This window comes from Candidatus Sericytochromatia bacterium (genome assembly GCA_035285325.1).
Taxonomy (GTDB): Bacteria; Cyanobacteriota; Sericytochromatia; order S15B-MN24; family JAQBPE01; genus JAYKJB01.
The window spans coordinates 1-47,321 of record JAYKJB010000004.1; the positions used below are offsets into that span (position 1 = coordinate 1).

Annotated in this window: 36 protein-coding genes; 14 read left to right on the forward strand and 22 right to left on the reverse strand. The window is 67.1% G+C overall.

All coding sequences use genetic code 11. The features are described from left to right. Positions 1-93 precede the first annotated feature (93 nt). Positions 94-612: a hypothetical protein gene (locus VKP62_00670; GenBank protein ID MEB3195692.1), complete on the forward strand. Its 519-nt coding sequence runs from the start codon at positions 94-96 to the stop codon at positions 610-612. Between the two features lie 87 nt (positions 613-699). Here the strand turns inward: VKP62_00670 and VKP62_00675 are convergent, their stop codons facing one another. Next, entirely contained in the window at positions 700-2,271 is a 1,572-nt protein-coding gene (locus tag VKP62_00675; protein MEB3195693.1) for a hypothetical protein, read from the reverse strand. 903 nt (positions 2,272-3,174) lie between these two features. On the opposite strand from VKP62_00675, the gene VKP62_00680 reads away from it, so the two are divergent. Beyond that, positions 3,175-3,864, forward strand: coding sequence for a hypothetical protein (locus VKP62_00680; protein ID MEB3195694.1), 690 nt, complete (start codon positions 3,175-3,177; stop codon positions 3,862-3,864). A gap of 97 nt (positions 3,865-3,961) precedes the next feature. Here the strand turns inward: VKP62_00680 and miaB are convergent, their stop codons facing one another. Continuing rightward, positions 3,962-5,320, reverse strand: coding sequence for a tRNA (N6-isopentenyl adenosine(37)-C2)-methylthiotransferase MiaB (gene miaB, locus VKP62_00685; GenBank protein ID MEB3195695.1), 1,359 nt, complete (start codon positions 5,318-5,320; stop codon positions 3,962-3,964). Positions 5,321-5,447: 127 nt separating this feature from the next. Between miaB and VKP62_00690 the strand changes: the two genes are divergently transcribed. Next, entirely contained in the window at positions 5,448-6,554 is a 1,107-nt protein-coding gene (locus VKP62_00690; GenBank protein MEB3195696.1) for a Nif3-like dinuclear metal center hexameric protein, read from the forward strand. Between the two features lie 59 nt (positions 6,555-6,613). Here VKP62_00690 and VKP62_00695 read toward each other — a convergent pair whose 3' ends face one another. Next, positions 6,614-7,900, reverse strand: a complete 1,287-nt coding sequence (locus tag VKP62_00695) for a DUF2252 family protein (protein ID MEB3195697.1) — start codon at positions 7,898-7,900, stop codon at positions 6,614-6,616. A 93-nt stretch (positions 7,901-7,993) separates the two neighbouring features. Between VKP62_00695 and VKP62_00700 the strand changes: the two genes are divergently transcribed. After that, entirely contained in the window at positions 7,994-9,355 is a 1,362-nt protein-coding gene (locus VKP62_00700) for a replication-associated recombination protein A (protein MEB3195698.1), read from the forward strand. Beyond that, positions 9,352-10,479 carry an A/G-specific adenine glycosylase gene (mutY, locus tag VKP62_00705; GenBank protein ID MEB3195699.1) on the forward strand — a complete coding sequence of 376 codons (1,128 nt, stop codon included), beginning with the start codon at positions 9,352-9,354 and terminating at the stop codon, positions 10,477-10,479. The genes VKP62_00700 and mutY overlap by 4 nt, the downstream gene beginning before the upstream one ends. Positions 10,480-10,489: 10 nt before the next feature. On the opposite strand, the gene VKP62_00710 is transcribed toward mutY, so the two are convergent. Further along, positions 10,490-10,915: a hypothetical protein gene (locus tag VKP62_00710; GenBank protein ID MEB3195700.1), complete on the reverse strand. Its 426-nt coding sequence runs from the start codon at positions 10,913-10,915 to the stop codon at positions 10,490-10,492. Next, positions 10,903-12,573, reverse strand: coding sequence for a hypothetical protein (locus tag VKP62_00715; protein ID MEB3195701.1), 1,671 nt, complete (start codon positions 12,571-12,573; stop codon positions 10,903-10,905). Before VKP62_00715 ends, VKP62_00710 begins: the two co-directional genes overlap by 13 nt. 257 nt (positions 12,574-12,830) lie before the next feature. On the opposite strand from VKP62_00715, the gene VKP62_00720 reads away from it, so the two are divergent. After that, the gene (locus VKP62_00720) at positions 12,831-13,544 is read left to right on the forward strand and encodes a hypothetical protein (protein ID MEB3195702.1); all 714 of its coding nucleotides are present in this window, start codon (positions 12,831-12,833) and stop codon (positions 13,542-13,544) included. Positions 13,545-13,565: 21 nt separating this feature from the next. Here VKP62_00720 and VKP62_00725 read toward each other — a convergent pair whose 3' ends face one another. After that, complete coding sequence (locus VKP62_00725; protein ID MEB3195703.1) at positions 13,566-14,501, reverse strand: nitronate monooxygenase; 936 nt, start codon at positions 14,499-14,501, stop codon at positions 13,566-13,568. A 61-nt stretch (positions 14,502-14,562) separates the two neighbouring features. Between VKP62_00725 and VKP62_00730 the strand changes: the two genes are divergently transcribed. Continuing rightward, on the forward strand, positions 14,563-15,393 hold the full coding sequence (locus VKP62_00730) for a YkgJ family cysteine cluster protein (GenBank protein ID MEB3195704.1): 831 nt from the start codon (positions 14,563-14,565) through the stop codon (positions 15,391-15,393). A gap of 6 nt (positions 15,394-15,399) precedes the next feature. Here VKP62_00730 and VKP62_00735 read toward each other — a convergent pair whose 3' ends face one another. Both VKP62_00735 and VKP62_00740 read right to left on the reverse strand, forming a co-directional pair. Then, complete coding sequence (locus VKP62_00735) at positions 15,400-16,590, reverse strand: glycosyltransferase family 4 protein (protein ID MEB3195705.1); 1,191 nt, start codon at positions 16,588-16,590, stop codon at positions 15,400-15,402. After that, a complete protein-coding gene (locus tag VKP62_00740; protein ID MEB3195706.1) occupies positions 16,577-17,722 on the reverse strand; it encodes a glycosyltransferase family 4 protein in 1,146 nt (381 codons plus the stop codon). Before VKP62_00740 ends, VKP62_00735 begins: the two co-directional genes overlap by 14 nt. A gap of 102 nt (positions 17,723-17,824) precedes the next feature. Here VKP62_00740 and VKP62_00745 point away from each other — a divergent pair, with 102 nt between their 5' ends. From VKP62_00745 to VKP62_00755, 3 genes are read left to right on the forward strand one after another with little or no spacing between them, the layout of a single operon-like run. Continuing rightward, positions 17,825-18,538 carry an ABC transporter ATP-binding protein gene (locus VKP62_00745; protein ID MEB3195707.1) on the forward strand — a complete coding sequence of 238 codons (714 nt, stop codon included), beginning with the start codon at positions 17,825-17,827 and terminating at the stop codon, positions 18,536-18,538. Further along, a complete protein-coding gene (locus VKP62_00750; GenBank protein MEB3195708.1) occupies positions 18,532-19,866 on the forward strand; it encodes a TolC family protein in 1,335 nt (444 codons plus the stop codon). The genes VKP62_00745 and VKP62_00750 overlap by 7 nt, the downstream gene beginning before the upstream one ends. Next, the gene (locus VKP62_00755; protein MEB3195709.1) at positions 19,863-21,137 is read left to right on the forward strand and encodes an HlyD family efflux transporter periplasmic adaptor subunit; all 1,275 of its coding nucleotides are present in this window, start codon (positions 19,863-19,865) and stop codon (positions 21,135-21,137) included. The genes VKP62_00750 and VKP62_00755 overlap by 4 nt, the downstream gene beginning before the upstream one ends. 75 nt (positions 21,138-21,212) lie before the next feature. Here VKP62_00755 and VKP62_00760 read toward each other — a convergent pair whose 3' ends face one another. From VKP62_00760 to VKP62_00790, 7 genes are read right to left on the reverse strand one after another with little or no spacing between them, the layout of a single operon-like run. Beyond that, on the reverse strand, positions 21,213-22,427 hold the full coding sequence (locus VKP62_00760) for an ABC transporter permease (GenBank protein ID MEB3195710.1): 1,215 nt from the start codon (positions 22,425-22,427) through the stop codon (positions 21,213-21,215). 10 nt (positions 22,428-22,437) lie between these two features. Continuing rightward, the gene (locus VKP62_00765; GenBank protein ID MEB3195711.1) at positions 22,438-23,655 is read right to left on the reverse strand and encodes an ABC transporter permease; all 1,218 of its coding nucleotides are present in this window, start codon (positions 23,653-23,655) and stop codon (positions 22,438-22,440) included. Between the two features lie 6 nt (positions 23,656-23,661). After that, on the reverse strand, positions 23,662-28,974 hold the full coding sequence (locus VKP62_00770) for a diguanylate cyclase (protein MEB3195712.1): 5,313 nt from the start codon (positions 28,972-28,974) through the stop codon (positions 23,662-23,664). Positions 28,975-29,032: 58 nt separating this feature from the next. Then, the gene (locus VKP62_00775; protein MEB3195713.1) at positions 29,033-29,311 is read right to left on the reverse strand and encodes a hypothetical protein; all 279 of its coding nucleotides are present in this window, start codon (positions 29,309-29,311) and stop codon (positions 29,033-29,035) included. A gap of 26 nt (positions 29,312-29,337) precedes the next feature. After that, the gene (locus tag VKP62_00780; GenBank protein ID MEB3195714.1) at positions 29,338-29,976 is read right to left on the reverse strand and encodes a hypothetical protein; all 639 of its coding nucleotides are present in this window, start codon (positions 29,974-29,976) and stop codon (positions 29,338-29,340) included. After that, complete coding sequence (bamA, locus tag VKP62_00785; GenBank protein ID MEB3195715.1) at positions 29,966-32,782, reverse strand: outer membrane protein assembly factor BamA; 2,817 nt, start codon at positions 32,780-32,782, stop codon at positions 29,966-29,968. The genes VKP62_00780 and bamA overlap by 11 nt, the downstream gene beginning before the upstream one ends. An 8-nt stretch (positions 32,783-32,790) precedes the next feature. Continuing rightward, a complete protein-coding gene (locus tag VKP62_00790) occupies positions 32,791-37,359 on the reverse strand; it encodes a translocation/assembly module TamB domain-containing protein (GenBank protein MEB3195716.1) in 4,569 nt (1,522 codons plus the stop codon). Between the two features lie 218 nt (positions 37,360-37,577). On the opposite strand from VKP62_00790, the gene infA reads away from it, so the two are divergent. After that, positions 37,578-37,835: a translation initiation factor IF-1 gene (gene infA / locus VKP62_00795; GenBank protein MEB3195717.1), complete on the forward strand. Its 258-nt coding sequence runs from the start codon at positions 37,578-37,580 to the stop codon at positions 37,833-37,835. A gap of 36 nt (positions 37,836-37,871) precedes the next feature. On the opposite strand, the gene lepB is transcribed toward infA, so the two are convergent. Beyond that, on the reverse strand, positions 37,872-38,510 hold the full coding sequence (lepB, locus tag VKP62_00800) for a signal peptidase I (GenBank protein MEB3195718.1): 639 nt from the start codon (positions 38,508-38,510) through the stop codon (positions 37,872-37,874). Positions 38,511-38,643: 133 nt separating this feature from the next. Here lepB and VKP62_00805 point away from each other — a divergent pair, with 133 nt between their 5' ends. Next, the gene (locus VKP62_00805) at positions 38,644-39,150 is read left to right on the forward strand and encodes a hypothetical protein (GenBank protein ID MEB3195719.1); all 507 of its coding nucleotides are present in this window, start codon (positions 38,644-38,646) and stop codon (positions 39,148-39,150) included. Positions 39,151-39,254: 104 nt separating this feature from the next. On the opposite strand, the gene VKP62_00810 is transcribed toward VKP62_00805, so the two are convergent. The 6 genes from VKP62_00810 to VKP62_00835 form a co-directional block, all read right to left on the reverse strand. Beyond that, positions 39,255-41,213: an APC family permease gene (locus VKP62_00810; GenBank protein MEB3195720.1), complete on the reverse strand. Its 1,959-nt coding sequence runs from the start codon at positions 41,211-41,213 to the stop codon at positions 39,255-39,257. Positions 41,214-41,217: 4 nt separating this feature from the next. After that, on the reverse strand, positions 41,218-41,880 hold the full coding sequence (locus VKP62_00815) for an NAD-binding protein (protein MEB3195721.1): 663 nt from the start codon (positions 41,878-41,880) through the stop codon (positions 41,218-41,220). Next, the gene (locus VKP62_00820; protein MEB3195722.1) at positions 41,877-42,290 is read right to left on the reverse strand and encodes an NAD-binding protein; all 414 of its coding nucleotides are present in this window, start codon (positions 42,288-42,290) and stop codon (positions 41,877-41,879) included. The genes VKP62_00815 and VKP62_00820 overlap by 4 nt, the downstream gene beginning before the upstream one ends. A gap of 175 nt (positions 42,291-42,465) precedes the next feature. Next, positions 42,466-43,011, reverse strand: a complete 546-nt coding sequence (gene pgsA, locus VKP62_00825) for a CDP-diacylglycerol--glycerol-3-phosphate 3-phosphatidyltransferase (protein ID MEB3195723.1) — start codon at positions 43,009-43,011, stop codon at positions 42,466-42,468. Further along, entirely contained in the window at positions 43,008-44,345 is a 1,338-nt protein-coding gene (gene rimO / locus VKP62_00830) for a 30S ribosomal protein S12 methylthiotransferase RimO (GenBank protein ID MEB3195724.1), read from the reverse strand. The genes pgsA and rimO overlap by 4 nt, the downstream gene beginning before the upstream one ends. Before the next feature lie 24 nt (positions 44,346-44,369). Continuing rightward, positions 44,370-45,572: a YncE family protein gene (locus VKP62_00835; protein ID MEB3195725.1), complete on the reverse strand. Its 1,203-nt coding sequence runs from the start codon at positions 45,570-45,572 to the stop codon at positions 44,370-44,372. Positions 45,573-45,750: 178 nt separating this feature from the next. On the opposite strand from VKP62_00835, the gene VKP62_00840 reads away from it, so the two are divergent. After that, positions 45,751-46,977 carry an NADP-dependent isocitrate dehydrogenase gene (locus tag VKP62_00840; protein MEB3195726.1) on the forward strand — a complete coding sequence of 409 codons (1,227 nt, stop codon included), beginning with the start codon at positions 45,751-45,753 and terminating at the stop codon, positions 46,975-46,977. Between the two features lie 157 nt (positions 46,978-47,134). After that, positions 47,135-47,321 (forward strand): hypothetical protein (locus VKP62_00845; GenBank protein ID MEB3195727.1); only part of this gene is annotated, 187 nt, incomplete at its 3' end.

Below are 47,321 nucleotides of genomic sequence, written 5' to 3' on the forward strand. Positions count from 1 at the left end.
AAGTTAACCTGAGCTCATCCCTTTGGAACGTGAGGGAAACCTACAGGCCGCACAACCCCTCATCACCCTCCCGTCTTTGGAGTTCCTTTGCTCATGCGCACCAATGAACGCCCTGCTCCTGGCCTGATTCCCAGCTTTCCGCCGGTCGCACCGACGCCTGGCGGGGCCCAGGAGCGCTGGAGCTTCCCGTCCGCGCGCGGGACCCTGGTGGCGGACCGCTTGATGTTGAGCGGGGCGGTGCGAGAGCCCCGAGGGGGAGGCTCAGGTTGCACCAGCGTGCCACAGGTGCAGTTTCACGTCGACGAGGCGATCGCCGCCCTGCGCGGCGCGGCCACCGGACAGCCCGCGTCTCCCTGGCTCCCCACGTCGCTGCGTCGGGCGATGGACCACCTCGAAGCCGCCAGCAGTTTGCTGCGAACCAAAGGCGACCAGGCGGCCCTCCACGACACCCTGGTCCTCTTTCTGGTGCGAGGGGAGCTGACCCTGGCGACCCAGGAGGGCGTGCTGCGTGGCAGCACCCGCGGTTTGCGCGTCTTCGGCAGTCGCGAGGAAGCGCTCCGCTCTTTGGAGCTTCTCAAGGAGCTGGCCGACTCGCTGCCAGCGTGTCGTTGAGCCAGGCAAACAGGGGCCACATCTGATCACGTCCCCGATCGGTGGCGTTGCGCGGGTGTTCTCCTCACCGAGGTCGGCAGCCGATTTCTAAATGTTGCCGAACTCGACCCGAAGAATCTTGTTGTTGCTCGAACCAATGTAGAGCGCGACCGGCGCCCCGGCCTGATTAACTTGCAGGGACAGGGCGCGGAGATCGGTCGCGGCAGACGAGATGATCGTGGCGCTTCCTGCCGCTGCGAGAAGCACCTCCGAGCTGATCGGGTTTCGAGTGACATTCATCGCCACAATACGGTTGCCACTCAGCGAGACGTAGAGCGTGGGGGTCGCGAAAGCCAAGCCCCTCACCTCGGAGGCGAAATTGGCCAAGGTGTAGGGCGCTGACGCCCCCCCATCCTGGACCATCAAGACATCATTCTGCGAGGAATAGAACACCACAGGGGATGCCACGCCATCATCGTAAACCGCCATCGCATAGGCTTTGCTCGCTTGCACGGCGGTTCCATTGGCGCGCACATCTCTTGCAATACCGGGACTGGACTGATCATAGGCTCGCAGCCTGCAAGCAACGCTGCTGGTTCGCCATAGGGGCAGAACATAGACACGCGAACGTGCCGCTGCGATGGCATAGGTGCGATCACCTTGGTTATTCGTCGCCAACACACCAGTGGCCGGCGGATTTTGAAGAGGCTCATACCAGTAAATCGTCGTTCCGTTCACCCCACCACTCATGTAGACCGTATCGCTCGCGGCGTTTTGCGTTTGGGTGACGCCATTGGTGAAAGAGTTCCTGAACCCCAAGCTCATGCGGTTGTAAGCGCCCGAATCCAGGTTAAGTTGGTCCAGAGGACCGCGTGTGCCCAGAAACTCCTGTCGAGCCGCCAACACCAGTCGCGTATTTCGCAGAAATGCCAAACCATCGACGTCCCTGGCGTTGCTCACCACAGGAAAAACGGTAAGCGTGGGAGGCGGTGTGGGGGTGGGTTCAAGCGTCGGCAGCAAGCTGGAGCGCCTGCCGCCCCGCGCCGGCGTGGGCACGAAGTGGGTGGTGTGCGCCCCACCCAAGGCAACCGGGACATTCCCGCCCGAGAATTCCAGTCCTCCCGACTGACTGATGGCCACCCGGTCCAATGGGAAGTCCTCCGCGGTGATCGGTGCCAGCGTCCCTTCAGCCGTCAGCTTGTGCGCCGCAACCGCCACCAGGCGATGCTGCACCGCCTCGAACACCCGGTCGAACACGCCCAGCTTGGCCACCGTGGCCCGGAACGCATCGGCCTCGCGCACCTCGCCATCCGCCCCCACGCTGGTCAGCAACGGCCGCGCCAGGGCGGGCCGCCGAAGGAGGGCTTCTGCCAGTTCCTTGGCCGCCGCTTCAGCCGCCGCGATCGCCGCCGCCCGCTCGCTTTCTCGCTGCTCCGGAGGCAACTGGAAGGTCAGTTTCAACGCGCCTTCGAAAGCCTTGGAGGCCGCCGTGGTGGCGGCCGTGAGGGTCAACCGGACCGTGATGACCACCGCCTCCCCGGCCTGGGAGAGCTTGTAGGCCGCGCCCTGCGCCCCCGTCGCGCCCAGCGCCCGGCCCTTGGCATCGAACAGCGCCGTAAAGGTCTGCGGTCCGGAGACCGCCACGAGCTTGACGATCTGGTCAGGCTCCAAACGAGTCAATTCAAGGTCGAAGGCACCTTGCGCGTCGGTGCGAGGTGCGCCACCGGCTTCCTTGCCACGCTCGGACCAGGCCTGGATTGTCAGGGGCTTGCCGGTGGCCAGATCAAACGCCGTGAGCGAGGCATCCGCCAGCGAACCGTCCTGGGAACGGACGCTTCCAGAGACCCGCAGGCGCGCGTCCCCGGCGATGGGGGCGCGGGGGCAAGGCTTGGAATGACCAGCGGGGGCGCTTGACTGGCTGTGGCAACGACGGATGGCGTCAGCGAAGCGTCAGGGCGCGCGGGCGGCGAGGAGACAACGGGGCCGGTGCCCGCAGAAGGGACGGTGCAGCTGGCCACGGCCCAGGCCAGGGTGACCCCGTGCAAGGAGAAGCGTACGAATTTCACCGGAAACCTTTCCAGACGGTCATTCAGCCAGTGCAGCTCCGCGAAGCCAACAAAAGCGCCTCCAGCGGTCAAGCTTTACACTGCAAATTAAACAATCAGGGAGCGTAGCAGGGGCCCTGAAGGGCGCGCAAGCATCAGACTTCGCCGGCCGCCCCCCCTTTATCGAAGACGCTCCTCTCACCCTCAACACGTGTGTTCCGCTGCCTCCATCTCGCCCTGTTCCGCAGCGCTGCAGACTGCTGACCTGCCGCAGCGATGCGTCCAGCCCCAGACCACGCTCGGTTGCCCGAAGCAGCGAGAGAGCGCCCGCAGGCGGGACATGGAACAGAGGCTGATCTGTGGGCGAAGCCGGCCGGAGATCGACCAAGAACGTCTCAGCGAGACGCTTTACAGGCGACCCCCAACAGAATCTCGGATCTTTAACTGATAATTAACGTCAGCTTGGCCTGAAGATTCCCTACAAGCATCTCGGTTAAAGGTTGTGTATGGATGTGTGTCTGGTTCAGGAGGACGCCCCGTGTTCAAGCATTCGATGCTCAGAGCTATCTGGACGGCGGTCGCAGCCATCGCGTTGACGGGCTGTGGCGCTTCGCCAACCCAACCCGGCGGAGATTTCGGTTCGGACCCCGGCTTCAGCGACCCCGGCTTCAGTGACCCTGGCTTCGGAACGACGCCTGGCGGGACGAATCCCGGTTTCGGTACGACGCCTGGCTTCGGCAACACCCCCGGGTTCGGAAACACGCCTGGATTCGGCAATACCCCTGGGTTCGGCAATACCCCCGGATTCGGAAACACGCCTGGCTTCGGCGGAGGCGGTGATATGGGGGAACTGATGGCCTCGGTCATCAGCAAGAAAAATGGCCGGTTCCTCGGCATGGGCACCTTCAAGTGCACGGTGGAAGTGAGCAATCCCAGCGCCGCCCCCAAGTCCGGAACGCTGACGGTCAGTTTCACCAACGGCGGCAAGCCCTCCAAGACCGCTCCGATCGTGCAGCAGGTCATGCTGAACGCCAACGAGACTCGCACATTCGACTTCGAAGATAAGCGCTGGACCACCGACAACGTGTCCGTGAGCATCCAGACCGTGCCCGCGGCCCCCGGCATGGGGACGGGTACGGGAATGGGATTCGGCGCTGGCTCCAACACCGGGTTCGGGAATTCCCCGATGGGTGGCTTCCCCTCAACCGGAATGGGCTCCGGTTTCTGACAACTTTTCCGCCCTCCCTCCTCCTCCACACACACACACAACGATGAGGCCTGTCTGCCAAGACAGGCCTTGTCGTTTGGAGAGGGGGGCGTCCGATTCAGCGAGGGGTGGTCGCGAGGGTGCGAGGCGCCTCCTCAGGCTGCTGCACCAGCTCGCCTCGGATGGTCCAGGTGCGCGCCTCGGTGATGCGAACCTGCACCAACTCACCCACCACCTGCGGCGAGGCCTCGAAGAAGACCACGCGATTGTTGCGGGCCCGCCCGGTGTAGATATTCGGGTCCTTGCTGCTGGGGCCTTCGACGAACACTTCCTGGAGGCTTCCGACCATGGCGCGGCTGACCGTGGTCGCCACCTCATTCACCACGGCATTGAGTTCGCGCAGGCGACGGTCCTTCACTTCCTCCGGCACCTGGTCCTGCCGGGTGGCCGCATAGGTGCCTGGACGAGGGGAGTAAGCGGCCGTGTTGACCGCGGCGAAGCGCATCTCGCGAACGATCGAGACGGTCTGCTGGAACTGCTCCTCGGTCTCCCCCGGAAAGCCCACGATCAGGTCGGTGCTGATGCCGGCCTCGGGCAGAATGGAGCGGATCATCTCGACCTTGGCCACATACTTGGACCGGGTGTAGCCGCGCGCCATCTGCCTGAGCACGTCATCATCCCCGTGCTGGATCGGGATGTGAAAGTAATCGCAAACGTTGGGCAGGGCCGCGATGCGTCGCACCAGATCCTCGTCCAGGTCACGCGGGTGACCGGTCAGCCAGCGCACCCGCTTGACGCCGGGAACGGCAGCGGTGGCCTCGATCAGGTCGGCCAGCGACCGCTTGGGCGTCAGGTCCTTGCCATAGCCATTGATGTTTTGGCCAAGCAGGACGACCTCACCGAAGCCCTCGGCCACCACCCGTTCGACCTCACGGACCAGATCGGCTATCTCTCGGCTCTTCTGGTCGCCACGCACCTTCGGCACGATGCAATAGGTGCAGCGATCGTCACATCCATAAATCGCCGTGACCCAGGCCGAGTGCTTGCCCTGACGCAAAACGGGCATTTCGGGCGGCAACTCATCCGAGAAGGGTCGCAGGGCCACCATGGGCGTCCGCGTCGCCAGCACCTCGTCCAGCAAGCGGGGCAATTCGTGGATATTCTCCGTCCCGAACACCAGATCGACATGAGGGGCCCGGAGACGCATCCGCTCGCCCATGTACTGCGCCACGCAGCCACTGACGGCCAGCACCGCGTCTGGCTTGAGATGCTTGATCTCCCGCAACTCACCGAGCAAGCTGAACAGTTTGTCCTCGGCCTTTTCGCGCACGGCACAGGTATTGACGATCACCAGATCCGCCATCAAGGCCGTGTCCGAGGCCTCATAGCCGCGCTCGGACAACATCCCGAGCATGCGCTCGGTGTCGTTCTGATTCATCTGACAGCCGTATGTCTTGATGTATACTTTCTTGGCCATTCGTGGGCGCCTCCGGGCTGCCAAGACGCGCCCCCGCTGGGGCGCCATCTGTTTGAACCCTTGAAATCGTCTCTATGACGGTTTAAACGCAGCTTTACTATCGTACCATGACGCGGGAGGCGCCGAAATGACCGCAGCGTTCACGATTCAGACCGTCATCGACGTCATGGCGCGGATGGCCCCGCCCCGCCTCGCCGAAAACTGGGACAACGTGGGCCTCATGGTGGGGCATCCGGGCCGTCCCTTGGGCGGCGTCACGGTGGCCCTGGACCCCACCTTCGAGGCGGTGCAAGCCGCCATTGCCCAAGGGTCCAACCTGGTCGTGACGCATCATCCGCTGCTGTTCAAGCCGCCGCGCAGTCTCGACTTGCGCCAGGAACCGGGACGCACCCTGGAGGCCCTGATCAAAGCAGACTGCGCGTTGTATTCCGCGCATACCAATCTGGATGCGACCACCGTGAACCACGCCCTGGCCTCACGCCTGGGCTTGCAAGGGCGGACCCTGCTCCACCGCAACGGCGAAATGCCGCGCTACAAGCTGGGGATTCATGTGCCCATCGCTCAGGTGAGCGCCGTGTGTGAAGCCGCCTGGGAGGCGGGTGCCGGGCAGGAAGGCGATTATCATCGCGCCGTGTATGCCTGGGATTCCGAGGGCCAATTTCAAGCCGGCCCGGAGGCTCAGCCTGCCGTCGGCTCGGCCGGCCAGGACACGCGGGTTCACGAGCGCCGCCTGGAGTTCGTGGTGCCCGGCGATCGCCTGGACGCCGTGCGCCAGGCCGTGTTGTCCGCCCATCCCTTCGAGGCGCCCGCCCTGGACGTGCTGCAACTGGTGGGAGGGGGCCAAGCGGAGGGGTTCGGCCTGGTCGGCGACCTGGAAATCGCAACTCCGCTGGCGGCCTTTGCCGAGCGGGTGAAGGCGGACCTGGGGGTCTCAGCCGTGCGCTATGTGGGTGAGGGCCATCGAGCCGTCCGCCGGGTGGCCTGGCTGGGTGGCAGCGGCGGCGATTACTGGAAGGAAGCCCTGGCGGCCGGAGCGGACGTTTACATCACGGGTGAAGTTCGCCACCACGCCGCGCTGGACGCGCTTGCCGCAGGCCTGAGCTTCATCGAGGTCGGCCACGTCGGTTCGGAGCAACCGGTCGTTCCCGTGCTCGCGGACCTGTTGAGAGACGCCCTCGGCGGACACGTGCCCGTGCACGCCCTGCATCAGGTCGATCCATTCGTGGTGGTCTGAGCGGCCGCCAGTCGCCGCTTGGCGTGAGCGGCGCGGTGACAGGTGACCGCGTCGCGCCCTCAGGGGTCCATGTACGTCTTCCAGATCTCGCGATCCGCCTCCACCTGTATGGCGTAAGCGGCGGTGAAATCCGAAAGCCGCTTCACCAGTTCATCCAGGCCGCCCGAATCTTGCAAGATCGCCGTACCCTGGCCCGAACGCGCGTGCGCTCGCGCCACCAGCAGTGCCACCGTGTCGACATACTGGCCGAAGCGGGCCTCGCTGTTCAGCTCGTCCACCTCCACCTCCCCACGAAAGGGGCTGAATTCCTTGACGAGAAAGCTCACCCCCCGCATCGAGAGCGTGCCCAGCAAGGCATCGGCATCCGGCACGAAGTAGCGCCAGGCTTGCCGGACGCGCTCAGCCGAGCCACCGTGCCCGGCGGGCAACCAGGGTGTCCCGGCGGCGGCGCGTTGCTCCTTGAGGTCCAGCAGCACGTCGTCGGACGCGCGCCGGGTCGGCCCCTCTACGAGCACCAGGAAGCGTTGCCGGGTCAGGCTGGCCAGTCCAGCCACTCGGCGCACGGCATCCTTGACGCGAAAGAAGGCCTCCCCTTCGGCTCGCCCGGCCGCATATTCTCGCACAGCCTGCGCGAGGGCCTGGTGGGTGGCCCGGTCGAGCGGGCGCTGCTTTTTGCCGGTCTTCAATTCGCCCGCGGGGGCCCACTCTGCCAGCTGCCTGGCACGCGAGCCACGCGAAGCGGCGGCGATCGCCTCGGCGGCGGGCCCCGGCACCTGGCCCGCCGTGACCGGAGCGTTGAGGGAGGCGGGAGACTGTGAATACCCCGCGAGCCGGTCCAGATAGCCCTTCAGCAAACGGCGGACCAGGCGCTCGGTGGCGGCCGGGGAGAGATTCGCCTCCCGCAGGTGCAACCGCAGACTGACCAGCACGCGGGCCAATTCCCAGCTGTAGGGGCCCACGCAGGCCTCATCGAAGTCGTCCAGATCAAAGGCGAAGGCCCCGTTGGTCGTGCGGTAGGCCGACGCGTTCTCGAGATGCAAATCCCCCATCAGGCGAATCGCGATCGGGGTCTTCAGCTTCGGATGCTCCGAGAGGTCCCGGTAAAACAGCGGGGCCGAACCCCGAAAAAACCCGATCGCGGAGTCGCTCATCAGGGCATACTTGCGGGCGATGAACAGGCGGTTGGTTGGGGCCAGGTCCGCGTGGTAGGCCTTCAGAAATTCGGCCGCATCACGCCCGTAAGCCAGCGCCGGAATCGCGGTCGCAGGACGCTCGAACAAGCTCGACAGCGCCAGACAAGCGACCGCGAGGCGCGTGATGAATCGACGACGAGAAGACTGGGACACACGCATGGCCTTATCAGGGTATCCGAAGGGCCGATTTTCGGGTAGAGGCTCGCGGCGTCGGCCTTGCGCGGGCGACGTGATAGCATGGCGACCATGAGCCAGGACCTTCCGCTGCCGCTTTTTCCGGCCGACGGGGGCCCAGGTGCCCCCTTGGCCCACCGCATGCGCCCGCGCACGCCGGCCGAATTCGTGGGCCAGGGCCATCTGCTGGGACAGGGGCGCCTGCTCGAGCGGGTCGTCGCCGCCCGCCGCCTTCCCAGTCTGCTCCTGTGGGGCCCTCCGGGGTCGGGGAAAACGACCCTGGCACGCCTGATTGCCGCCGAGCGACGCTCCCACCTGGTCACCTTCAGTGCCGTGACGCAGGGGGTGCCCGAGCTTCGACGAATTCTGACCGATGCAGAGGCGCGCCAACGCCAGGGAGTGGAGACGCTGCTCTTCGTCGACGAAATCCATCGTTTCCATAAGGGCCAGCAGGACACCTTCCTTCCGTTCGTGGAGCAAGGCTCGGTGGTGCTGCTCGGGGCGACCACCGAGAACCCGAGTTTCGAGCTGAATGCCGCCTTGCTGTCCCGGGTACGCGTGCTGCCCCTGCAGGCCCTCGACGAGGCGGCCATGACGCGCATCGTGCGGCGGGCGCTGACCGACCGCGAACGCGGCCTCGGAAGGCCCGAGGGAGACCTGACGGCGGATGCACTCGCGCTCCTGGTGGAGCTGGCGGCCGGCGACGCGCGGGCGGCCCTGAATGGCCTGGAGGACGCGGCCCATCTGCTGGCCGGCGGGGAAGGGGGCGGGTCCACTATCGACGTGGCCCAGGTGGCGGAGGCGATGCAGCGCGGCGCCGCCTTCGACAGGGCCGGTGAGCACCACTATGACACGGTTTCAGCGTTGATCAAAAGCCTGCGCGGCAGCGATCCGGATGCCGCCTTGCTCTGGTTGGCCCGCATGCTCAATCGAGGTGACGACCCGGTCTTCGTGGCGCGCAGGCTGGTGATCTTCGCCAGTGAAGACATTGGCAATGCGGACCCCCAGGCCCTCTCGTTGGCCGTCTCGGCCGCCCAGGCCGTTCAGTTGCTGGGCTTGCCGGAAGCCCAGTATCCCCTCTGGCAGGCCACGCTGTATCTGGCCCTTGCGCCCAAGAGCAACAGCGTCAAGCGGGCTGGCCAGGCCTCTCTCGCCTATGAAGCGGCCCACCCCGGGTTGCGCGTGCCGCTTCACCTGCGCAACGCGCCGACCCGCCTGCTGGCCCGCCTGGGGAATGCGGAGGGGTACCAGGACCCTCACCTTGGCGAGGGAGGCTGGGTGGCGCAGGACTACTGGCCGCTGGAAGCCGAACCCCAGACCTTCTATACGCCCTGCCCGCGGGGTTTCGAGGCACAACACGAGGTGCGGCTGAACGCGCTGCGCGCAGGGCGATCGCCCGATGCCCCCCCTCCGCAAGGGAGTTTGACGTCGTGAACCATCCTGCTGCGCTGGCCAGGGATCTGCTGGCCTGGTACGCCGACACCGCGCGCGAGCTTCCCTGGCGTGGTCTGAGCGATCCCTACGCCATCTGGATCTCGGAAATCATGCTCCAGCAGACCCAGGTCAAGACGGTCATTCCCTACTTTCAACGCTGGATGACTCTCTTCCCGGGCGTGCAGGACCTGGCCGACGCCAGCGAGGCGCAAGTGCTGAAGGCCTGGGAGGGGCTGGGGTATTATTCGCGGGCGCGCCACCTGCACGCGGCCGCCCGCATCATCCGGGACCACCACGGCGGGGTGTTTCCGCGCACCTGGGAAGCCGTGCGCGGCCTGCCGGGCATCGGCGATTACACGGCCGGCGCCATCCTGAGCATCGCCCATGGGCTGGCGTTTCCGGCCGTGGATGGCAATGCGCTGCGCGTCGTCAGTCGGTTGGCGTTGCTCAGGGAGGACATCGCGAAGCCGACCGCGAGAAGGCAGGTCACAGCCTGGGTCACCCGGCTGCTGGAGGAGGTAACGAACCCAGGCGACCTCAATCAGGCCATCTTCGACCTGGGGGCAACGTGCTGCACCCCGCATTCTCCCAACTGCCAGGGTTGCCCGCTGGCGCGCCACTGCAGGGCCTGGGCGGCAGGCGAGGCGGAATCCCTACCGCTGAAATCTGGGGGACGCCCCCCGAAGGATCTGGTCCTTGCCTCGGCCCTGATTCAAGACAACCGCCAGGTGCTGCTGCAGCGTCGAGCCTCCCCCGGCATCTGGGGGGGGCTGTGGGCGCCGCCCACGATCGAGTGGCCGGAGGTTGACCCGAGCCGCCTGGCTGAATCGTACTCGCAAGCCGAAAGGCTCTTTCACGTGGCAGGCTGGCCACTTGAGCTGGGTTCGCTGCTGACCGTCATCCCTCACACCCTGACCCATCGCCGGCTGACGATCGCGGTCTTCGAAGCCCGGTTGAAAGGGGCTGGCCCGGAGGATCTGCCGAGCGCTTGGGTCCCGGCCGATCAGGAGCATGAACTGGGCATGCCGGTGCCCTTCCAGCGGCTCTTTCGATTACTGGATGCCGGCCCTCTGTTCCGCAGCGGCCACGGTGGTCCCCACGCGCCTCCCGTTCGGCTCATTTGAGCCGCCACGCTCAGCGTGTGCCGCTGGCCGTTCCGTTCGGGGTCACGGTTCCACTCGCGGCTGGCGTCACGCTGGCGACGGCGACCACCCGCGGATCGATCAGGATGAAGTTCTCTCGCAGCACCACGACGGTGCCGTCCGTTCGGACCCCCACCGCGGCGAGCTTGGCCAGCACGTCGGGCGGCAAGCCGGAGGTGTCGATTTCGGCCGAGAACCCGTCCGCTCCGTTCGTGTCTTCTGCCACGACCTCGTCATTCAATTGAAACTGCACCCGCTCGACGGCTTCCCCGGACGGGACGACCACAGCCAGCTCGATCACGCCACGCACCGGTTTGTAGAGGGTGGCGGTGTTGACCGCGTTGGCCGTGCAACCGAGCACGCCGGCCACGAGCAGCGGGCCGGCCACGATTCCCCGCCAGCAGCTCAGAAACGCCATATCAGCCACGCCTCGGGCCCCGAACGGGCAAAACCATAGACGCCATTGTAGGCCCGCTGCCCCTGGATCCGCCAACCCAGGTTGGCTGCCCACTGGCGGGCACCCCATTTCAACCCCAGGTTAGCCTGATAGCCCAGCACATTACCAATGGCAGGAGGCAGATCGCTCCCGACCTGGAACATGAAGGGGGCGAACTGCACCTCGCCCGTCACGCCCAACGCCTGCCAGAACGGAACCCAGAGCCTCGTGCCGAGCGTGGGCCCGTGGAACAGCAAGTTAGGCACGAACAGCGCACTGGTCTCTGGGGGCGGCAACAGGACGCTGTTCTGGGTCTGATTGACGAAGCGTCCCGTATAACCCAAGCCGGTGGCCAGCACCCAGGGACGACGGATGGGAAGGTATTCCAGCGACAACCCGCCATAGAATTCGTCGCGTCGGGTGTTGGCTTCCGCCAGTTGTTGACTCTGGATGGTGTAGGCCAGGTTTTCCAGCGAAGCGTTGACATTCCAGGAGGCGCTCAACGGAACGTGGGCTGCAAACCCCAGCAAGGTCGAACCGGAACCGTCGAAATTGCTGCCCAGGCGATCCGCCCGTTCGGACACCGAGGCAAACCCCAGCAAGGCTTCCACGGCCGTGACCGGTCGAAAAATCACGTCGCCCTTGTAAACCGGCATCTTCCACGGCTCATTGGGCAACGGGTTGATCCAGCCCTCTCGTGAATCCTGGGCGGTGGGCGCGCTCAGGGCGGGGCGCACCCCCTCGGGGCCGACCACGTTGACCGTGACCCCCGCTTGCGGCGGATCCGGCTGAATGTCAACATCGGAACGACGCGGGGTGCGGACCTGGATTTCGGTCACGTCCCGGCCATTGTCGCTGGGGACCGCCTTGCGATAGACGTATTCCCCCGACGCGGGTGTACCTGGCAACGGGGCGGTTCCACCATAGCGCACGGGGGGCGACACGCTCGGTTCCCAGGAATAGGGGACAGCGGGCGGAGGACCCGGGGGAGGCCCTCCCCAATAGGCGCCGGACGCCATGCCCGATACGGGCCCACCCCACAACGGGACTGGCGGGGGGGAAGCACTGATCACGGGATTCCGCTGGAAACGCTCCTGATTGGCCGTGTAGGTGCCCCCTTCGCTTCTCCCGGGCGCAGCCGGGAATTCTCCGGGCAAGCTGACGGGTGGGGGAGTCGGCAGGCTCGCCACCGCCTGAAGCGGGGCGGGTTCCACACTGGGGGACAGTTGGACGCGCAGCACCCCGCGCCGGAGGTCGGGCACGACGGTACATTGGGCCGGGGTCGTCAAACCGATATCGAGCCGCACGCGAATCTGGTCTCGGACCGGCTTCAGTTCGATCTTCGTGACCAGCGGGTGAAACACCCCCAACTTGTAGGGCGTCTGGGAGGTCGTCTGCGAGCCCGTGAATTCGACGCTCAGGCGCGTGCCGCCGTCAAAGCTCTGCAGATCGGCTTTCGGTACTTCCCCGCGAAACGGGATCAGGACGACGTTCGTTTCGCGGTCGAAGATGGGCCGATCGAGGGTCACGCCGGCCCCGGCCGAGACCGGTGCATCCAGCAAACACCAGACACAACCCCCGACGAAACAAAGCCTGGGCAACCGTCGGGGCTGCGGTTGCAAGAAGGCGCGGAAGATCATGACACTCTCATTCTCCAGGGTCCCACCGTCTACTTTCGGTGATCCGGATCGGCGTCCTGAGAGAAATCCCGGAAAAAACCTTCAGGCCATCTTTTCCGCAACCTCAAGTAGGCGGGAACTCCGCGCGAGCGGGCGTGGTTCCTTGACTGTTAAGTATTGTGATGGGCATCATAGGAATTCAACCTATCTTCCTCTTGCTCGAAGCGTGCCGGTGGGAATCCAGGTACTCCGTTCCACGCTCGGAGAAAGGAGGCTCGATGGCGAATTCCTTCGCCAGGCTCGGATGGATGGGGGGTGCGTTGGCACTCCTGTTGGCGGCCCCCGTGTTCGCCTCCCCGGAAGAGTCGTCGCCGCGTCACTCCCGGTTCACCCCAACCCAGTTTCGGCCGGTCGGTCACCTGGCCCCTCGCCACGGTGAGACGGTGTCACTTCGCCAGAGCGCACGTTCTGGTTTGCGATCCGGCTACAATTTCCCTCCACCCAGTCGTGGGGATCGCTTTGCCCGGCGGGGCCTGAACTACCGGGTGGGCATCCGCGGCTGGCGCCGCTACGGTGCCTTGATCAAAACATTTGCGCTGCGCCAAGGCATCGACCCCTTGGTCGTGGGAGCCTACATCTGGCTGGAGAGCGAGTTCGACGCGCGTCAATATTACGTGCGGGGCTCCAAATGTGCCGTGGGCCTCGGTTCGCTGCAGTCCCGGGAATATCCGCACCTCTCGACGCGAGAGCTGATGGACCCGTCTCTGAACGTCAAACTCACCGTCGGCGAGTTTTCCCGCAAGTGGCGACCGCACGACATGGTCGGGACGGTCATGGACGTCTGGTATCCGTCTTGGAGACGCTTGGTGGCCCACGGTCGCCCCGTACCGGTGATTCGCTCGCCTCAGGTATATGCCCAGGCGATCGCCAACCGCTATTACGCCCTCCGGGAGATCGACGCGCATCTGCGCCCCTGGCGCGAGCCCTCTTGAGTCAAGCGCCACACGTCCCTCTCAGGGCAAGCGGCCACGCGCCTCGGCATATTCGCTGAGCAGTCGGGCGACCACCTCGGCGGCCGTCGGGACATCCGCGATCAGACCAGCCACCTGCCCAACCTCCAATTCGCCCTGGTCGAGTTCCCCCTCGAAGATACCTCGCCGGGCCCGCCCGGAGCCCAGTAAGGCCTGCAATTCGGCGGGCGGTGCACCGTTCGCCTCCGCCGCCTGCACGGCCCGGGCAAACTCGTTTTTTAAATAACGAGCCGGACCGATCGCCTTCAATCCCAGCACGGTGGCGTTTTCGGTGGCCGCGCAGACCGCTTGCTTGTAGGCCGCATGGGCCGACGACTCCTGCGTGACGGCAAACCGACTCCCCAGCTGAACCCCGGCCGCCCCGAGCGCCAGCGCCGCACACATTTGAAAGCCATCGGCCACGCCACCGGCCGCAATCACCGGGATGCTCACGGCCTGGACCGCCAAGCGCGTCAGCACCATCGTGGTCAGCTCATCTGGACCATTGTGACCGCCCGCCTCGAAGCCCTCCGCCACGACGGCATCACAACCGGCGTCCTGGCTTTTGCGCGCCTGGGCCCCGGTGGCCACCACGTGAACCACCGTCACACCGGCTTGTTTGAGCAGGGGCGTGTAGGTCTTGGGATTGCCGGCTGATGTGAAGACGATCCGAACACCTTCCTCCAGCGCGATCGCGATCTGATCCGCTGCGTACTTGTGAAAGATCGGAATGTTCACCCCCCACGGCAGGTTCGTCCGGGCGGGCATCGCGCGCAAATGCTCGCGGAAGGTGTCCGGCCGCATCGAGCCGCCGCCGACCAGGCCCAAGGCCCCTGCATTCGAGGCGGCCGCAGCCAGGCGACTGCCAGAGCACCAGACCATGCCCGCTTGAACAATGGGGTAGGAAATGCCGAAGAGGTCCGTGATGGCCGTGCGCATGCCAGGAGTGTAGCATGGGGAGGCGTTTGGCCCGTCACCCCCGTGAGCGAGACCCCAGCCCGTGCGATACCTCTTTCGCCGCCAGGCCGTACCCTCGACAGCGCCGGAGGGAGGTTTTGACCAGGCCCTGGCCGATGAGCAGGCGGTTGACCCAGCCCCCTTGGCCGAAGCCATGCAGGTGGTCAGCGAGCGTCTCCCCGCCGCTGACCACTTCGCCGGCAGCGAAGATCCGCGCGATCTCTATCACCTGCTGGACGTCCTGGCCGATGGCGTCAAGGCGAGTTTCCCGCAAAGCCTGTGCCGTGCGGGATGTGGCAGTTGCTGCTACTATCCCGTCGCGCTCTTCACCATCACCCACACCGAATGGCAGGTGATCGCGCGACACCTGGAGAATCACTGGGATGAGGCCCAGCGCGAGGCCCTGGTCCAGCGCTATCGGAGCCGTTTCACGGGGCTGTGGCGTTGGGTCTTCGGCTGGGCCCAGCGTAGCTTCACGGCCTTGCTGCTGTCTGCCCCCCTGATCGAGCGGGCCCGCATCGCCTGCCCCTTTCTGGTGGAGGAACGCTGCAGCATTTATCCGGTTCGCCCTTATCCCTGCCGCACGTTCGGCCATTTTGCCGTGCGCACCTGGCTCACGGCTCCACGCATCTACGCCTGTGACGTGCAAGGTCAGCGACTCGCGCAGGGCCTGTTCGGCGAAGGGCCTCGCTTGCAACTGCCCGTGCTGAACCCGATCTCCCGGCGCATCCGTCTACTGTGCCAGGGCCCCAAGCTGTCCCTGCCGGTCTGGCTGGGCATCTGGATCTGGCGACAGGAACGGCGGAAACGTTCAGGCGGCTCCATCGCTGCCCAGGAGCCTGCGGAGACTCAGGCGCGCAAAGCGTCGCCCTGAGCGTCGCTACGCCTGGTCCTTGCACCAGCTGCGCCAGGCCGCATACACGGCCTGCCGCGTGCTGGCCAGCGAGAAGTGCTGCGCGGCGCGGAGGCGGCCAGCCCGCCCCAACTGCGCGGCCCGCTGAGGATCCGCCAGAAGCGTTTCAATGGCTGCAGCCAGCGGCTCCGCTTCGCCGGGGGGCACGAGCAAGCCGCTGACGTCTGCCGCCACGACCTCGGGAACCCCGCCGGCCGCGCAGGCCACCACGGCCCGTTCAGCGGCCATGGCCTCGAGCAAGACCCGTCCGAAGGGTTCGAAACGGGAAGGATGGACGAACAGGTCCATCCGCCGAAGCAAACTCGGCACATCCTCCCGCGCGCCCAGAAACACCACGCGCTCCGTGAGCCCCAGGGCCCGGGCCAGGTGTTCCAACCGCTGGCGTTCCTCGCGCCACTGGAAGATCGTATCGCCCACGATCACCAGTCGCAGGTCAGGATGCCGGGGCGAGAGGCTGGCGAAGGCCGTGATCAGGACGTCCAGACCTTTCCAGGGAATCAGCCAGGAGACCGCCCCCACCACCCGCGCGGGCGCTTCCGGCCACGCCTCGCAAGGCCGGGACTGGGCTGCGGCCGCGTCGAAAGCCGACAGGTCGATGCCGTTGTGAACGACCCGCACCAGGGATTGAAGATCGAGGGGCAAGTCGCTCGCGGCGGCCTGGGACACGGCCAGAATTCCCCGTGGCCGGCGAATCAAGGCGGCGACCTGGAGCAGGCGGCGCGTGTCCCCCCGGGAACTCGGCATGTCGTGCATGTGCCAGACCAGGGGCAGCCCCGCCAGGCGAGCGACCAGCGCGCCCAGGATGTGAGCCTTCAAGGTGTTGGTCTGGATCAGGGTCACCTGGGCCTCTCGCGCGCGAGCCGCCAGGCGCCAGGCCTCCAGCCCCAGTTCCCGAGCCTGCCAGAGCACCCGCCAGGGCGACTGCCGCCAGACCTCGCGCGAGACGGTGCGCAGGGCCTCCCCGAGGCGCAGCTCCCAGGTTTCGGTGCCCTGAGCGATCAGGCGCGTGCGCAAGGCCCCCCCCGAACAGGCCACCAAGGTGCGAAATCCTGCTGAGGCCGCGTCCTCGGTCAGTTCGAGCAGCACCCGTTCAGCGCCCCCGAGTTCCCCCGTGTGATCCAGCAAGAGAATGGTGGGTGAGGGTTCAGTTTCCGGCAAGGATCCGCTCCAGGCGATCGATGGCCCGAGGCCAGGTGTAATGGGCCAGCACGTGGTTCCGGCAGGCCTCGCGCGAGGGCCCGGGCGCCCGACCCTCCAGCCAGGCGCCCAGACGGCTGGCCATGGCATCGACATCCGCGGGCGGCACCAACAGCCCAGCGTCCAGGGGCCCCAAGATTTCCGGCGTGGCGCTGGCCTGAGTCCCGATCACGGGAGTGCCGCAAGCCAGTGCCTCCACGGTGGCCAGACCGAACCCTTCGAGGTCGCGGGTGGGGAGGACGGCCAGATCGGCCGCCTGATTCCAGGCCACCAGCTCATCGTCTGCGATCCGCCCGAGGAAGGTCACCTGGGCGCGCAAGCCCAGACGGTCCGTGAGGGCTTCCAGCTCCCCTCGCAAGGGCCCTTCCCCGGCCAGCACCAGCCGCGCCTGGGAATGCTGCGGAGCGACCTGGCTCCAGGCCCGCAGCAGCACATCGAGGCCCATCCGTTGCACCAGCCGCCGCGTGGCCAGACAGACCCGCTGATGCGCCACGCCGAGCTGGGCCCGCAGCGCGGCGCGGTCATCTGCCGGCTTGAAGCGGTCGGTGTCGACCCCGGCCGGGACCACCTCGATGCGCGCCGGGTCCACCCCGTAAGTGGCTGCCAGTAACTCTGCAAACGCCCGCGAGAGAACCACATGGCGGTGACAGCGAGCATAGGCGAGGCGCTCGATCGCCCAGCGCAAGCCGCAGCTCAAGGGGGAATGGCCCGCCCAGCGGCTTTCGATCGCCCACGGCCCCTGGAATTGGCCGATTCGGCGCGTGGACTTCAGGCAAGGATGCCACAGGGGAACCAGCCCCATGGCGGCAAAGTGGCTGTGAACCACATCGAAAGGACCGAAGCGCTCCACCAGGCCGGGTAAGACCCGCAGGAGCCCGCGCCACCAGGTCGACGCCCGCTCGCCAAGCTCAGCTCTGAGCAGGCGCAGTCCAGGCTGGGGCATCTCCTCCGGCAGCCCGGTTCCCTGGCGCGGCACCAGAACCGTCACGGCGTGCCCCCTGGCGGCCAAACCGGAGGCGGCCGCGTGGAGGTACCGCCCCCCGCCGCCCGCGTGATCGCTGAACCATTCGTGCCCCACCATCAGGATGCGCATGGCGTCGTTTCTGGCAGGTTCGCGTCGAACCACGGGTCCGCCCCATCGGGAATCCTCATGCCGTTGTAGTATATAGCAGCGGCCCATTCCGCCGCCGTGCGCATGATTCAGCTACGCAATATCTCCAAAACCTACGCCACCGGACTTACCAGCTTTCGGGCCCTCGACGATGTGTCTCTGTCGATCAGCTCGGGCGAATTTGTGGCGATCATGGGCACCTCAGGATCGGGCAAATCGACCATGATGAACATCATGGGCTGCCTCGACCGTCCCTCCAGCGGGAGCTACACGTTCGATGGAACGTCTGTCCAGGATCTGGATGAAGAGGCCCTGGCCGCCGTGCGCAACCGCAAGCTGGGCTTCGTATTCCAGAGCTTCAATCTGCTGGCCCGCACCTCGGCGATCGCCAACGTGGAGTTGCCACTCATCTACGCGGGTGTCAAACCTGCCGAACGCCGAGAGCGCGCCCGCTTGGCGTTGCAGCGGGTGGGTCTGGGCGATCGCCTGGAGCACCATCCCAACCAGCTCAGTGGGGGGCAGCAGCAACGCGTGTCGATCGCCCGCGCGATCGTGACTCGACCTCGCGTCTTGCTGGCAGACGAACCGACCGGCGCCCTGGATTCCCGAACCACCGACGAGATCATGGCGTTGTTTCTGGATCTGCACGCGGAGGGCATCACGCTCGTGATGGTCACGCACGAACCAGACGTGGCCGCGTATGCCCAACGCATCGTGCGCTTCCGTGACGGCCGCATCGTGGCCGACGGGTCCAACGCCTCCCCCCGCCCGCGACCGCAAGGACAGCCGACGTGTTGACCGCGCTGCTGCTGGGCAATCTTGCCGCCCCGCCTGCCCCCCTCAGCCTGAACGACGCGCTACAACGCGCCCTCGCGTGCAGCCCCGAGATGCATCAGGCTGAACTCGAATCGCGTCGGGCGCGGGTCGTGGCGGATGGTACCCACGCCGAGCGGTTCAGCTATTCCGGGCAGCTGGCCGTGGGGAACTACTCCGGGGTCTTTGGCCTGTTCGGAAACTCGGCTCCTACGCCGATCGTCGCTCCGATCGGCAATGCCACGTTGCTGGCACGCTGGCCTCTCTTCACCGGCTTCCGGCTGGACCATCAGATCAGCCAGGCCGAAGCCTCCGTGACGGCCAGCCAGGCCCGCGCGCAGCACGTGCGTCAGCAGCTGGTCTGGCAGGTCACCCAGGCCTACTGGGCCGCGCGCCGGGCCGAACTGCGGGCCGCGACCCAGCAGGAGGCGATGACCAGGGCGCAAACCGCGCGTGACCTGGTGCGGTCGAGCTTTCAGCTCGGTCGGGCCCACGCCGCCGAACTCGACCGGGCGGAAGTGACCCTCCTGACCGAGGAAAGCGAGGCTTTGAAGGCCAGCGATGAGGCCCGACGTGCCCGTGATCAGCTTGCCAGTTTGCTGCAACGCGACATCTTGGGCGTGCCGCTCCAGGACCCGCCAGCCCCCACGGCCGGGGATCCAGTGTCCCTTCAAGTCAGTCTGGCCAAGGCGCGCGAGCGCAGGCCCGACCTGCGGCTGGCCGAGGCGGACCTGGCCGCGAAGCAGGCCGGCGTGGGAGTCGCCGCGGCCGAAAAACTGCCCCAGCTGGAAGCCATCAGCGCCTACCAGCACGGCAACAATCCCTTCATTCCCACCTCGCAAAACCGCAATGTGCTACCGAACCTGGTCGGCACCTGGGACGCCCGACTCAACCTCAGCTACAACCTGTTCGATCACGGCGTCATCCAGCGCAACATCCAGGCCCAGCAGTTGCAGGCATCTGCCTCGGAGGCCGCCCTGGAGGCGGCGAGACGCAGCGCGGAGCTGGAAGTCAAACAGGCCCACGCGCAGCTGGCGCTGGCCCGTCGTCGCTTGCAGATCGGCCAGCGCAGCGTGGCCCTGGCCACCAGAAACCTGGCCTGGCTGGAGAACCGTTACCGTTACGGATACGCCTTGGTGACGGAGTTGAACGAGGCGCGCCAAAGTCTGAAGCTGGCCTCGCATCAACAGATCGATGCCCGCATCGACCACGCGCTGGCGATCGCCAGCCTGGCCCGCGCCACGGGGGAGTGGGCCCCCGACCTGCCCCTCCAGGCCGGCCTGATGGCGACGTCCACGTTGGAGGTTCCGTGAAGCGATTTGCCCTTCCCACCCTGCTGGCCCTCTTGTTGCTCGGGGCCGGCCTGGGCTGGTCGCGCTGGCAGACTGGCCAGGCGATCGCCCCTGAACGCCTGGTCACGGCGGTGCGCGGGGACCTGACGCTGCGCGTGTCGGAAACGGGCCGCGTGCAGCCGCTGACCAAGGTGGACATCCGGGCCAAGGTGGCCGGCCAGGTGGCCGAGGTGCGCGTCAAAGAGGGGCAACGCGTGAAGCGGGGCGAGGTGCTGCTGACCATCGAATCCCGCGACTACGCCCGCGCACTGGCCCAGGCCGACGCGGACCTGGCCATGGTGCGGGCGGAACTGGAAGCCCTGCAGGCGGGCCCGCGACGGGAGGAAGTGGCCGAGGCGCGGGCCCTGCTGGCCGAGGCGCGCGCCCGCGCACGGCAGGCGCGGGAAGAGCGCCACCGCGCCAGGCAAGCCCTGGCGGTGGGCGCGCTGACCCCGCGCGAATGGGGCATCGCGCAGGCCGATGATGAACGCGGCCAGGCCAGCGTGGAAGCCGCAGCCAGTCGGCTGGCGCGCCTCGGGGCCGGGGCCCGAGCCCCCGAGCTGGCGCAGGTGCGCGCCCGCTTGCGCAAGGCGGAAGTCGCCCGCCAAGCTGCCTGGGACCAGCTGAGCGATACCACCGTGCGCTCTCCCCTGACCGGCACGGTGATTCATCGTGCCATCGAAGTGGGAGAGATGGTTACCCCGGGGGGCGCCTCGCAGTCCGCCGGCAGTCCCTTGTTGACGGTGGCGGATCTGGGCCGTCTGGTGGTCGAATCCGAGGTCAATCAGGCCGACATCGCGCGCGTCTCGCTCGGACAACCGGTCCAGGTCCGCCTGGAAACCCTGTCCGGCAAGACCCTTCAAGGGCAGGTTTACAAGCTGGCGCCGGCGGCAGAGCCACACCCCACCCAGCGGGAATTGCTGCTCTTCCCCGTGCAGGTGCTGCTGTCGACGTCGGATACCCAGGCGCAGAGCGCCTTGCGACCCGGCATGCGGGCAGACCTGGATATCCTGACCGCGGAACGCAAGAATGTCGTGTTGCTGCCCGTGGAGGCCGTGAGGAGGAAGCCGGACCGGCGAGCCGAGGTGTCCTGGTTGCCCGCGGGCAAGCGGGACCTGAGCGCCATCCAAACGCGCGAGGTCTTCCTCGGTGCACAATCGGACAGCCAGGTGGAAATCCGGCAGGGGCTCGAGTCCGGCGACCTGGTCTACATCGACCCGACCAGCGCCAGCGAATCCACCAACCGACTCTGATGATGGTTGGCGTCGGCTCCCAGGGCCCGTCCAGCATCGCCTGACCGGCCCCCTGAGCGCGGCGTCAGGCTGCCCTCATTCGTTCCGCAGGCATTCGATCGGGTTCAGGCGGGCGGCCCGTGAAGCCGGATACCAGCCAAACACGACGCCCACGCCCAGCGCGCTCAGAAAGGCCAGGAGCAGCACGCCCGGGTCGACCACCAGGGGCCAATCGCCCAGGACCCGGCTCATCACGACGCTGACTAGGGCCGCGAGCAGCAGGCCACCCAGCACCCCGACGGCGCCGCCCAGCCCCGCCAGGGTGGCCGCTTCAAGCAGGAACTGACGCCTGACGTCACGGGGTCTGGCCCCGAGTGCCAGGCGAAGTCCAATTTCACGGGTTCGCTCGGCGACCGTGACCAGCATGATGTTCATGATGTTGATGCCCCCGACGCCCATGCTGATCCCGGCGACGGCCAGCAACAATCCCTGCAAGGCCAGAATCACGGCATGTTCCTGACCAGCCCCCATGCTGTGCGCCACCCTCAAATTATCGGGCTGGACCCCTCGCGCGGTGAGCAGTTTGCGGACAACGTGCTCCAGCCAGGGCAATTCCTGGGCGAGCGGACGCTCCGCGGGCGCCTTGAGCAAAATGGCGGTCAGCGCGGGGTCCCCCGTCAGTTCGGCATAGCTGGAGGTGGGAATCACCGCGGCCCGGCTCCAGAAGCGATTGCCCGCGTTCAAAGCGGATTTGCGCGAGAGCACCCCGACCACCCGAAACCGGCCATCCGCGATGCGAAGTTCTTGCCCGATCGCCGACCCCGCAAACAGGTTGGCCGCCAGGTCGGGCCCCAGCACCGCGACCCGTCGACCGGCTTGCTCATCCTCCGCCAGCAAAAAGCGTCCTTGATCGAGTCCGAGCTGGTAGAACGCCTGCCCTTGAGGAGGCAGGGCTATCACCTGGGCCCGTTGAGGACGGCTGCCTGCCAGGGCCTGCTCGCTCCCGATCTCCGGTACCGTGAGGGCCTGCCGCAAGGGGGCGGCGGCGGCCAGGGTGGCCCAGTTGGCCAGGGTGAGGCGGGGCACGGCCCGACCCTGCGGGTCCCGCCATCTCACCGTCACGGTCACCACGTCATCGCCGGACGCGTCGTCAATGGAATGCTTGATCGCCACCAACCCGCCCGCCATGGCGCTGGAAAGCACCACCAGCGTGCCTACCCCCATGATCACCCCCAGCAGGGTCAGGGCAGAGCGCTGCGGATTGATGCGCAAGGCGCGCCAGACGGTCGACCAGAGGTCCTGAGGGGTCATGGCAGGGCTCTCATTCGTGTCGCAAACAAACCATCGGGTCGAGCGCCGCGGCCCGTTTGGCCGGATACCAGCCAAAAAACAGTCCGGTCCCCACGGCCGCCAGCACACCGGCCACCACGGCGCCCCAGGAGAACAGGCTGATCCACATCGGCGCCACGCGGGCGATCGCCCCACTGGCGACGGCCACGCTGGCCACCCCCAGGCCTATCCCCGCCGCAGCGCCCGCCAGGCTCAGCAGCGCGGCCTCCAGCAGGAACTGACCCATCACTTGCCGTGAGGTGGCCCCGAGCGCCTTGCGAATGCCGATTTCCCGCGTGCGCTCCTGCACCGCCACCAGCATGATGTTCATCACCCCGACCCCGCCAATCAGCAGCGCCACCGCCGCGATCAGGAACACCAGCAAGGTCATGACGCGATAGGCCAGGTAAAAGTTCTTGAGCAGGCTGCCGAAATCGAGAAACTGGAAATCGTCGACGCCGCGATGCCGATGCAGCAACAGCTGATTGGCCAGCCGGATGGTGAATTCCCCTGCTTCCTGGCGCTTCACCAACACACTGATCTCCTCCACCGGTGCCAGGGGTTCACGCGCCAGGCGTGGCAGGATCGCCACCCGTTCCCAGTCGAAACCGAGACTGACCTGATCCTTCGTGCTGCGCTGCAGCACCCCGAGCACCCGGTAGCGGGTTCCCTGAAAGCTCACCTCACGCCCCACCGCCGTGCCGGCCCCGAACAGTTCCCGGGCCAACCCGGCGCCCAGCACCATGGTCTTGCCACCGGCTTCGATGTCCCCGTCATTCCAGAGGCGCCCCACGGCCGGGAGCAGGTGATAGGCCTGAAAATAATCCGGCTCCGTGGCCACCAGCGTCGTCACCACCGGCGCGTGGCCTTGGGTCGCGATCAGTTCGTGATAATGCCGTTTGGTGGCCACGATGTATTCCAGGCCTGGGATGCGCTCGGCCAAGGCATCGCGATCGCCCTGGGTCAGGCCGGCCGTGTAAGCATCCCGGCGGCCGGTGCCGCTGCGCGGTTCGGCCGGAATGATCCAGATGAAGCGCGTGCCACCGATCTCCTCGATGCCCCGGGTCAGGGTCGCCAGGCCTGACTCGGCCAGCGAGGTCAGGGTCACGATGCTGGCGACCCCGATCGTGATGGCCAGGACCGTCAGGCCGGAGCGCAGCTTGTGCGCCCAGATCTGGCGCAGGCCGAGTTTCAGCAGTTCAGGCCACATGACACATCAGCTGAGACCGCCCACCGCCTGGTAGCTGGTCACCTGATTGCGCCCGCCGCGCTTGCTGGCATAGAGGGCCTGGTCCGCCAACTCCATCAGGGTGAAACCCGTTTGCGCGTGGTCCGGGCAGGTGGCCGCCCCGATCGAGACCGTTACGCCGAGCGGTCCGTGCGCCTCGGTGGGCAAGGGATTGGTGGCGATCGCCAGGCGCAACCGCTCGGCAAAGGCCCAGGCCCCGGCGGCGTCGGTATCGGGCAGCAAGACCACCATTTCCTCGCCCCCATAGCGACAGGGCACGTCGATGTCTTGCCGGACGTTGGCCCGGATCACGCCAGCGACGTGGGCCAGCACCTGGTCCCCGACGGCGTGGCCGTAGGTATCGTTGAACTTCTTGAAGTGATCGATGTCCATCATCAAGAGCGACACCACGCTGCCCAGACGCAGGGCCCGCTGGATCTCCTCCGTCAGGCGCTGTTCGAAGTGCGACCGAAAGTACAGCTTGGTCAGGCGATCCACCGTGGCCAGGTCGTACAGGCGCGCATTTTCCAGGGCGACCGAAGCGTGACTGGCGATCGCCTTGAGCAACTCCAGATCTCGCTCCGTGAAGGCATTGACCACCATCCGACTATCCACATAAAGCACGCCGAGGGCGCGTTTCTGGGCCCGCAGGGGCACCGCCAGGAGGGTTCGCAGGTCGAGGTCCTGGATGCTCTTCTGCTGCCGCAGCGAATCATCGTCCCGCGCATCCGTGGTGCAGATGGCCTCGCCACTCTCGAGCACCCGACGCAGCGTACTGCGACTGACCGGTGCATCGAAGGTGGCGGCCGCGATCGGACCCTCCAGGGTGCGAGCCGCCTCGGCGCGCAATTCACCCTCCGCGTCACACAGGAACAGCAACCCGCGCTCCGCCTGGGTGATGTCCAGGGTGTAGCGCAGGACCAGGTCCAGCACCTCGGCCATGACCAGGGTCGAGCTGACCTTCGAGCTCAAGGCATACAACATCTCCAGGCGATCGGCGCGACTGCGCCATTCCGCTTCGAGCCGAAGGCGCCGGCTGGCCGCCACGAGTTGCTGGGTCACCAGGCGCAACGCGTCAAGGTCCCAGGCCGCCAGAGGGCCCACCAGTTCGGGATGTCCCAGGCCCAGCACGAGGCCCCAGCGTCCCGCTTCATTCTGCAGGGGGATCGTCAGCAAGGCACGAGGAGCCGGCAGATGTGACCACGCAGGCAGCGCCTGGGTGTCCCGAATAAACTGGATCTCGTCGAGTTGCGAGGTATCGAGCAGCAGGTCCGCAAAGCCGCCCCAGGGGTCCGACAGGCCCGCGCCACCAGGCCTTTCGAGCGACAGACGGCAGTCGAGTTCCAGCCCGTCGAACAGCAGCAGGTCCGCCCGTTCCAGCCGCGCGATGCCCATCACCACCTGCAACGTGCGGCGCAAGATGGTCTCCTCGTCGTCAAGGCGTTGGAGATCGTGGGCGAAATCGAGCTGCATTTGCAACCGCTCGGCGGTGTGCTGCAGGTCGTCAAACCACTGCTGATGTTGGGCCAGATTGCGGCGGGCCTCCTGCAGTTGCCGCTCGAGATCGCGCGGGTCACGGTCAGACAGTGGCTCAGCGGAAGCCACGTCGGACTGCACGGGCAGCACCCGTCCGAGCATCTGGGCGCGATGGTCCTTGGCCAGGTAGGCGTTCCGCCTGGCCTCGGCCAGGCCGTCGTGCAGGGGCGTCAGATGTTCGCTGGCCTCACGCAACCACTGCGCCGCCCGGGGACTGGGCGCGTGGAGCCAGGCGCGCTCGTAGGCCAGGCGCGCTTGCCAATCCGGCATCTGACAGCGCATGGCCAGGTCCTGAGCCCGATGCAGCCAGCCGTCGGCCTCCAGCGTCTGCCCCTGGGTGCGGGCCAGGCGGGCTCGCCAGAAGAGCGCCTCGATCAAGACGGGGCGTGCCTCACACGTGGTGGCCAGCGTTTCGGCTCTTTCGAACCAGGCGGCCGCCTCGGTGGCTCCGGCGTCCACGCTCACCAACTCACCCAAGGCCAGGCAATACTGCGCCTCCCAGACCTGAGCGCCGCGGGTTTCGGCCCTCAGGAGGCCCTCGCGCAGGCCCGCCTCCGCGGCCCCCTGCTGCCCCCGCTTGAGCGCCAGACGGGCCCCATACAGCCCCCAGGCCAGTTCCTGCTCCCGAATTCCGGATCGCGCTTGCGCGTCCAGTGCCGCCAGCAGGTTCGCCTCTGCCGCCTCCCAGTGCCCCAGGCACCAAGACAACTCCAGGGCCCCTCGCAGCGTGAATAACTCACCATAGGGGTCGTCTGCCTCGCGACGCCGCGTCAACACCTCCTCGAGCAGGCTCCAGGAGCGTTCGAACTCTCCCGTGGCAGCCAGCGTGCGCGCCTGAAAGCCCCGCGCGAGGTCGACCACGAACGAATGGCCGAGCGGCTCTGCCAGGGCGATCGCGCGTTCGCCGTAAAGGAAGGCGTTGGCGTGGTCGCCACGGTCCAGCGTGATCATCGCCAGGTTGACCAGCGCGATGGCCTCCTCGTGGAAGCCCAGCTCGTGACAGAGCGCCTGATTTCGCAGGAAGGCATACTCGGCCGCCGGGAGTTCTCCCAGCTGATAGAGCGCATTGCCAAACAACATGTAGGTGTCGTTCAGGGCCAGCTTGTCGGCCAGACGGGTCTGGATCCCGATCGCGCGCTGAATGCGCTCCAGCCCGCGCTGTGCGGCCATTGGGTCCTCTTTGGGCGGGTCCGTGACGTCCAGAAACCCGAGGAAACACAGGCATTCACCCCGATAACTCTCATCCTCGCAGCGTTCGGCCAGGGCCAACGTTTCTTCGTACAGCGCCCGCGCGCGGACCATATCACCGAGTTGATAAGTGGCCCGGGCCGATGCGGCCAGGCAGCGCAGCTCCTCGCGCGTCGCCTGCAGCGCACGCACCATCGGCAACGCCTCCCGCAGGTGGGCCAGGGCCTCCTCCTGCGAGCGTACCACGAGGGTCAGGCCCAGCCCGATGCGGGCCCGCACGATGACGTGGGGCGCTTGGCCGTCCTCCAGGCAGGACAAGGCCGCCTGATAGCAACGTTCCGCCTCCCCCAGCGCTCCCGACAGGCGGGCCAGATCTCCCAGGGCGGTCTCAAAAGAGGCCTTCCATACCCGCAAAGGGATGTCCAGCAGGCGTTCCCCGTCGACACCGCCGGCGGCCTCGGCGGCGCGTCGGGCCAGCGCACTGGCCGCGGCGGTCGCGTGCTGGGTAATCAGGTGCCGCACGGCGCCCGCAGCCCAGGGAATCGCTTCCAGAGCCTCGTCAGCGGCGAACAGGTGATTGGCCAGATGAACAAACAGGTCCCCGAGTCGGACGTTGGGGGGTGGTGCTGGAGAAGCCGTCGGGCACCACTGGGTGCGCGCCTGGACGGCATCCGGATGGCAGGCCAACCAGGCCGCGGCAAGGCGGCGGTGCGCCTGGCGCGCAGCTTCGGCCGAGGTGGCCTCACGCAGGGTTCGCGCCAGATGCTGGGGCGCGAAGTCGGCCTGCCCGTCGACCCGTCTGACGATGCGCTGGCGTTCGAGATCGGCGATCGCCCGTCGACGTTCCTCCGCCGACACGTCGGGGAGCAGATGTTCCATCAACGCGAAGTCAAAGGCGCCCTCCAGAAACGCCAGCAGGCCCACCAGGCGGCGAGCCGCAGGCGTCAGGTCGGCCAGACGCGCCTCCAGCAAGCGCTGGCTGCTGGGCACGTGGAGGTCGCCCCCCAGCCTCTCCAGTTGCCACGCGCCCTCAGCCTGCGGAATGAGGTCCTGGCTGACCCAGAACTCGATCAGGGACTGAATCCTGCCGGGATTTCCATCCGCCAGCTCCTGCACCTGCTGGACGAAGCCGGCGGGCACCTGCGGCGCGCCAAACATGCCGCCCAGGAAGCGCGCCACCTCGCGGGGCCTCAGGGCCGGCAACTGCACCCGCTCATCCTCCGCCGCCTCCGGGGTAGATGCGGCGTCTCGGGTCAGCACACTCAATAGCCCCGTGGACACCCCGCCGGCCTGCTGAAACGCCGTCCAGAGCTGCTGTGCCTCGGGCGCTGCCAGGTGCCAATCGTCGAGCAGGACAACCAGCGAGCGACCGTCCCCCACGGCCAGCAGGATGTCGTTCAATGCGGCCTGCAAGCGCAACTGAGCGGCCCGGGGGCTGCCTGCGCCCCCCTCGTCCGGCGGCCCGGCGACCAGACCGAGGGGCTGCAAGGCCTCCCTATGGGTGCTGAGCAGCAGGCCCTCGTCTTCCGAGAGCGCCTGGAGCGCCTGACGCAGCAGGTCGCGCAAGGGCTGATAGGGGGACGCGCCAGGCTCGACCTTGACCTGCAGCACCAGGCTCCCCGCCAGTTGGGCCCGCGTGTGGCACTCTTCCAGCAGGCGCGACTTGCCGGCCCCCGGAGCCGCTTCCAGCACCCACGTCGCAGCCGCGGAATCCTTGTCGAGGCCATCGAGCAGCGCATCGAAGCGCTGCAACTCCCGTTCGCGTCCCACGAACGGCGGACACATCAGCACCGCCGGATCCGGAGGCACCACCTCTCCGAGCCGGGACAGCACTTCGGAGACCGACTGGGGGCGGCGAGCGGGGTCCTTGGCGAGCAGGCTGGTGACCAGACCGTCCCAGAGCGGCGCCAGGTTCGGCACCAGCCGCGACGGCCGCGGAGGCGACAGGGTCAGGTGCGCTCGCAGCGCCTCCAGGGGCTCCTCGCAGGGAAACGGCAATTCCCCCGTCAGGGCTTGATAGATCACCACCCCGAGGGTGTACAGGTCCGCCCGCGGGTCCACCGGGGCACGTTGGATCATCTCCGGTGCCAAGTAACCCAACGTCCCTCTCAGGCCCACCGGCTGGCCGGCCGGCCTCATCAGACCGAAGTCCATCAACTTGTACGTGCCATCAATGGTGCGCCGGATATTGGCGGGCTTGAGGTCGCCGTGGACGAGACCGTCCAGGTGAATCCGACGCAAGGCGCGGGCGACGTGCCGAACCATTACCAGCACCTGGTCTGCCGGCAAGGGCAACAAGGTCTCCAGGTCGGCGCCCTCGACCAGCTCCATCGTGTAGTAAGCCTGGCCTTCGGCGCTGAGGCCATAGTCGTACACGTCGACCAGGTGCGGATCCTTCAGGCGCGTCATCCACCAGAATTCCTGCTGGAGCGCCGCCTCAGTCAGCGCATCCCCGCGCCGTTGCTTGAGCGCCACCTCACGGGCGAGCACCCGGTCCCAGGCCCGCCAGACCCGGCCCATGCCGCCCTCTCCCAACAAGCCGCGCAGGTCGTAGCGCGTGGTCAACCGCTCCGTCATCGCCTGGTTCGTGTACCCCGAGCCGCCGTCCCCGCGCGCGCGCGACCGGCGATGTGCGTCAGTGGAAGCCGCCGTCCAATGTCGTTTGCAGGCCCTTCCAATTTTCGGCGAAATCGAGGTAGGCGTGGGCCCCGAGCTGGGTCATCAGATGCTGAAATTTTCCGTTCAGACGCACCTGTTCATCCGCCGTGAAGCGGTCGGCGGGTAGCACCACGGCAATGCGCTTTTCCAAGAACTGGATCGGCACCTCGTCGAGCCGCAGGCCGCGGCCTCCCAGGCGCACGACCCGAGCGAGCACCCGCAGGACGTCGGCACGTTGAAACGATGAATGGGGCATGGGCTTCGAACCTCCTGGTGACACCATCATATCAGGCCGCTGCCCCCCGAGGGAGGCGTCAAGAAACTCCGCACATAGCCGCGCCGTCTCAGTTCCTCTCGGAAGGCGTTTTCACGCTGCGCCCTGGCGATGGGTGCCAGCCGGTCCCGCGCCCACTGTTCTCGGGCTGCCAGGGAAGCCCCAGGGGCCTCGGGGTGGCCCTTCAGGTAAGCTGCGATGTCCTCCCGGCTGATGGGCACGAAGTCGCCGAAGCGAAAGGTCAAGAATTGCCGCGCCAGCGCCCGGTCCTCGAGGAGCCGCTCCCATTCCGCGCCCCCGAAGCCTTCAGGAGCCGGGTGGCGAGAGATCTCGGCGGTGAGGGCCTGGTCCGACACGGCGAATCCGTAGCGCAGGGCTTCTCGCGCCAGCAGGCGATCGCCCAGCAGCGCCTCCAGCGCTTGTTCCAGCGAAGCTGCGCCGTGAAAGGAGCGCTGATAGGCCTTCAGCGTCGACAGGAGAACGGGGTCATACTCCACGGTGGCCACCACGCGATCGAGCAACAAGGCATCTTGCGCAGGTTGCGCCAGGCACCGCTCGGCGCCAGCCAACCAGACTCCCAGCAGCACCCCGCAGGCCAACACCCACCAGGTGCCAGACCGAGCCGGAGGGGTCGCCTCAAAACGCATGGCCGATGCCTCCGTACAACCCCTCCCAGCCGGCCCACTCCAGGCGCGGATGCAGGCGCACGCCGTAGTCGAGCCGCAGGGGGCCCACCGGCGTCTGGTAGCGCAGCCCCAATCCGCCGGTCACGCGGATCCCCTCGTTCCAGACGTGGCCCCAGCCCCCCCACACGTTGCCCGCGTCCAGGAAGCAGACCGCCCCCAGATCCGCGAACAGAGGCGTGCGCAGCTCCGCGTGCGAGACCAGCATGAGATGACCGCCCGATGGCTGGCCAGGCGGAAAGACGTTGTTGAAGTAGCCCCGCAGGCTGCTCGCGCCGCCGCTCACGAACAGCAGGTCCGTCGGCAGGGCCCAGCCCCCGCTGAGCGGCTGCAACCAGCCCCCCTCAAAGCCCAGGGCCAGCACAATCCGGCGCGGCAGCGGTAGAAAGTGGGCCCCGGTCACGCGCGGCCGCAGGTACACCAGGCTGCCCCCGAGCAGGGAGGTGGACCAGTCCACGTTGAGGTCGAGCTTGTCGCCCCAGCGCGGGTTCATCACGTCGGAACGCGCATCGTGGGTCAGGCCCAGCGTCACGATGCTGTTGGTGCGCTCCGGCAAGGAGGCGACGGCGGCCACCTGTTCAGGCAGCAGCTCAGGATAGGCCGTTCGGCCCCAGCCGTAACGGACACTGGCCAGCCAGCCCTCTCCGAACGGGCGCGACAAACCGATCGTCGGACCATAGGTCTGATAAAGAGGCTCGCCCGCCCGTCTCCGCTCCTGCAGGAAAGAGAAGCCCAGTTCCCCGATCTGAGAGGTGCCGAGCAGGTAGGGGTCCCGCAACGAGGCCTGGATGGTGGCCCGCGGACCACTGTAGAGCCCTTCCAGGCGAAACGGTCGACCGCTGCCCCAAAGGTTGTTTTGCAGGAACTCGGCGCTGAGCTGGGGACCTTGCAGGGACCCGTACCCTCCGCCCAAGCCGACCCAGCCGGTCTCCCGCTCGTGCAGCACCACCACCAGGTCGATCGCCTCATCCGGATCGGCGGAGATCGGGCGCAAGGGCTCGACCTGCACCCGGTCGAAAAAGCCGAGCTGGTAAATTTGCTGCTGGGTGCGCACCAGTTCCTCGGCATCGAAGAAATCACCCGGCTGGACGGTGATCTGCCGGCGAACGACCCCGTCAGAGGTTTTGACATTGCCTCGCACGATGATGCGCCCCACCGTTTTGCGCGGGCCCCGCGTGATCGTGAAGCGCAGCGTGGCGTCGGGCGTATCCTCGCCGTCGACCAGAGCCGCCTCCACCCGGGCCCGCGGGAAGCCCAACCGGGCCATGTAGGCCTGAGCGCCGGACACCCATTCAGCGACCGCTCCCGGATGATAAGGATCGCCAGGGTTCACCCCCACGGCCTGCAGCGCCCCCGCTTGCTGGTAAGCGTTCAGCCCGGGAAACTGGATGCGCCCGACCAGGGTGCGCGGCCCCTCGAAGACCTGCACGTGGAGGTCTCTCACGTGGGGGGCATGCGCCCGCGGCGTGTCCTGCGCGGTCAGACGCGCCCGCAAAAAGCCCTGCTTGACGTAGTATTCCTTCAAGGCCGCCATGTCATCCTGCCAGGCCGCCTGGTCGAAGGGGGCCGGTCCTTGCCAGGGCGGCGTCTGCCCCGTCTGGATGATCCGTTTCAGCGCCCCCGCAGAAAGGGTTTCATTGCCGCTGAATTCCACCTTGCCGACCACCCGTTGGGGGCCCGCCTTGACCTTGAAGCGCACCTTGAAGGTGTCACTGCCAATCCGGTCGAATTCACTCTCAACGACCGCCTCGGCAAACCCGCGAGACTGGTACAGCGCTTGCAGCTTGGAAGCGCTGGTCTCGATTTCATAGGGGCTCAGCGAACGCTGGGCGTAGACGGTGATGGCTTTGGCCAGTTCCGGCTCCGGCAGCATCACATCGGCATCCACCTCGATCTTGGCCTGGTGGCCCGCCTCCACGGCAATCATCAAATCGACCCAGGGCGGGGCAGCGGCCATGACCGCGGCATGATTCGTTTCCCGACGCCCATCAGGCATCACCAGCGACCAGCGGACCCGAGAGCCGACCCAACCAGCCTCGCCGACGTGACCTTCAATGCGTTCCACCCCGCGCAGGATGTCCTCGCGCGACAGCGCCGCGCGCGGCGTGGTCTCCAGCAACCTTCGCAGGGTCGCCTGATCGAGTCCGGGCGCCTGGATGCGCACCTCCCGAACGCGCACCGGCTCGCCCTCGCGCACCTTCAACCAGAGTTCGACGCGGTCGACGCCACGGGGGACGACCTGGACCTCCAGACTGGCGCGGGGATAGCCCTCTCGGGCATAGCGCTCCCTCAGCAGTTCCTCCCAGGCCTTGAAACGCTCCGGATTGAGGCGATCGCCCCAGCTCAGATCGAGCGTGCGCGCCAGCAAGTCGGGGGCAAGCGCACTCACCCCCTCGAAACGCCAACCGGTGATCAGGCGGGCCCGTTCGAGCTGATACACCAAGGCGATCGCGCCGGGCTCCACCCCGCGAGCCCGCACGCGAATGGTGGCAAATTTACCGGTCTGGTACATGTTGGCCACGCTCTCGCGGGCCCGAGCGGCCACGTAGAGACTCCCGGCATGCAGCACGCCGAGTTCATCCAGACGGGCCAGATCCAGTCCGGCCGTCTCTCCCTCATATGAGACGGAGACGATGCGGGCCCCCTCGAAGGCCGCGTTTTCCGGAGGGGTAGCCCCGTCCGCAGCCGAACAATCGGCGGCGCCCCCCCAGAGGCCGGCTCCCAGCAGCACCCCACAGGCCCACGGCCGCACGCGCCGACCGAAGCGCATCAGCCCGCTCATCGAATCGGCAACCGGTAACGCGCCGACGCATTGAAACTGCCGCCCAGGTCCTGTTCGAGTTTCAGCACGATCACATCCGTCAGCAGGTAATCGAAGATCATGACCCGCCCGGGGGTCTTGCCCGCAGGGGCGGAAATGTCCTGGGTGTAGGTCACCGTCAGCTTTTCATTGATCCGCTTGCCGACCGTGAAGCTGGCTCCGCCAGGCCCTGCCGGGTCGACCGACCCCGGTTTGACCTTCAGGACATCCACCACCCCCTGCTCGGTGATGCTACGGGCGACGCCAGCTGCCACCTGGTCGAGCAGGAAATTGGAGGCGGTCGTCAGCCCGGCGCCTCCGCCCTCGTTCAGCGCGCCCTGGGTTTGGCCCGTCGCGATCAGGGTCAGGATATCGGTCTGACTCATCATCGGGGTGCTGCTGAGATCCAGCTTCAACTTCTGTGGCGTGCCGGTGGCCTGCAGGCGCACGTCCACGCCTTGGATGGTGGATTTCGCGGCCAGGTTGAGATAAGGCACCAGCTGGTGCGGATCGATGAAGTCGACCGTGGCCGTTTCGACCTCGTAGGCGCGCTCCTGAAAGGTGAACTGCGCATCGCGTGCCTCCACGCGCCCCACCGCCACCGGCTGGCCGGGCGTCCCGAGCACCAGCACATCGCCCCGCAACTCGCCGCGCGCGATGTTGTTGCGAACCACGAAGCGGTCCGGAATGCTGAGTTGCAGGCGCAGGGCCGTTTGGGCGATCCACGGATTGGCCAGCAACTCGGCGGCGCTGCCGCGCGGCGCCCGCAGGGTTCCCAGGCTGGGGGTCAGCGCCACATCTCTGGTGTAGGCCCCTTCCAGAATCTTGATCTGGCCATCCAGCTTGCCCTTGCCTGCCGCCCCGACGTAGGTCAGGTCCGCATTCGCCAGGGCCTCCAGGCCCGGCGCCCGCACCCCGATCTCGCGGGCACTGCACTGCAGGGAGACGCGCTTGGGCACCCCGCGCCCATCGAGCTGCGCGCCGCCAACCGCCTCCAAACGCCCGGTCTGGCCGAAGCCGGCCTGAAGTTCATCGAGATAGACCTGGTTGTGGGTGACCCGCAGGGAGGCTGACATATCGTGGATCGGTTGCGGCAGGCTGCGCGTTTCCAGCTGTCCGTCGCGCAGGTTCAGGAACCCCTGCACATCGGCGCGTCCCGGATGGCCGCGCAGCGCCCCCTCGACCCGCACCTGCCCGATCGCCCCGGCAAATTGCCCCGGGGCCACTTTTTCCAGCAGCGCCATGTCGAGGGTGCCATCCAGGGCCAGGTCAGCCGCGCGGTCGAGGCCCACCGTTCCGTGCGCGCCCAGGCGCGTCCCCCCCCCGACCAGGCGGAAGGCCTCGACGTGCAGGGCGCGATCGGCCAGACGCAATACCCAGGGACCGTCGTTGCGCACCTCCAGATCGGGATAGCTCAGCTGGAAGCGGCTGACATCCAGGCTCGCCTTTGCCTGGCGCGGCCGGCTGGGGTCCGCACTGACCTGCAGGGTACCCTGAAGCTCACCATCGGTCGGCCACTGCACCTTACCCCGCCACGCCTCCGGGAACCAGGCCAGCAGGGGCGCCAGGCGCACCCCCGGAGAAGCGAGGCGCAGCGAAACATCCCCGCCGCCCAGTGGCACCCGGCCCTGCAGGGTCGCCTGCCCACCGAACAGGCTGCCCATCAGCCGAAGGATGCCGCTGCGGGCCTCTCCTCGCAACTGGCTCGCCCCGAAACGATGCTTGCGATGCTCGAAAGGCGCCACCTCAAGCCTGGCCTCGCCGGCCAGATCCTTAGCCTGGCCCCGCAGGTCCACCGCCAGGCGAACCGGGGTTTCCCGCGGGGCATTCTGCCCCGGCATGGCCGTGAGCAGGTCACCCAGGGTCAGGGCCTTGGATTGAAGCCTGAGCCCGGCGGTTCCGGAGGGGCGATCCCAGCTGAGCCGGCCCAGCAGTTGTCCACGCTCGAACTGCACGCGCAGGTCGGGCGCCTCCAGGCGGCCGGCCGTCGGCGATCGCCCCGGCGCGTCGTACTGGAAGGGCAGACGCCAGTGCGAGAGGGAGACCCCGGCGGCCTCGCTGCCCTGCCCGGCCAGCTGTCCGCGCAGCCGCAAGCGCTCCCCCAGCTCGCCGGAGAACTGCCCCAAGAAACGCTCGCATCGTGCTTGCCCACGCGCCAGCCAGTCAGCGGAGAGGCGTCCCCCCAGCCGGATCTGGCGGGCGGGCCCCTGCGCACGGGCCTGGAGGCGCAGTCCCTCCCCCTCCAGGCCGGCCAGGCCCAGGATCCGGGCGGCGGGGCCCAGACGCGAGGCTTCCGCCTGGAAGGCGATCGCCGTATCGCCGCGGGGGTCATAGCGTCCCGCGCCCTGCACGGCCAGCTCGGCCAGCTGCACGTGGGCCCGTTCCAACGCCAGGGCGCCCGGGGTCAGCCGCATCCGCCCATTTCCCGTGACCGGGACCATCCGACGGGCACCGGGAATCTGCCCCTCCGGCATCCAGGCTGTGCCACGCAACCGCCACGGTCCGGCGACCTGGTAAGCACTGCCGGCCCCCATCACGGTCAGGCTCGCCCCGGCCGTCCCCGACAGCGGCATGGCCCCCGGATTGAGCCAGGTCTGCAGGGCATCCAGCGCCAGCTCGCTCACCTCAGCGTTCAGGGCGTAGCGCGGCGGGGTCGCGACCTGGCAGTGCCCGCTCAGGCGGACGCGTCCCCCGAGGGTGTGAAGCCGCACCGGCTCCAGCTCGACCCGGCGCCCGTGAACCTGCAAGGTGCCGTCCAGGCGGCCCGCGGGCGGAGGTAGGCTGGCCAGATAGCGGCGACCAATTTCCACCATCGACAAGTCCTGCAGGGAGACGGTCAGGCGCGCCTGGGTGCTGGGGGCGTCCAGCGGAACGCTCCCATTGAAATGCAGGCGACCGCCCAGCAAGCGGCCATATCCCCCGGGCAGGGTGAGCCGATCATCGCGCAGGCGCCAGGGGCTGCCCCCGCTCAGGGGCACGTCGGCGCTGGCGTCGATTTCCGCAGCGGGTACCCGACCGGCCAGCTGCACCGCCCCCTCGCCGAACCAGCGGCGCCGATCGGTGCCCGGCAAGGTGAGGCGAAACGCGCCATCCACCCGGCCCTGGAGCGGCGCGCTGGTCTCCCCCAGGGCCAGCAGGGGAGCCAGGTCGAGCTGGCTGTGGCGCCCCACCAGGGTCACCAGCGGGGAGGGCGCCATCACGTCGGCGATCCGCATCCGGCCGTTCACTGAACCGCCCGCGAAGGCGGCGTGCAGGTGAAGCAAGTCGAGCCGACGGCGTCGCAACTGCGCCTGCGCGGCGAGGCGGTAGGAGCCCGCGGCGGGCACGGCCGCGAAGCGCCCGCTGAGCCCGAGTGGGCCATCCAGCTGCCAGTCGCTCAGGTCCAGCCCCCTGCCACGCGCCACCAGATGGCCGGACATGTCGCCTTCCAGACCAAGCGGCAGCGTCACCCCAGCCAGCTTCGCCAGGGTGACGATGGGCAAAGTCTGCCCATCCAGTTCGAGCCGGCCGGACGCGCCCGCCACCAGGGGAAGCTCGCCCTGGGCGCGCAGGCGGCCCCGCACGAGCGTCGCGCGAGCATCCGACAGCAGCAACTGGTCAGGGGTCAGCCGGAGTCGGGCCGACAGGGCCGGCACGGCCAGGCCACCCAGTCGCAGCGCACGCCCCGTCAGCTGAAATCCGAGTTCGGGTCGAGATAGCAGGCCCGCCGTCTGCCAGTCGCAGCGCCACTGACCCGCCAGGCCCAGCGGGCGGAGCTGCCGCCAGCGCGGCCAGCTGCCGGGTTCGGCGTCCAGAATGCCCGCCAAGCGAGGTTGCCAGTCGCGCCCCTGGCCGGTCAGTTCGCCCTGCGCCCGCAGGCGCAGCCCCTGGGCATCCAGCAGAACCCTGGGCAGGGTGACGTGTCGATCGGCCTGTCGAAACTGAACCTCAGCCGGGCCGAGCGGCCAGCTTTCGCCCTTCAAACGCAGGGTGCCGGCGTGCGCGCGCACCCCGCCATCGGCCTCGGATTCATCCAGACGCAGCTGAACATCTCCCGCCACCCCCGCCAGCGCCAGGGAAAGGTGTTGGGGCAGGTCCTCGAAATCGAGCACGCCATCACGCCAGCTGACGCGCCGCAGGTCGATCGGCGAGGCGCCTTGGGCCGGCTCCGTGGGGCTCAAAAACGCGTCCCAGTCGGTCCGGCCCGCGCCGAGGTGGCGCACGGCCAGGCGCGGGGCCTCGGCCTGCACGTGCGTCAGTTCGAAGCGCCCCCACAGCAGCGCCCAGCCACTCCAGGCCAGTTCCAGGCGAGGCACCGCCAGCAAGGGGCGCGCCGGGTCTTGCCGGGTGGACAGGGTCAAGCCCGTCACGACCGCCTGCGCCCGCCAAGGGTCGACTTGCAGGTCCTTCAGCCTGACCACGCCCGGCAGGTCTGACGCCAGACGCCGCAGCGCTTCCTGAGCCAGGCGGGTCGACACCGCCGGCGTGGTGGCGATCGCCACGGCCAGCGCCGCCGCGCCTGCGAACCCACCCAACAGCCCCAGGGCGATCGCCCAGCGCCTCGCCAACCCGCTTCCTCCCCGATCCTGACCATCAAAGACAGGGTGGCCAGGTCACCCCCTCGATCGATGCCATACCCGCTGGGCGGGGCTCTCGTCCAGATTGCCCGAGCAGCCGGTGTAATTTGCGCCTTGCCGCGCCCAGCCTGTGCGTGTTATGACATGACTTGGTAAAATAAAAGTTAAGTAGCCTTCCTGGGGGAGGGCGATCAGCAGGAGACAATTGTTTGCTCAAAGAAGACGTTTTGGAAATGGACGGCACGGTCGTGGAGGCCCTGTCCAACGGCATGTTCCGGATCACCCTCGAAAATGGTCACGAAGTACTCGGGCACCTGGCCGGGCGCATGCGCCGCTTCCGCATCAAGGTGCTGCTCGGCGACCGGGTGAAGGTGGAACTGTCTCCCTATGACCTGACGCGTGGCCGGATCACCTTCCGAAACAAGGGTGATCACACGCCCGGTGGACGTCCGCCGTTCCGCCGCTGAATCACACCGTCGCCAACGACACGGAGCAGGCCGGTCTCAATTGAGGCCGGTCATTCTGTTGGCGACACTCAGCCCAAAGCGCGGGGTTTCCAGTCCTCCGACGCGCTCCGGAGGCCAGAAGCAGAAGGAGGCGCGCCCGATGATGTTGGCCACCGGCAAGGGGCCCCAGGTGGCACTGTCGATGCTATGGGCGCGGTTGTCGCCCAGCACGAACACGCTGTTGGCGGGCACCTCGCGTTCCGTGATGGTGAGTCGGGCACCCACCCCCGTCACGTAGGGCTCCGCGAGCGCCTTGCCATTGCGGAAGACACGTCCGTGCGACAACGCCACGTGGTCCCCCGGAAGCGCCACCACGCGTTTGATCCAGGGAATGTTCGGGTCCGCGTCCACCTGTCGCGAGAGCGCGCTGCTGGGGGGGTGGAACACGACGATCTCACCGCAGCGGGGCGTGCGCAGGTGATACGATATCTTCTCGATGACCAGGCGATCGCCCACGTCCAGCGTGGGGGCCATCGAGGACGACGGGATGAAGCGGGCTTCGGCCACGGTGGCATGGCAGGTCAACGCGATGCCGGCCGCCAGCAGCAGCACTGTCAATCCGTCCCGCACATCGCAGACCAGACTCCGTCGCCCGTGGGCACGTTTTCGCTTCTTGAAAATTCGACGTTGCTGCACCCGTGTCGCTCAGTGGGAAATGCCACCCATGCCCTCGTGTTCCGAACCCCATGCCCGGTCACGGAGTTGGCCTGCCCAGCAAGCGGGCGAGCCGATAGCATCTTCATTCCCATCGGGCCGCACGCTTAACCCGATGGTCTGTCGACTCTTGCTCGGCGTGGCGCTGGCCGGCCTGCTGGGCTGCGCCGATCCCCCCGGGATGCGCAAGCCGCTGCCGCTCGACCCGGCGGAGGAAGGCCAGGCGCTGGCCACCTACCGCAAGGCCGCTCAGGAGGTTCAGCAGGTCGACGGGGTGCTCGGCACCTATCTGACCCGGACCAACAACCCTCGCGAGATGGTGGTCGTCGTGCGCGACAAGCCCGCGCGCAAGCGAGTGGGCGAGAAGTTCGGCGGCGAGATCGCGGGCCTGTCGCTGCGGGTCGAACTCGCGCCCAAGGGCTTCGAGGACGAGCAGGAGCCGATCGAAGAAGTCCAAAACGAGAAGCTGCCCAGCAACTGGCGGGAATGGCTGGCCTACGCCTGGAACGAGGGGATGCAGCGGCTGCGCACCCAGGTGGAGGAGTGGCGGGCCAGATGGCGGCAATGGCGCACGCCGAGGCCGGAGGAACCCAACCCCGCGGCCAGCATGCTGCCCACCTGATAGCGGCGGTCCTTTCAGACCGGACTTGCCACGCGACAAACCTGGCGTCGATCGCCAGAATCAAGGGCGCATCCTGGGGGAAGTATGAAGCGTCCCCGCCAGACTCAGAACTCGTGAGGCAATGGTCCGGTGTTACCGCGCGTGCCCCAGGCCCTCGACTGGCGCTGCCCCTGGGACCACTGGGTATACCAGACGCCCGGTCCCTTCGGCAGGGTGCGCTCATCGAGCCGCTCCACCTCGGTCGACATCTCGGTCGCCAGGTGGGCCCGCAGTTCCTCACTGGATTCCGGGTCGTGGCCCGTGCTGATATAAATGCGCGTGAAGGGCCGGGTCTTGCCGTACTCCGTGAGGACCTCAATCAGATTGCCGGGCAGCACCTTGACCCCCAAGACAAAGTTCCGCTCGGCGTAAAAATCCTCCAGTTGCTGCGAAATCAGGCGTTCCAGCCCCTCCGAGACCACCCCGTGCGGCGCCTGCTGCTCTTCGGCATGAAACAGCAACAGTTCGATGTCCTCACCGTGGCGCTTGAGCAGGTAGCTGATGGTGGAGACCAGGCTGGTCGGCACGATCGAAGCGGTGCAGATGACATAGGTGGGCAGTTCGGGCAGCTTGTCGACGCCACGGTACTTGCCGATGCCGAGGCGCAGGTCGGGCAAGCGCACCATGCGTGACTCCACCTGCCCCAGGCGGTAAAGCGCCATGACCAGCAAGACTGCCATGAAAAGGTGCAAGCCCAGGTCCCGGGCGTGATGGGCGGTGGCAATCAGGATGCCGTCCGCCAGCACCAGCACCAGACAGCCGGCCACCGCGGCGATGGGCAGCGGCGTGCCCCGCCAGTTGAAGGTCCAATGGCTGGTCCAGGGCGCGCGCGAGACCTTGGTCGGTTGATGCAGACGCAGCAACACCACGCCGGCACAGTAGGAGATCATGACACTCAGGAAGGCCATCCCGTAGACCTCGCCGAGTCGATCGACGTTGCCAGGAAACACCGCCATCATCAGCAGGCAAAGCGCCCCGAAGGGCAGCGCCACGAAGGGGAAACCTTTCAGCTGCGGCAGGCGATCGCCCCACTGGCGCAGGACCAGCACCGGCAGGTTGCCCTGCTTGCCCATCGTGGTCATCAGACCGGTGGCCCCGGCAAAGGCCGTGTTGACCGCCGCGAACAGGGTCAGGCACGCGTTCGCCACCAGCAAGTAGAGCATCGGCGTGCCGCCCTCGTAGACAGCCAGGCCCGACAAGAAGGCCGACTTGTAGCGGGCGATGTCGGCGTCCGAGAGCAAGACGATGCAGAGCAGCGACGAGAGCGGACCGGTGAAGCTCACCAGCAGGACAATCGTCAGGTAGATCTTGCGGATCGCCTTCCACGTCGGTTCGCGGATCTCCTCGATGATCTGGGCCGCCGACTCGAAGCCGGTGATGCCGAGAAAGGCCGCCGCGAAGGCCATGGTGACCGCATGCAGCTCCAGCCCCGCAAAGCCCGAGGTCAAGCGGTCCCAGTGGGCCCCCTGGGTCAGGGCCAGCAACAGGCCGTACACGTCCATCACGATCAGCGCCACAAAATGGAAGGCGGCAATCCCGAAGACCAGCACGGTCGATTCCTTGAGGCCCAGCAGGTTCAGGCCCGCAAACAGCACCACCGGCACCGCCGCAACCGCCACGATCAGCCAGGTGGGCCAGGGGGCAGTCCAGAGCGTGGAAAGATAATGTGCCCCTGACAGCGCGCTCACAACGGCCGTGGCCAGGTAAGAGAGAATCGTTAACGACCCCACCACCAGCGCCGCCCGTCGGCCCACCGTCTGCAGCACCATGCTGTAGGCCCCGCCGTTGAGCGGGTTGACGGCGCAACCTTCCTGGTAGGCGGTTTTGAACAGCCACATGGCCAGACAGACCAGGGTGATGAAGAAAGGCGCGGTGAAGCCGACCAGCGGATACAGCACGCCCGTGCTGTAGAAAACCGAGGTGCCGATGTCGGCACCCACAAGGCCAGCCGCCAGCCACCAGCTCAGCTGATGCCCGTGATGACGACCGCTGCGTTCGGAGAGGGGACGCTGCTCGGCAGCCACGGAATCAGTCCTCTCCCACCAGCATCGTGCGGAGCGTTTCCTCGCTGCCCTTGAGCGTGATGGCGAAGACCTCGTCACCGGCCAGCAGGACCGTGTTGCCGTCCGGGATCAAGGCCTCGCCCTGGCGCCAGACGGCCGCAATCAGAGAATTGGGGGGCAAATCGAGCTTGCGCAGGGCCAGGCCAACCACCGGGGCATCCGGCGGCAGGTCAATCTCGACCACCGACATCCGCTCATGCCAGGTGAGCAGGGTCATGGCCTCGTGCGGGATGATCTCGTACTCGATCGCGCGCGACACCATCGAGGTCACGCTGATGATCAGGTCAACGCCCGCCAGTTTGAAGAGCTCCTCGTTGCGCGGGTCATTGACGCGGGCAAGCGTACGCGGCACGCGGAACAGGTCCTTGGCCATCTTGCAGATGACGTAGTTGTCCTGATCCCGCCCGGCCGCCGCCACCACCACGTCGGCTTGCTCCACCCCGCCCCGCAACAGCAGTTCGGGGTTGGTGGCATCGCCCGCGATCACGGAGACGTCGTCAAACTCGCGGTAAACCGACTCGCAGACGCGGCGATCGCGCTCCAGCAGCGCCACCTCGTGGTTCTGGGCCAGCAGGCCGCGAATCAGGTGCAGACCGATCTTGCCGCCACCGGCAATCACAATTTTCATGACACGCGCTCACCCTTGGCGAGGGCGCGTTCCAGCGCCAGGGTGCCTTCCACCATCGGGCTGATCACCTCGAAGCCGTTGGCCATGTAGAGCGCCGCCATGCGCGGTTCGTCGATGCGCACCACCACCCGCGGAACGCGGAAAATCTGCCGGGCCACATCCGCCGCCATCATGTTGGTGCTTTCGTCACGGGCAACGGCTGCCACTGCCTCGGCGCGCTCGATACCGGCCCGCCTCAACACGGCGCTGTCGATCTCGAGACCCTCGACGGTCTGGCCAGGGAAGGCACGCGGCAAATTGGTGTCGAGATTGCGCCGCTCATGGTCGAGGACGACCACTTCCTTGCCTGCCGCCGCGAGGCGAGCCGCCAGACTGCCGCCCAATCGCCCGCACCCGATAATCAAGATCATGCAATCCTGCTACGTTTCCATCCGGCCGCGTCGGCCGCCCGCCGTTGCACTCTGCTTATTCCCAGGCAGGAACGGGAACAAGCAAGTTTCCTGGATTCCAGCAAAAAGCTCAAGGGGATGGTGCCCCTTTTGATCGGCCTCACGGGCATTCCCTGCTGGTCGGCGCGAGGCTGGGTCAGTGGACCAGCAAGTTGCGGGCGCGCCAACCATACTGAACGCCGGACGCCACCGTCAGCCCCACCGCCACCCAGTAGGTCCACCAGGCCAGCGTGGCCACGGCATCGGCCCGCAGCGCCCGCCCCGAGGGGTCCAGGCTCCAGAGCAGGGCGATGATGGCGATCATCTGCAGAGCCGCCTTCCATTTCCCCAGCCAGCCGGCACTGACAATCACGCCGTGCGAAGCCTCCAGCGCCCGCAGGCCCGTCACCAGGAACTCGCGGAACAGGATCGCCGTCACGCTCCAGGCCGGCACGATGCCGCGAGCCGTCAGGGCCACCAGCACCCCCGACACCAGCAGCTTGTCGACCAGCGGATCCAGCAACTGCCCCAGCGGCGTGACCAGGTCCAGCTTGCGGGCCAGATAGCCGTCGATCCAGTCCGTCAGCGAGGCGATCACGAACAGGCCGAGGGCCCACATTTCCCAGCCCTGCCGCTCCAGCAGCAACAGGCACGGAATCGCCAGCGCCAAACGGGCCAGCGTGATCGTGTTGGGCAGGTTCATACCGGGGTCGCGGTGCGCACGACCTCACCGTGGAGGTCATAAGGCTTGGCCTCGGTGATGCGGACCTGCACGAGATCCCCCGGCTCGACGTGGGGATCGTCGCAGCGAGCAAAGGTGGTGCCGTCGACATCGGGCGCATCACGGAAGGTCCGGCCAATCAGGATGCCGCTCTTGCTCTCGATCGCCTCGACCAGCATGGTCAGCTCCTGGCCCACCAGCTCGTCGTGAATCGACTGCGAGATGCCCTGCTGCAACGCCATCAAGGCCGAGCGCCGCTGGTTGGCCACCTTCTTGGTCACCCGCCCCTTGAGCGGGTAGGCGGTCGTGCCCTCCTCGGGGGAGAACACGAACACGCCGACGTGGTCGAGGCGTTGCGTGCGCACGAACTCCATCAGGTGCGCGAATTCTTCCTCGGTCTCGCCCGGGAAGCCGACGATGAAGCTGGTGCGAAGCACGAGACCCGGCACGCCGGCCCGCATGCGGTCCACCAGGTCAGCCACCGACTCGTTGGTGGGTCGGTGCATGCGACGCAGCACGTCGGGATGGCTGTGCTGCAGGGGAATGTCGAGGTACGGCAACACCTTCGGCAGGTTGCGCATGGCCTCGAACAGCGCGTCGTTGACGTACATGGGATAGGCGTAATGCAGCCGGATCCAGTTCAGGCCCTCGACCTCGTTCAGCGCCGCCAGCAATTCGGGCAGAGCCGCCCGGCCATAGCGGTCCAGGCCATAGCGCGTGCTATCCTGGGCGATCAGCACGACCTCGCGTGTGCCTCCTGCCACCAGCTGGCGCGCCTCCTCGACGATCGTCTCGATCGGACGGGAACGATGGCCGCCGCGCAGCTGCGGGATGATGCAGAAGGCGCAGCGGTGATCGCAACCTTCCGAAATCTTCAAGTAGGCACTCGGTCCCAGACCGCTTTGCAAGCGCGGCAGCACCTCGTCGTAAGCATAGGTGGGCTTTTCCGAAATTTCCGAGAAGCGCTCACCATCCAGCACGCGCTCGACCACCCGCACGATCGACTTGAGGTCGCCCGACCCGATCGCCGCCGACACTTCCGGCAGCGCCTCCAGCACCTCTTCCCGGTGGCGTTGCACCATGCAACCGGCCATCACGATTTTCTTGCTGCCACCGTCCGACAGTTCCAGGATCTGCCGGGCCGATTCCTGCTGCGCGCTGACCAGAAAGCCGCAGGTATTGACCAGCACCACATCGGCCTCGTCACTCTCGGCCACCAGCTGGAAGCCGGCCTGCCCCAGCAAGCCCATCATGATTTCGGTGTCGACCAGGTTCTTGGCACACCCGAGATTCACCACGCCCACCTTGGCCGTCATCGCGCGTCTCCTTCTTGCTTGCGTCTAGTTGAACAGGAAGCCGCCAAGCGCCAGGTCGCCGGTCGGCGCGATGAAGGACGGGTTCAGCTGCTGCAGATTGAATACCTGAGGCAGGTTCAGCTGGTTGCCCACCCGCTGGAAGACCGCCACGTTGTTGCTGCCCGACAGCGAGACATAGACCTCGTTGCCGAGCGAGGAGACCTCGACGGCCTGCGGTTGACGCCCCTCGACCCGCACGGCATCGCCGCGCGGCGACAGGTCGGCAGCGGAAAAGACCTGCAGCGCGTCGCGCGTTTCCAGCGACACGTAGACGGAATCAGGCGTGCCGGCAGCGTTGCGCCCGACCGCCACGTCGTAGGGCGAGCCCTGCACGTCGCGCACGTCGGCCTGGTTGGCCTGGGAGCTGTTCAGGAAAAAGATGCGGTTGGCGCGCGGGTCAGTCACGTAGACCACGTCCGTGTTGGCGTTCACGCTGGCCACGGCGAGGTTGAGCGGGGCCACCGCCCCAACCAGCTGCACGGTGCGCTGCACGCTGTAGCTGGCAATCTGCCCGACCGCGCCACCCGCCCCGGTGGTGGGCGCGCCACTGCCCGGATTGCCTTGCAGGATGCAGAGGAAGCCGCCCTCGCAGGCCACATAGACCTGCGAACCGGTGGCATTGGTGGCAATCCCCTTGGGACGCAGGCGCTGGCCCTGGTTGGTGCCCCCCTGAGGGGGCAGGCCGCCCGGATTGGTGATGGGCGTCGAGAGCAGGACCGTCTGCACGACCGTGTTGGTGGGAATGTCGATCACCGAGACGGTGTCCTCGTCGGTGTTGGTGACGAAGCCGCGGGAGCCGGAGGGGGCGATCGCCATGGCATAGGGCCGGCTGCCCACCGCGATGGTGCGGTTGACCAGGCGATTGCGCCGGTCCACCACGGCCACGGTGTTGCCCAATTCACAGACCACGTACAGGTACAGCTGACGTCCGCGAGGGTCCATTGTCAGACCACGCGGGCCGTTGCCGACCAGGATCGGGTCCTGGTCCACGCGCGACTGCACCGTGTTGATTTCCAGCACCGCACCCTTGTTGTAGAGCGTGGTGTAGACGTAGCCGGTCGGACGCGCCCCGACCACGCCCGGATCGTTCTGCGGCCCGCCGCTGATGGCGGAGCAGCCGAGCGTGGCGGCCACGGCGGAGAGGAGGGCGGAAGCGACGGCCCGACGGGCGAAAACTTGAAAGCTCATCACGCCCATCATACCAGACACCAGGCGGCCCGAAGCAGCGGCCGGGTGGTGTACAATGCCCCCGGGTTGCAGGCGGGAGGTTCGCTCGGTCGCAGCGGACGAGGGCCGGTGGCCCCGCCCGCGCGTGCGCGCAGAGGCCCCGCGCCGGGGCCCGCCCTGGAAACGGAGACGGTTTTCGATGAAAAAGATCAAAGTGCTCAATCCGGTCGTCGAGCTCGACGGCGACGAAATGACCCGCATCATCTGGCAGTTCATCCGCGAGAAGCTGATCCTGCCCTATCTCGATATCGAGCTGAAATATTTCGACCTCGGCATCGAGCACCGCGATGCCACCAACGACCAGGTCACGATCGACGCCGCGCACGCCATCAAGCAGTACGGCGTGGGCGTGAAGTGCGCCACCATCACGCCGGATGAAGCGCGCGTCAAGGAATTCAATCTCAAGCAGATGTGGAAGTCGCCCAATGGCACGATCCGCAACATCCTCGACGGCACCGTCTTCCGCGAGCCGATCATCTGCAACAACGTGCCGCGTCTGGTGCCGGGCTGGACGAAGCCGATCGTGATCGGCCGCCACGCCCACGGCGACCAGTACCGCGCCACCGACTTCAAGGTGCCCGGCCCCGGCACCCTGACGATCAAGTTCGTCGGCGAGGACGGTCAGGTGATCGAGCGGGAAATCACCAAGTTCCCTGGCTCCGGCATCGCGATGGGCATGTACAACTATGACGACTCGATCCGCGGCTTCGCCCGGGCCTCATTCAACTACGGCCTGCAGAAGAAGTGGCCGGTCTACCTGTCGACCAAGAACACCATCCTGAAGGCCTACGACGGCCGCTTCAAGGACATCTTCCAGGAGATCTTCGACGCGGAGTTCAAAGCCCGCTTCGACGAGCACGGCCTGACCTACGAGCACCGCCTGATCGACGACATGGTGGCTGCGGCGCTCAAGTGGGAAGGCGGCTTCGTGTGGGCCTGCAAGAACTATGACGGCGACGTGCAGTCGGACACGGTGGCGCAGGGCTTCGGCTCGCTGGGCCTGATGACCTCGGTGCTGCTGAGCCCCGACGGCAAGACGGTCGAATCGGAAGCGGCCCACGGCACCGTCACGCGGCACTACCGCGAGCACCAGAAGGGCAAGGCCACCTCGACCAACCCGATCGCCTCGATCTTCGCCTGGACGCGTGGCCTCTACTACCGCGCCCAGTTCGACGGCACCCCTGAGCTGGCCGAATTCGCCACCGCGCTGGAGCAGGTCTGCGTCGAGACGGTCGAAGCCGGCCACATGACCAAGGACCTGGCGCTCCTGATCAGCAAGGACCAGCCCTGGCTGAACACCCAGGAATTCCTGGACAAGATCGACGAAAACCTCAAGTCCAAGCTGGGCCTGGCCGCGGCGGTCTGACCGCTGCCCCGATGGCGCCGCACCCCCGAGTGCGGCGCTTTTTTTTTGGCGTCACGACGCGATGCAAGGCTCGCGCTGGTTCCGTGTTCAGGGGCCGTTTGCGCTGATACAGCGCCGATGACAGTCAGCCCACGGCCCTCTCCGGCGATAGTCCGGCATGCCGTCCCCCCGCCACGAGTACCTGGTCGAGGTCTGCCGCGAGGCCCCGCAACTGGTCGCCGACCTGCTGCGCCTGCACGGCGTGGAAGTCCCCACGGCCAGCCCCGCCCGGGTGGTCGAGACGGCGATCGTCGATGCCGTGCCCGTCGAGTGGCGGGCTGACCTGGTCGTGACCCTCGGGGAAC

Excerpts from the sequence above, each read along its gene's own strand:
- VKP62_00725 (MEB3195703.1), bottom strand. The coding sequence starts at position 14,501 with ATGCGCACGGCCATCACGGACCTCTTCGGCATTTCCTACCCCATTGTT.
- miaB (MEB3195695.1), bottom strand. The coding sequence starts at position 5,320 with ATGGCCAAGAAAGTATACATCAAGACATACGGCTGTCAGATGAATCAG.
- VKP62_00760 (MEB3195710.1), bottom strand. The coding sequence starts at position 22,427 with ATGACCCCTCAGGACCTCTGGTCGACCGTCTGGCGCGCCTTGCGCATC.
- VKP62_00710 (MEB3195700.1), bottom strand. The coding sequence starts at position 10,915 with ATGGCGTTTCTGAGCTGCTGGCGGGGAATCGTGGCCGGCCCGCTGCTC.
- VKP62_00690 (MEB3195696.1), top strand. The coding sequence starts at position 5,448 with ATGACCGCAGCGTTCACGATTCAGACCGTCATCGACGTCATGGCGCGG.
- VKP62_00770 (MEB3195712.1), bottom strand. The coding sequence starts at position 28,974 with ATGACGGAGCGGTTGACCACGCGCTACGACCTGCGCGGCTTGTTGGGA.
- VKP62_00715 (MEB3195701.1), bottom strand. The coding sequence starts at position 12,573 with ATGATCTTCCGCGCCTTCTTGCAACCGCAGCCCCGACGGTTGCCCAGG.
- VKP62_00815 (MEB3195721.1), bottom strand. The coding sequence starts at position 41,880 with ATGAAAATTGTGATTGCCGGTGGCGGCAAGATCGGTCTGCACCTGATT.
- VKP62_00805 (MEB3195719.1), top strand. The coding sequence starts at position 38,644 with ATGGTCTGTCGACTCTTGCTCGGCGTGGCGCTGGCCGGCCTGCTGGGC.
- VKP62_00765 (MEB3195711.1), bottom strand. The coding sequence starts at position 23,655 with ATGTGGCCTGAACTGCTGAAACTCGGCCTGCGCCAGATCTGGGCGCAC.
- VKP62_00835 (MEB3195725.1), bottom strand. The coding sequence starts at position 45,572 with ATGAGCTTTCAAGTTTTCGCCCGTCGGGCCGTCGCTTCCGCCCTCCTC.
- VKP62_00840 (MEB3195726.1), top strand. The coding sequence starts at position 45,751 with ATGAAAAAGATCAAAGTGCTCAATCCGGTCGTCGAGCTCGACGGCGAC.
- bamA (MEB3195715.1), bottom strand. The coding sequence starts at position 32,782 with ATGCGCTTCGGTCGGCGCGTGCGGCCGTGGGCCTGTGGGGTGCTGCTG.
- VKP62_00775 (MEB3195713.1), bottom strand. The coding sequence starts at position 29,311 with ATGCCCCATTCATCGTTTCAACGTGCCGACGTCCTGCGGGTGCTCGCT.
- VKP62_00740 (MEB3195706.1), bottom strand. The coding sequence starts at position 17,722 with ATGCGCATCCTGATGGTGGGGCACGAATGGTTCAGCGATCACGCGGGC.
- VKP62_00670 (MEB3195692.1), top strand. The coding sequence starts at position 94 with ATGCGCACCAATGAACGCCCTGCTCCTGGCCTGATTCCCAGCTTTCCG.
- VKP62_00780 (MEB3195714.1), bottom strand. The coding sequence starts at position 29,976 with ATGCGTTTTGAGGCGACCCCTCCGGCTCGGTCTGGCACCTGGTGGGTG.
- VKP62_00720 (MEB3195702.1), top strand. The coding sequence starts at position 12,831 with ATGGCGAATTCCTTCGCCAGGCTCGGATGGATGGGGGGTGCGTTGGCA.
- VKP62_00745 (MEB3195707.1), top strand. The coding sequence starts at position 17,825 with ATGATTCAGCTACGCAATATCTCCAAAACCTACGCCACCGGACTTACC.
- pgsA (MEB3195723.1), bottom strand. The coding sequence starts at position 43,011 with ATGAACCTGCCCAACACGATCACGCTGGCCCGTTTGGCGCTGGCGATT.
- rimO (MEB3195724.1), bottom strand. The coding sequence starts at position 44,345 with ATGACGGCCAAGGTGGGCGTGGTGAATCTCGGGTGTGCCAAGAACCTG.
- VKP62_00820 (MEB3195722.1), bottom strand. The coding sequence starts at position 42,290 with ATGATCTTGATTATCGGGTGCGGGCGATTGGGCGGCAGTCTGGCGGCT.
- VKP62_00700 (MEB3195698.1), top strand. The coding sequence starts at position 7,994 with ATGAGCCAGGACCTTCCGCTGCCGCTTTTTCCGGCCGACGGGGGCCCA.